Below are 57,671 nucleotides of genomic sequence, written 5' to 3'. Positions count from 1 at the left end.
CTTGTCGCTGGCCGCGTCACCAAGACCTTCCTTGACAAGTTCCTTGATATCGAACAATTCCGGGTCCACTGCACCCGACGCCAGGTAGGGCGCGGCATCGGATGGGACTACGAAATAGCCGTCGGGGCTGCTGCTGGTCTCGAAAACCGGTCGCGAACCGGAACGGGGCGCCGACTCGATCGATACGGTCGTCTGTCCACCGGTGCTTTCGGTATAGGTGACAACGTCGCCGGTCAACAGTGTTACCCGATGCCGTTGATCACTGCTTGCACTTGATTGCCCACCAAGCGCGACCGCTTGATGGCTGTCATTCGATGCGAGTCCGGCATGCGCTGTCGACGTCGCTGAGACTGCGACCGCTACGCCGAGCACGAACGCGCGCAGGCCGCACCAACCTCGTAATAGGCCACCCTGGTGACGAGTCAGTTGGGCACGCATAATTCCTCATCTCTGGGAATACAGGAAATGATGTGTCGACACGGAGGACACGAGACGGTTCCTCCGTTCGCTCTCTATCTTCTGTTGCCTCCTTACTCCGGCATGACCGGTTAGACGCCACTTATTGCTGTCGAGGATGACGTCCGGAGTGGCCCCCGGCACCCGGAGATCGTCGGCGAAGTTGTGTCAGTGGCCACTATTGGCCATTACGGATGCTCGGTACTATCTGCGCAGGTTCACCCCTCTTCCGTTCTCACACCACCGCCACGACGGTCGATCGGCCGAGGCCAGTCGGTGAACCAGCCGTGAACCGAAAGGGTCGCCAACCTGGCCGGAATGCGATACGGGAGAAGTACCTACGCGCCTACCTGAAACCAGCTGTGTGGAGTAAGTTCCCTCTTGTCATGGCAAAGAAGAGATACAGCCAAGCACCTGACGATTCTTATTGGGAGGAATGCGTCAGGCTCCGTCCGTCCTTGCTCAGGATCGCTGCGTGGCGCTGTCAGGGATTACTTGACCCCGAGGACATAGTGCAGGAGGCGTTCCTCCGCGGCGCGGAGGCAGGCAACTTGGAGCTCAGGTGGCTGCGACCGTTTCTCGTCACGGTGATCTTCCGGTTGTGCGTCGACGAAGCACGTCGCAGGGCAGTGGTCGAGCGGCTGGGTTCACATCGCCGGCTCCTGCCGCCTCCGGCCGAGGATCCCGCCGAAACCGCCTGCGACCGGGCAGAAGCTCGCTGGCTCGCGGTGCGGTCGAAGGACCTCTCGCCGAGCGATCGCAGACTGCTGTCACTGTTGACGTCGGGCTGCGCACGCAAGGAAATCGCAGACGAACTGGGAACCACCCCGCAAGGCATGTACTCCGCGGTCCACCGGCTGCGCCGCAGGATCAGCCCTGTCGGCTCGAGGAGAACCTGACCGGCCCCCGGTGGTCGGGCGGGAGTGGTTGGCCGGGGGGCATCCTCCACTCCCGCCCTCGGGTGGCTGCTTCTCGTCTGGCCCATCAGGACAGTGCCCTGCCCACCGCCCGTTCGATGGGTGCTGACTCCCACGCAGCCTCCCCTCATCGCACAATGGCCCATCCACCGCGGCAGCAGAACAGCAAACGGTGGCGCACTCTCGTCATTGGTATTCATTCGCCTACCCGAAGGCCACCCGGCGGATCCGGGCGAGCAGAGGATCACCCTGATGCTTGAGATCATAGGTCTCGACACGCGCACTCAGATGGTGTATGAGACGCTCGTGAACAGCCCGCCCCTCACCCTGGAGGAGCTGCGGCAAGAATTGACGATCAGCGAGGCTGATCTGAATTCCGCCCTCGACGATCTGGCAGCCCGCGGGTTATTTACCTGGGCCAGGGGGCACCCAAGGCGACTTGTCCCGGCACCACCCGACGTCGCTCTCGAGATACTTCTGCTTGAGCAGCAACAGCAAATCAACCAGGCTCGCTTGTTCACAGAGCAACTCGCCGAGCGCCATCGGCTGGCCTCATCAGGCGAAAACCCGGCGGACGTCATCGAAGTGATTTCCGGCCGCGCAGCCGTGACCGAGAGCATCGAGCGAGTCTTTCGCGACGCCCGGACCCAGATCCGCCTCATCGACATGCATCCATATGTGCTCGCTCCAGAGATTCTGACTTCTCTGCATGCCGAGACATTGCGGCGAGGGGTTTCTTATCGTGCGCTTTATGACGTTGAAACGGTCGCTTCGCTCGATCTGCGAGCCGAGACCGAGCCGGCCACGGCAGGCAGCGAACAGGTAAGGGTATTGCCCGCCGCCCCCACCAAGCTGCTCATGTCCGACGATCGTCTGGCACTACTGCCGATACAGTCTTCTCCCCACGAGATCGACTCCATCGCAGCAGTGCACCCGTCGGCGGTGTTGGAAGCGCTTCACTCGCTCTTCGAAACCCTCTGGCAGACGGCGTTGCCGTTGCCGGGGTCGGATACACCTGCCCTGATCGCGGATACCCCCACCACAGTGGACAGTCGCATCGTAGCGCTGATGACAGCGGGAGTGCCTGATCGCGCCATCGCCGCACAGCTCGGGTTGTCCTACCGGACCTTCCAGCGCCGTACCCGCGCTTTGATGGATCTGCTCGGCGCTCGAACCCGTTTCCAGGCCGGGCTTCAGGCCGCCTTCCGGGGATGGGTGCACCACCCGAACACATCGCCAACCGCACCCGAATGAGACCGCGTCAGCCAGTCAGCAGCCTCGCCCCGGCCTGGCCAACAGGAATAAGGAACGGTTCAGGTAGGTACTCGGGTAGTTATCCCCTCACGTCACCTTGGCACGTCCGCGACTCTCAATGCCCATACGGCCAATGGAGCCGACAGCCGCAGTCGACAGAAGGGGATGTCGTTGTCTGAGCGAGTACCCGCCAGGCTCAGGGTCACACAGTGCAACTCTTCCACAACTGCCGCTCGTCGTTTGATCTCGCTGCGGGACGCCGCGCTTTCCGCAAGCCAGCACGGCTGGCCGGTGTTACCGGGTTCGGTGTGGCGGCAATCCCGCTACTACAACGCCATCACCAATGCGAGCACCAACGGCCTGACGCCGGTAGTGCCACGCCAGCATGCCACTGTCGACCGTCAGCAAGTGCGAGCTTGGTGGGCGACCCTGCCACACGCGGTGCTGCTGGTCGTCGGGAAGGCGTTCGACGTGATCTCGGTGCCGATGTCCTGGGGAATCAGTGCCGCCAAACATTCGAAGTTTCGCCAGGATCCCGCCCCCGTGATCGTCACACCTGATCGGATGGCGCACTTTCTGGTCGCCACTCCGGCGACGCTGAACGTCGAGCTGAGCCGCTGGCCGCAGGCGGTGCTGGCCCGGCCTTTGACGGTGGTGCCAGCGCCCCCGACGCACATGGACGGCAACCTCGTCAAGTGGTGGGTAGCTCCGAACCGCACCGACTGGACACCGGGCGATCCAGCCATCGTTCAACACGTCCTGGTCGCCACCGCATCCCGCGGCGCGGCGAAAGGTGTGAACGCATCCGCACCTTCTGACCAGCACCCACAAACCCGCGGTCGGACCAGCCGGAAGCCCTGAGCCGGCTCACCCCATGGTCCGCCGCGTGCCCGCGCACGGTTCCGGCGCGGGCAGGCCGCAGCGCCCCGCCCACCCCCCGACTGTAGGGGCGCTGCGGCTTCATCAAAACTCCACTTCCTTTTTTGCGATTTCACGGTGCCGGAAAGTGCGACACACGGTGTCGGAATGGTGGACACGCCCTGTGGGCCTGCTCAGATGATGTCGACGGTGCAGAAGATCCGGCGGTTCTCAGCGGCCGCGACCGTCACGGGATGATTCGCCCCGAGAGTCCTGCGGAGGCGAGTCACGCTGTCACGTTGCAAGTCGGCGGATTCGTCCAGTTGACCGAGGCCGCGCAGGTGCAGGGCGAGGTTGGTGGCGACCGCGCATGTGTGCGGATGGTCGTCGGGCAGTGCGCGCTGTGACCGCTCCATGGTGTCCAGACCGAGGTCCCTAGCGGCCGCGTACTGGCCGGCCCTGGCCAGGTCGTTGGCCAGGTTGGCGGCACAGACCAGGCTGAACGGGTGGTCCTCGCCGAGTGCCGCGCGCATCCGGTTCATCGCCTTCTCGTTCAGCCCGCGAGCGGTGGACAGCTCACCGAGAACATGCAGGGTCACGGCCACATTCGTGGCGGCGGCGAGGGTGAACGGGTGGTGCTGGCCCCAGGTGCGCTGGCTGAGCGTGTGAACGTGCAGGCCCAGCCTGCGGGCCTCTTCCAGCCTGCCGAGCTGCCTGAGCGTCACCGAGACGTTCATCGCCGCGGAAATGGCCTCTGGCGCTGCTTCGCCGTATCTCCCGATCAGACCGTCGAGTGCGACTTGCCCCAGCGGCAACGCATTCACCGCATCACCGGCCAGACGTCGTGCGACAGCAAGGGTTCTGGTCGCCCGCAAGGTCATCACGTGGCGGATCCCGGCGTTCTCGCGAAGGCGTTGCACGGTGTCTTCCTGGACCTGGCATGCTTCCGGCCACTTCCCGCACGCGATCAGGTCGAGCACCCAGCTGTTCAAAGTAGACAGAGTGGCGGGATGGTTCTCGCCAAAGACATCGGTTTTCCGTTCCGCTGTCTGCTCGTGGAGTCTTCGTGCGGTGTCGAAGTCGCCACAGAGTCTCAGCGCCGAGGCGTACTTGCTCGTGGCCTCAAGCGTGTCCGGGTCGTCGTCGCCGAACGTACCAGGAGCGCGCTGGTACGCGAACTTGCCCAACGCCATCCCAGACACGAATTCCCCCGCAGCACGCAGGTCTTCGGCCACGGACTGAGCCGAAAGCAGTGTGTCCTCGTGGTCCTGACCGAGGTGCTCCCGCGATTGCGCCACTGTGGACTCGCCGATCCGCCCGGCCTCTTCGAACAGACCCGCTTGGCGTGATGTCCTTGCCAGCCATCGTGCGGCGGTCAGCGCGTCTCTCCTGTTGTCCCGCCATCGATCCACGAGTGTCGCGGCCATTGTCCGCGCGTCGTCGGGATCTCCCCATTCGGACAGGAAAGCGACCATGTTGATGGCGAGCCTGCGGACCTGCGGATCACCGCAGTCCAGCACACCGCTTGCCAGCACGTGCGGCAGCAGATCGGCGTAACACGACCAGTTCGCCGCGTTCTCCGGATCGTTGGGATCCGCGTACGCCAGGATCAGGTGCGCGTCATGTCTGAACCGTTCCTCGCGCGGGAGTCGGCGAGTCAGCTCGACGGTGTCGTTGCGATGATCCACCTTGGCCAGTCCTCGCGCGCCGATCCGCCGGATCTCGCGGCTGAGCAGGACCGGGTCGCGCAGGGTCGCGGCGAGATCGGGAAGGGACGGAAGGTGCGGCGCACTGGCGAAGAGCCTGCGCGATATCGGCCCCTCCGCGAAGAACGCGCAGACCTTGAGCAAGTCGTCCTGCTCGACTTCCGGATTGGCACGTGGCCACGGAACTTCGATCGCATTGCCGGTGGCGGAACGGGACGTTACGACGACATGTCCGGGGCCTGCGGGGAAAAACGGCCGCACGTCGTCGATCCGGCCGACGTCGTCGAAGATCAGCAGCGAGTCGCGGGTACGCAGGGCGTCAAGGACGGCAGGAACCGCCGCCTGCGCGCTCGGTTCGACCGGCAGCTTCAGCCGCATGGCGAGTTTGACCAGTGCGATACGCACCTGTACCGGATGGGTCGACGGGATCCACCAGACCACGTCGTGATCTCCCACGTGCCGATGCGCGTACTCGGCGGCGAGCTCGGACTTGCCGGCACCGATCAAGACGGCCGGACTCCTGTCCCGGACCGCGGCGAGCAGCTCCACGTCAGGCGTGAAATCGGCGGCCCGTGGCGGCACTTCTCCTCGGATCACCGGGTGATCGGCCCGAACGGCACCGCGCTGGCGCGGCACGTCACCGCTGAGCATCTGCCGCGCCCATGACACAGCGCGCGACCTGGGCTCCAGTTCGCTCAGGACACGCAGGAACGCCGACAGTGCGCCAGGGTGCTGGTCGCATGCCAGCAGGATGCTGTAGATGTGCTGGCGGGTCGATGGGAAATGCCTGACCTGTAAGGGCAGCCCGAGGTGCTGGGAGACCAGGTCAAGGCACAGTCCACGGCCGATCGGATCGCGTAACACCTGCACCTGCTCGAGGGTCTCCACCACCGCTTGCCAGACATCCCGCCGCCGTCCCAGGCCAGCCAACGGCCACACGGTTTCACCTCCGTGTCTCAGCGCCCGAATTGGGAATATCTCAGTCGACCGAATCCGACAACAGCAGCCGCTTGATACCCTCCAATCGGCGTACTCCCCCGGAGTCGCCATCCAGCTGGCGGACCGCCTCGATCAGGTCGAGCAGACCCCGCTCGTGCCGCAGGCAGGTCTGCACCAATGCGAAGACATGCATCCTGGTGATCGGGTAGTACGGCACCGAATTCGCGATCTCCCTTGGCAGCAGATCGATCAACATCGCCCTGCTGTTCGCCTCACGGACGAACGGCAGTTCCAGCAACGCGTCCACGATGTCCGACAGCGGGGTGACCTGAACCCGTGGCGGCGGTGGCGCGGGCGGCGGCACGTGCACGTCGGGCAGGCGTAACCACGCCACGGTTTCGGTCTGCTTCACCGACACCGCGATTCGCCGGTAGGCCGACGGAACCGCGCTCGGCTCCTGGGCGATCACGTCTTGAAAGAAGTCGTTCGAGGCGATCAGCGCCAGCATGCCGCCGGTCTGAGCCAATGCGGACTTCGCCGGTTTGGCGTCGAGGATGCGAAACGCGAGATTCACCGCGTGGCTGACCACACCATCGGAATTCGCGTAAACCTCGCCGTGGTGCAGTGCGACGCGCAACTGCACTCGCGTTTCGAGCGTGTGCACCTCGTTGTAGCGGCGCAATGCCGCGAGCAATCGGCCGTACCACTGATCGGCCAGCAACAGCTTGGGAAACTCCGGCGGTACGAGGATCATCGCGCCGTCGCCACGGTCTTCGTGGTATACGAGTTTCCACGCCATCCCGGCTTCGTCGAAGGACACTCGCAGCATGTCGTACAAGCCCTCCTGGACCGTCCGCAGATGCATCAGCGTGCGTCTGGGGTCGGTGAAGGACGCGATGTCGACAGCGACAATCGCCCGGTGTTCTGTGGTCACGACGGATCACTCCCCATAATCGCCGCCCCAGGCCGGTGTTGTGAGTCCAACCATAGCTGGCAGCCGGGTGAGAATTGTTGTGTTCCAGGTCGTCTACTTGGCAACCTGAAGGAGTGGACACAGGTCCGGACAGTTTCTGGGAGAGGCTGACAACCACCGAGCGCGGCGTGATCGAGCAGGTGTCGCATCGGCGTGGCTACGTGGCCGGTGAGTATCTTTGGCATGAAGGTGACCAGTCCAAGCACGTGGTCGTAGTGCTGTCCGGGCATGTCCAAGTGATCACCCACACGACGGACGGACGGGAAGTCGTGATCGCACTGCGCAGCGCGGGCGACATCCTCGGCGAGATGGCCGCGCTGTACGACCAGCCCCGCACCGCGACTGTTCGCGCGCTGGACAAGGTCGATGCGATCACCGTGCCCAGCAACAGGTTCATCCACCTGTCGCAGACCCGCGCCAAACTGGCGTGGACGTTGCTCGGCGTGCTGCACGAGAGATTCGGCCAGACGAACCACCAACGCGCGGAGTACGGCGGCGGCACGGCCAGCCATCGCGTATACGCCCAACTCGCCCAGATGGCCGCGGAGCACGGTGCACAGAACGGCTCGACGATCGAGATCAAAGCCGGGCTGACCCAACAGCAACTCGCCGACAACGCGGCGACTTCGCGCGAGTCATACGCACGGGCGCTGCGGTCCTTGCGCGAACGTGGCATCATCAGCACCGGCCGCGGCTGGATCCGCGTGCACCGGCTGGACGAGCTGCGCCGGTTGGCTCGTTAGCCCTTCTGTGTCAGCTGACACAGAGATTCCGCGCCGTTCCGGGTTTCATCGTAAGTACGAAACCCAAGGAGGGGGCGCACATGGACCCGTTTCTTCCGGCTCCGGACCCAGGCAAGTGGCGCCGCGGATTCTTCGCCGCGTGCATCGCCATCCCGTTCACAGCCATGCAGATCTGGGCGATCACGGTGGTGCTGAGCACCGCGACCATGGAAGGCGCCGCAGGACTGGCGTTCCTGCTTGCCGTCGGGGGCTCTGTGGTCGCGGTGCTCGACGGATGGCGCTGGGCGTGGCGTCTCGGCCGTAACTCGGCCGAAGGGGTACCCGAGCCAGCACGATGACGATCTCGCCCGGTGCTGGAGCGGAACCGCCGGCCCGAGGGGGGCCGACGGTCCCGTCATCCGCGGTTCCCCTGGGCAAGGTGACGCTCCCACTGCTCGCCTCTCGGGCTGTCGAGGCGAGCAGGCGTCAGCCCGGAATGCGTTCGGCTTTGCACAGCAGAGCTGTTGGTGTGTGGCCGATTCGGGTCAGCACCACAGTCGCCTCCGCCTCTCCCCGCAACTTGAGGCGGGGGCGCAAAGCGTTCGGATCCACGTCCAGCCCGCGAACCAGGATCTCCAGCCGCCCGACGTCATGCTTGGCCAGCAACTGGCGCAACGACTTCTCGGAGTACCGGCCGTATTCGATCACGCGGAACGCCCGAATCCCCGGCGGTGGCTGGTCTCCGGTCAGGTAAGCGATCCGCGGATCCAGCTGCGCGAGCCCATGTGCGGCCGCGTAGTTGCGGACGAGCCCAGCGCGGACAACGGCACCATCCGGGTCGATGATCCATTCGGCCGGCGGCGTCACCGGGCAGGTGTCCGGCGACGCGTCGGTGATCGTCCAAGCGTCCATTGAGGACCGCAGTACCGTTGCCCGGCGGGTGACTCCCGGCGTGGCAAGCGATCCGGTCCACAGGCATGACTCGCGGACCTGGCCGTCCAACGACACCAGTTCGATCTCCGACGCCCACGGGACGTCAGCCGCGTCGATCCCCGGCGCACACTTCACCGCCATATCCCGGTTCCGGTAGACGGAAGCCAAAGCATCCAGGGGCGGGGTGAAATCCGCCGGACGCCAGCGCCGCCGTCCCGAAGAATCCCGGCGGGCCGGGTCGGCCAGGATCGCCGCGTCACGCGTGACCGGACGCAGGGCGTCCGCTTGGACGACTGGGCGGCCCGTGTTGTGGCGTGCCATGGCCAGCCGCACCGGATCCAGGTCCGAACCCACCGCGAAACCGTTCAAGTGAACGAGTTCCGTGCCGATGGAACACGTCACGTCATGCACAACACGGCCGGCGAACCGCTGCGCTCGGTGTGCCGCGACCTGCCACGGGGTTGCCTGCTGCAACGCGTCATCCGTGAACAGCCACCCGGACACGTCTAATTTGGACAGTGCTTTTCGGCGCAGCAACACCGTTTCCAACAGCATCGGCGCACGATCGCCTGCCAGACGCCGAGCGGTGCTGACGTCGGCGAGGTAGCTCGCCGACGTCAGCGCCAACTGGTCGATCTCAGCGAGGGCCGCTTCACCGGCCGGTGAGCCGAGGAAGGCGACGTCCTCAAGGGTGAAGCGGTATCCCACGGCTCACGGCTTGGTGCCGGTGATCATCACGTTGTAGAACAGCTCACGCGGCGCCACACCGCGCAGGATGTTCTCGTCCACCCAGGACAGTCGCTGCCATGCGCGGTAGGCGAACATTCGCCAGCCGAACGTCAGCTTCTCCTGTGGCACAGCGGCTTCGAACGTGCGCACCGGCCAGCCGAACAACGCGGCCGCCAGCTCTTCGGTCTTCGCCTGAACGTTCACGCCACCCGCGTCGCGGACCAGCTTCTCCAGCTCGGTCGGGTCGAACGTGTGCAGGTCCACGACCGCTTCGAGCGCCGCGGCGCGCGAGGACTCGTCGAGTTCCTCCTGCGGACGGCGCCACGAGTTCAGCGCGGGCAGCTTGGTGATGTTCGTGGTCAGCCACCAGGTGATCTGGCCGAGCTTGCGGGCGTACGCGTTGCCGATCTTCGTCGGCTCGCCCGCGAACACGAACCGCCCGCCCGGCTTGAGCACCCGCAGCACCTCACGGAACGCGGTCGGCAGGTCCGGGATGTGGTGCAGCACCGCGTGCCCGACGACCAAGTCGAAACTGTTGTCGTCGTACGGGATCCGCTCCGCGTCGGCCACCCGGCCGTCGACGTCCAGCCCGAGGTTGCGAGCGTTGTTCAGCGCGACCTGGACCATGCCCGGCGAAAGGTCGGTCACCGAGCCCTTCTTGATCACGCCGCCCTGCATCAGGTTCAGCAGGAAGAAACCCGTGCCACAGCCCAGTTCCAGCGCGGTCTCGTACGGCCAGCCGTCCTTGCCGGCGACCGACTCGAAGCGGCCGGTGGCGTACTCGATGCAGCGCTCGTCGTACGAGATCGACCACTTCTCGTCGTAAGTGCCCGCTTCCCAGTCGTGGTACAGCACGTTGGCGAGCTTCGGGTCCTGCCAGGCCGCCTCGACTTCCTCGGCCGTCGCGTGCGGGTTGGGCGCGGGGTCACTTGCCACTGAAGGTCGCCTTTCCTGGGCCGTTGGCGATGAAGGACTCCATCCCGGCAGTCCGGTCCTCGGTCGAGAACAGTCCGGTGAACAGCGCCGTCTCCAGCCGCAGCCCGGCGTTGAGGTCACCGTCCAGCCCGCCGTCGATCGCGGCCTTCGCCGCGGCCAGCGCACGCGTCGCGGCGCCGGTGAACTGGCCCGCCCACTTCTGCGCCGCGGTGTACACGTCGTCGGGCGCCACGACCTGGTCGACCATGCCGATCTTGAGTGCTTCTTCGGCCTCGACGAACCGGCCGGTGTAGATGATGTCCTTGGTCTTGCTCGGGCCGATCAGCCGCGCGAGGCGCTGCGTGCCGCCCGCGCCGGGGATGATGCCCAGCAGGATCTCCGGCTGGCCCACCTTGGCGTTGTCGCCGGCGATCCGCCGGTCGCAGCACAGCGCCAGTTCGTAGCCGCCGCCCAGGGCGTACCCGGTGATCGCGGCGACCGTCGGCTTCGGCAGCTCGGCGACGACCGTGAGGGTCTTGGACAACTCGGGGGCGTAGTCCGCGATGTCGGTGTGCCCCATCTTGGCGAACTCTTTGACGTCCGCACCGGCCGCGAACACCTTCGGGCCGCCGTAGATGATCACGGACTTGACGTCGGGCCGCTCGCCCGCCTCCATCGCCACCTGCCGCAACTCCGCCTGGAGCTGCCGGTTCAACGCGTTCATCGGCGGCCGGTCCAGCCGGATGGTGCCGATCCCGTCCGCTACCTCGAGCTTGACGAACTCACCCATGCTCGGAGGTTACCTTCCAGTAGGCAGGTCAGGCGCGCCGGGCGAAGAACCGATCACCCGAGCGTTCCAGCTGCAGCTTCTGGCCAAAGGTCGCGGACAGGTTCTCGCTGGTCAGCACGTCATCGATGAGGCCTTGGGCGACCACGGCGCCAGCCGAGAGCAGCATCAGGTGGGTGAACCCCGGCGGGATCTCCTCGACGTGGTGGGTGACCAGGATGGTCGCGGGGGCGTCCGGGTCCATGGCGAGCTCGCTGAGCCTGGCCACGAGGTCCTCCCGGCCACCGAGGTCGAGACCGGCGGCGGGCTCGTCCAGCAATAACAACTCGGGGTCGGTCATCATCGCGCGTGCGATGAGGACACGCTTGCGCTCACCCTCGGACAGCGTGCCGAACATGCGATCAGCGAACCGGCCGACACCCAGACCGTCCAGCAACTGCTGCGCGCGGCCGGTGTCCAGCGATTCGTACTCCTCGCGCCAGCGGCCCATCACGGCGTAACCGGCGCTCACGACCACGTCGAGCGCCTTCTCGTCCGGCGGGAACCGGTTGGCCGTCGCGGCGGAGCAGAACCCGATCCGCGGCCGCAGCTCGAACATGTCCACCTTGCCCAGCTGCTCGCCGAGCACATGGACTGTCCCGTTGGACGGGTGCATCTCCGCGGCGGCCATCCGCAGCAGGGTCGTCTTGCCCGCGCCGTTGCCGCCGAGGATCACCCAACGCTCGTCGAGCTCCACGCTCCAGTTGACCCCCGTGAGCAGCTTGTTGCCGCCGCGGCGCACGCCGACATCGGCCATGTGCACCACAAGGTCGTCGATGTTGTCCGGGACGCTCTGCTCGCTCACACCTTCATTCTGTCGTCCGCCCGCACAGCAGTGGCCAACCGGGGGTGGTGGCTTACGGCACGAGGTCGCGAACGTTCACGGTGAGTGGCGCGGGTGCGGTGACCGAGAGCACGTCGTCGACCTCGGCGTTGAGCTCATAGTCACCGTTGATCAGTTGGAACGCGGTGATCGAAACGGGATTGTCGAGATCGACGATCCAGTAATCCGGAATCCCGGCCTCGGCATACTCATTGACCTTGGTGACCCGGTCGATGCGACGGGAGCCGGGCGAGATCACCTCGACTGCGAGAAGCACATCCTTGGCGGCGTAGCGAGCCGGGTTGCCCTTGGCAACCGCAGTGGGAACAACGACTACATCCGGGACCCGGACCGTTGGCGGGAAGCTGTCGACGACGACGACCTCCACATCGGGCAGCACCGCGAGGTCAGCTGGCAATTGCGTGCCGAGTTGAATGACCAGCTGGGTGATGGCCCATTGGTGGTTCGACACCGGGCGTGGTGACACCTGCAGTACCCCTTCGGCGAGCTCGTACTGACGGGAGTTGTCCTCGGGGAGGGCATCCCAGTCCGCCAGAGACAGCAGGTGGTCCGGCCACATCACAGTGCTCACTGTGCACCTCTCCTAAGCCAGGGCTCAACCCCATTGTCTCATGACCTGCGGTTATGCCCCTACTTCGGCGCCTAGCGGCCCTGCACTTGATGCTCCGAACGGCTGGCTTGGCGACGCGATCGAGTCTGCCTGTCGGTGATCCTTGCGAAGATAGGACCGTGCCGACTTCACCTCGCGAGTTCCCGAGCCTTCTCGCCGGCCGCCCGTTCCCACTGGGCGCGCATCCGGAGTCAGGCGGCGTGCGCTTCGCCGTGGCGTCGTCGGTCGCCGAAGCCGTCGAGGTCTGCCTGATCAGTGAGGACGGCACCGAACGCCGGATCGAACTGCCCGAGCACACGTTTGGCATCTGGCACGGCATCGTTCCCGGTGTCACGCCTGGTCAGCGGTATGGATATCGCGTGCACGGGCCCTACGACCCGGGTCGTGGGATCCGCTGCAACCCGGCGAAGCTCCTGGTGGACCCGTATGCACGGCGAATCACCGGTGACGTGACACGTATGTCGGACACGTTGGACTACGTCGGCCATCTGATGGACGGCGTGCCGTCGCGTGTCGATTCCCTCGGCTCCGTGCCGTTGTCCGTCGTGACGTCGCCCGGCGGGGCTGACACGGGCACGAAGCCGGAGGTGCCGTTCGAAGAGTCCGTCATCTACGAGCTGCACGTGCGTGGCTTCACGAAACAGAATCCTGAGGTGCCGGAGAACCAACGCGGCACATATCTCGGATTGGCGCACCCCTCGGTGACGGATTACCTGGCGCGCCTCGGCGTCACCGCGGTGGAACTGCTGCCGATCCACGCGATCAGCTCCGAGCCCGGCCTGCGCGACACCGGCCGCAGCAACTACTGGGGATATTCCACACTTGGTTTTTTCGCGCCGCACAACGGTTACGCGAGCGAACCCGGCCGCGAGATCGAGGAATTCCGCACGATGGTCGCCGCGCTGCACGCGGCAGGCATCGAGGTGATCCTCGATGTGGTCTACAACCACACATGCGAGGGCGGTGCCGCCGGTCCGTCGCTGTCGTTCCGCGGATTGGATGCTCCGGCGTACTACGTGCTCGGGCCGGATGGCTACGACCGGGACATCACCGGGTGCGGCAACACGTTGAACAGCGGCTCGCCGACCGTGGTCCGGATGGTCACGGACTCCTTGCGGTACTTCGCCGACGAACTCGGTGTCGACGGCTTCCGGTTCGACCTGACCAGCGTCCTCGGGCGACCACACGCCGGAGCGTTCGACCCGAACTCGCCCTTGCTGACCGCGATCGTGACAGATCCCGTGCTGGCCGGGTGCAAACTCATCGCCGAACCGTGGGACGCGACCGGCGAAGGCTACCGAGTCGGCGGCTTTGGTCCTCAGTGGACTGAATGGAACGGTCGATACCGCGACACCGTCAGGGATTTCTGGCGTGGCGCGGTGGGCGTACGTGACCTCGCCTACCGGCTGTCAGGTTCATCCGACCTGTACGCGCTGAACCGGCGGCGGCCGTGGGCGTCGGTCAACTTCGTCACGGCACACGACGGGTTCACGTTGCGCGACATGGTTTCGTACAACCACAAGCACAACGAGGCCAACGGGGAAGACGGCCGCGACGGCACCGACGACAACCGCTCGTGGAACTGTGGAACCGAAGGCGAGACCGACGACAAGGAAATACGCGCGCTACGCGCCCGTCAGGCCCGCAACCTCGTCGCGACCTTGCTGCTGTCCACTGGCACGCCGATGCTTGTCGCAGGCGACGAACGGTGGCGCACGCAAGGCGGCAACAACAACGCGTACTGCCTGGACAACGAGACCTCATGGGTGGACTGGGAGCGCGGTGACGAGCAGCTGGACATGACCGCGTTCGTCCGGCACGCGATCAGCTTGCGCACCAACGCTCCCGCGCTGCGGCAGCCGCACTTCTTCGACGGCAGGCCAACCCGCTCGGGCGAACCGGACCTGGTGTGGTTCCGGCCGGACGGCTGCCCGATGTCGGACGAGAACTGGTTCGACGACGGCGCCAGGTCGTTGGGCATGTGGATCGACGGGTCGGAGGCGCTGTCCCGGACCCGCGGTGGCGAGCTCGTGTCCGACGACTCGTGGCTGCTGATCCTGCACGCGGGCGCCGACCCCGCCGCGTTCACGCTGCCGTCGGCCCGTTACGGCGAGGACTTCGAGCCCGTACTGGACACCGGGTCGCCTGACGGCAAGCCCTCGGAGCCTGAGCCACTCGAACCAGGCGCGACGATCACCGTGCCGCCACGGTCCCTGCTCCTGCTGCGAGCCCGCCGCTGACCCTGTCCAGCTGGTGAGAGCGGTTTTCCGAGGCCCCGCGGCCATGGCACCATGCGCATATGACCCGGTCGTTGCTCACCTGGCGCGACCGCACAGTTGACCTCCAGAAGCTCAACTTGTGCGGGTGTACCGCCGCGCGGTACGGGTTCTGAATTCTTTCTCCGTGCCGCGTGTCGCTTTCCTACACCCGACACTCGTTGCCTGGAGAACTTGTCATGACCGCGTCAGTTTCCGATGTCGAGCTGCATGCCGGCATCACCGATCCGCTGCTGCCCGACCTGCTGCATCCGTCCCGCGTGCTGTGGACGCCTCGTGAGCTGCAGAACCTCACGTCGACGGTGGCGTCCGAGTTGACGTCGTCGTTGCTGAACATCCTTCGGTACACGTCGCCGCAGCGCTGGTGGGCACGGCTGGCCTTGACCGAGGGTGTCGAGCTCTGGTTGCTGTCCTGGCTTCCCGGCCAGCAGACTGAGCCACATGACCATGGTGGTGCCGCGGGATCGTTCACCGTGCTGACCGGCGAAGTGGCCGAGTTCTACCGGTACCCCGGCGGCCCGATCCGCAGCCAGTCACACGGCGTCGGGTCGGCGATCGGCTTCGGCGCCGGGCGGGCCCACCAGGTGCTGAACCTGTCCAAGGCGCCGGCCGCGAGCGTGCACGCGTACTCGCCGCCGCTGGTGCCGACCCGGGAGTACGTGAGCCTCGCGGACATCCCCGCGGAGATTCCGCCGCTTCCGGCCCACCGGTCTCTGGCCGACCTGCGAAAGGAACCTGTCGAACCGTGAGCGCGATCGACGACATCCTCGCCACTGCCCGCGCGGGCCTCGACCGGGCCGAGCCGTCGGCGGACCTGCTCGACGACCCGAACACGCTGATCGTCGACATCAGGCCCGCGCACAACCGTGCCGCCGAGGGCGAGATCCCCGGATCGGTCGTGATCGAGCGGATCGTGCTGGAGTGGCGGCTCGACCCCAGCGGCGACCACCGCATCGAGGGCTTCGACGCCGACACCCGCGTCGTCGTCGTGTGCAACGAGAGCTACGCCGCCAGCCTCGCCGCCCGTGACCTGCAGGCCGTCGGGCTGCGCAACGCCACTGACCTCGTGGGTGGTTTCCGGGCGTGGAAGGCCGCAGGCCTGCCCACGCGACCAGGCACAACGACGCCGATCACCTAAGTTGCCCCGATGGACACCCCGCAGGACATGGGGATAGGACCGATGGGTGCGTAACGTCCCTGGCTTGTGCGGGTAGTTCGCTACGGGACGTATCTCGCGGTCGCGGTGGTGGGCATAGCCATCCACCAGTCGATCGCGGGACTGTTGTTCGCGCTGGCAGGGTTGGTGGCCACCGCGGCGGTGGGCTATCCCGTCATGGGCATCAGGGTGACCTTTCGGGCGTTTCCCCCACTGTTCTCCGTCAAGTCCCGGCACAGAACAGCGGCGATCACCGCCGGAACCGCAGTCGCGGCGGCAGCCGCCTTGATCGACTACGCGGCAGCCCTGGGCGGGGTAGCGGCCGTGGTGAGCCTTGCCCTGGTGAGACGCGAGAAAGAAGACACACCGGGCGTGTTGCAGGTCCTCGAGCTCGTGCAGGCGGGCGAACTGGACGCGGCGGAACGCCTGGTCAACCAGCTGACGGTCGCCAACCCTTCAGCGCAGAAGGTGCGCGCATCGCGGGTGCTCGTCCTGGAGGCCAGAGGCCGGTACGCCGAAGCCCTGACCTTGGCCATCGGGATGTCGGATGCCGAAGGCCAGGACGCGGCGGCGGCGTTGGCCGCGGTCGCCGGACTCACAGGCGCGGCCATCGAAGCCGGCCAGCTCAACGCCCAAGACGGCCTGCCGGTCGCCGCGCGAGCCGTGAATGAGGCCGTCGAACTGGGCAAACCGAGTTACATGCTGGACGGCGTGCGCGCGTTGATCGCGTTGCTGGCCGGTGATCCGCAGCTCGCGGTCAGACTGGCTCGCGCGGCGTGCAAGAACAACTGCGGCTCCCTGGGCCGCGCGGACGACCTGGCCACGCTCGCGCGCGCGTACATGGCCGCCGGCGACAACTCGAAGGCCCGCGAGACCTTGGCGAAGGCCGAACGACTGGTGCCGTGGTGGCCGCGGGTCGCATTGACCCGCAGCCGCCTCGACCTCGCACAGGCCTAGTGGACTTTTCTGTGCCAATTCTTGGTCAATTTCTCCCGTCGACCTTACGTACCACCCATACGCCTGCTTGACGAACAAGCCCTTTCTGTCAGGATTGCGTGCACTGAGGCCGCATGGACCTGACGGGGCTGACATGTTCGATGCGCTAGCCGACAATTGGGGTTGGATCGTCGCGGTCGAGACGGCTTTGCTCATCTTGTTGTTCATCCGGCCATCGCTGAAATGGGAACTTCTGCACCGAAGTACGGATGTCAAGTACACCGCCGGGCGTCCCGGCAAAATCTGGGTAGGCAAATTGGGCCGTCAACCCAAGGGCGTGACCGCCAGGTTCAGCATGGACGGGCACGCGGCAAACGTACGCCTCGTGGACAGCCGAGGGTTCAGGCGCATGAAAGCCGGGAAACGGTATGCCTACGTGGGCGGGCATTTCCAGGTGTCACCAGTCGATCTCGTCGTGCCATGGCCGGGACGCTGGTACGGCGTGGCAGATCTCGGTGGACGGCCCGGCCACCTCAGGGGCACGTGGACCACGATCACCGGCAAGCTGCCGAAAGGGACGACGGGAAACGACATGCACACCGGCCTCACCACGATCAAGAAACTCCCGAGCGATACCGTCGATGAACGGGACGTCTTCATCTCGTACGCGGGCGCAGACAAGGAGGCCGTTTCCCAGCCGTTGGCAGATGCCCTGAAAAGCATGGACATCTCCGTCTGGATGGATACTTTCGAACTGCGTATTGGCCATTCACTCCGAGGTGAGATCGACCGGGGAATCGCGTCGAGCAGGTTCGGCGTCGTCGTTCTTTCACCCGCCTTCTTCAACGGGCCGTGGCCCCTGCACGAGTTGGGCGCATTCTTTGCCAGGCAGATCGAAGGGCAGTTCATCCTGCCGATCTGGCATCAGATCACCAAAGAAGAGGTGCTCCGGAAAAGCCCGCTGCTCGCCGACAAGATCGCATCGAGCACCGGGCAGTACACGATCACGGAAATCGCCGAGCAGATCGCCGAGGTGGTGCGGCCGAAACCGCTGGTCGAGGCCGAGGAGGCCGAGGCATAGCCCAGTCCCGCCCGAGACGGGACTGGGCATGCGGATCAGTTCGCCAGGATGACCCGGCCGAGCTCCGCGGTGGACGCGAGCAGGTCGTGCTTGGGCAGCACCCGCACGGTGTACCCGAGCGCACCCGCGTGCGGCAGGGGCAGCTCAGCCACGTACGTCCCGTCGCTGTCCGGCTTCATCGACACCGTGACGACGTCGAGCAGGTCGTCCGTGTCGCCGACGCGGCCGACCACCGCCTGGACCTCGACGTCACCGGGCTGCAGCCCGGCCAGCTCGACCGACGACCGGACCTGGACGCGTTCGCCGATCACCGGTGTCTTGCCGTCCGGCAGGGTCAGCTCGCTGTCGGTCACGCGCACGTGGTGCCACGCCGCGTCGACCCGGCCGCGGTACGCAGCCAGGTCCTTGGCCTGCTGGAAGCTCTCGGACGACGCCCGCGCGGCCGAGGTTGCCGCGGGTGCGTAGAACGACTCCACGTACTCGCGGACCATCCGGGTCGCTTGGACCTTCGGCCCGAGGGACGCCAGCGTGTGCCGGACGAGTTCCATCCACCTGGAGGGCACGCCGTCGGCACCGCGGTCGTAGAACGTGGGCACGACCTGCGAACCGAGGAGGTCGTAGAGTGCCGACGCTTCAAGGTCGTCCCGGCGCACGGGATCGGTGACGCCGTCGGCCGTCGGGATCGCCCAGCCGTTGCGGCCGTCGTACAGCTCGTCCCACCAACCGTCCCTAATGGACAGGTTCAGGCCGCCGTTCAACGCCGCCTTCATGCCGGACGTTCCGCACGCCTCCAGCGGGCGCATCGGGTTGTTCAGCCAGACGTCGCAGCCCCAGTACAGGTAGCGGGCCATCGACATGTCGTAGTCCGGCAGGAACACGATCCGGTGCCGCACGTCGGGATCGTCGGCGAACCGGACGATCTGCTGGATCAGCGCCTTGCCGCCGTCGTCGGCCGGGTGCGACTTGCCGGCGACCACCAGCTGCACAGGACGGTCAGGATCCAGCAGCAGCGCCTTCAACCGGGCGGGGTCGCGCAGCATCAGCGTGAGCCGCTTGTACGTCGGCACGCGGCGGGCGAATCCGACGGTCAGCACGTTCGGATCGAACACCGAGTCGGTCCACGACAGTTCAAGCGACGAGGCGCCGCGCTGCAGCCACGCTTCCCGCACGCGTCGGCGGACCTCGTGCACAAGGCGTTCACGCAGTCCGCAGCGCAGTTCCCACAACAGGGCGTCGGTCACCGGCTGGAACCCGGTCAGCCCGACCTCACTGTCCACTTCGGACTCACCGAGCAGCTTCAAGATCTCGCGCGCCGCCCATGTCGGGCCGTGCACGCCGTTGGTCACCGACTTGATCGGCACCTCATGCGTATCGAACCCGGGCCACAGGCCGCCGAACATCGACCTGCTGACCTCGCCGTGCAGCTTCGAGACACCGTTGGCGCGCTGCGCGAGGCGCAAACCCATGTGCGCCATGTTGAACATGCCCACGTTCTCCTCGGCGCCCAGCGCGAGGACCCGCTGCACGTCGAGACCCGGCAGCAAGTTGCCGCCACCGAAGTAATGCCGGATCAGGTCCACCGGGAAACGGTCGATCCCCGCAGGAACAGGCGTGTGCGTGGTGAACACGGTGCCCGCGCGCACGGCGGACAGTGCCTGGTCGAAGTCGAGGCCCTCGGCCGCCATGAGTTCGCGGACCCGCTCAAGGCCGAGGAACCCGGCGTGCCCCTCGTTGGTGTGGAACACCTCGGGCTGCGGGTGGCCGGTCAGCTCGCAATACGTGCGCACGGCACGCACGCCACCGATGCCGGCGAGAATCTCCTGGCGGATACGGTGGTCCTGGTCGCCGCCGTATAGCCGGTCGGTGACGCCACGCAGGTCAGCGTCGTTCTCCTCGACGTCCGAGTCGAGCAACAGCAGCGGCACGCGGCCGACGTTCGCCTTCCAGATCCGGGCCCGCAGCACGCGGCCGCCCGGCATGGACACATGCACGAGCAACGGCACGCCCGACGGCTCGGTCAGCGGCTCCAGCGGCAGGCCACGCGGGTCGATCACCGGGTAGTGCTCGACCTGCCAGCCCTCGGCCGACAGCGACTGCCGGAAGTACCCGGACCGGTAGAGCAGGCCGACGCCGATCAGCGGCACGCCCATGTCGGACGCCGCCTTCATGTGGTCACCGGCGAGGATGCCAAGGCCGCCGGAGTAGTTCGGCAGCGCTTCGGTGACACCGAACTCCATCGAGAAGTACGCGATCGACTTCGGCAGCCGGGTCGCCGACGGGTCACCGGCCGCCCGGTGCGCGAGCTCTTCCTGCCTGCGCTGGTACCACCGGTCGCTGGTCATGTAGCGGCGCAGGTCGTCGGACACGGCGCGGACCCGCATCATGAATTCCTCGTCGGCGGCGAGTCTGCGCAGCCGCTCGGCCGGTGCCTGCTCGAGCATCCGCAGCGGGTCGCCACCCAGTTGCTCCCACGCCTGCGGGTCGACCGCGGCGAACAGGTCCTGGGTGGGCGGGTGCCAGGTCCAGCGCAGGTTGTTGGCCAGAGTGCCCAGCTCGGCCAGCGACTCGGGCAGGCCGGCCCGGACAGCGAATCGACGCACAGCTTTCACCCCGAGCACCATACTTACCGGTGCGGGCGATCTTGAAGACCGTTCCGCTGTGCACCGCAACGGACCTGGTCAACGCGCAGAACGGCGATCGCCTCAGGACATCTCGATCACGATTTTGCCGCGCACACCGCCCTGTTCCAGCGCACGGTGCGCGGCGGCGGCCTCCGCCATCGGGAACACCCGGTCCACCCTCGGCTGGATCGCCCCTGCCGTGACCCAGCGGCCGAGTTCGGCGAACAGCGCCGCGGTCGGATTGCCGCTGAAGCCTCTGACCCAGCGGGTGCGACGGATCGCGTTCGCCGCGATGTAGCCCACCGAGCGGATCGGGCGGTCGAGGTCGAACGCGATCGTGACCATCCGTCCCCGAGGGGTGAGCAGTCGGTGGAAGGCGGGCAGACCGGTACCGACCGTGTCGAGAACGACGTCGAAAAGGCCCAGCTGACCAGGCGCGCGGTAGTCGATCGCCTCGTCGGCGCCGAGTTCCTTCACCAAGTCCAAGTTGGCCGCACTGGCCAGCCCCGTCACATGCGCTCCCATTGCCTTGCCGAGCTGTACCGCGACGTATCCGACGCCGCCGGTCGCACCCCGGACGAGCAGCCGCTCACCGGGTGCGAGCGCGGCCAGGTCGCGCAACGCGGTGATCGCCGTGGTCCCGACGGGCAGCGCGGCGGCTTCCACGACGTCGAGCCCGGCCGGGAGATGATCGATTCGGTCGGCCCGTACCGCGACGTAGTCCGCGGCCGAACCCATCCGCCGCCCGATCAGGCCCCAGACGAGGTCACCGGCGGCGAACCTGCTCGTCCCCGGCTCGACCACCTCGCCGACCAGGTCGACCCCGACCCGTTTGGGGAACTGCCTGCCGCTGAACGGGCGCAGCCGACCGGCACGCACAGCGAGTTCGCCGCCGTTGACCGACACAGCACGCACTCGCACGAGCACCTCGCCCGGGCGCGGCCTCGGTACTGGACCAGTGGTCACCGACAGCACCTCAGGAGGGCCGTACCGGTCGAACGTGACAAGTCGCATGGAAGTGGAAGCCATGCTCCACTTCTAGCAGCGGAAACGGACAGAGTCTTCCACTTCGCCTAAAGTGAGAGACGTGTCGACGACATTGCCTCGCTTGCGCACGGACGCGGCCGCCAACCGCGCCAAGATCCTCGACACGGCACGGGAGATCTTCTCGACGGAGGGCCTGGACGTGCCGATGAGCGAGATCGCGCGCCGCGCAGGCCTTGGTGTCGCGACCCTCTACCGCCGATTCCCGACCAAGGAAGACCTGGTCGCGGCCGCGTTCGCCGAGCAGATGACCGAGTGCGCGGGCCTGCTGGACACCGCACTGGCCGACCCCGACCCATGGCACGCGTTCTGCCAGGTCGTCGAGGAGGTGTGCGCGATGCAGGCGAAAGACCGAGGATTTTCCAAGGCGTTCGTCACGGCCTTCCCGCACGCGTCGGAGTTCAGGGCGCTGCGCGAACGAGCCGAGCGGGGGCTCGCCGAGCTGGTGCGGCGTGCACAAGCCGCGGGCATGCTGCGCCGCGACTTCCATCCGTCCGACCTGACGCTTCTTCTGCAGGCCAACAGCGGGATCCACGCTGGCACGCCAGAGGCGACCGCGGATGCGTCCCGGCGGTTCGTGGCCTATCTGCTTCAGGCGTTCCGCGCGGGAAACACCGCTCCACTGCCCCGGCCGGTGGCCGTCCCGCTGGAAGCCGCACTGAGCTGAGCCCGGCCGAAAACCAGTACGCGTTCGCCCTGGTGAACCGGTACAAATCCACCTCATGAAGCACTCGAGTCCGCAGTTCGCCGCGATCGCCGCGCAGAGCACGATCCTGCGCGCGCGAAGCCGGAGATCGTGCTGTCGCGCCAAGCAGGCATGCGCTTCATCGGCTATCTGCGGTCGCAGCGGGCGGGCATGCTCGGCCTGAAACGGCACACGAACCGGCCCGAGCTGATCGAGAAGTACGGCTTCGACGCCAAGTACGCGATGCACATGGTGCGGCTCGGCGTGCAGGGTGTGGAGCTGCTGGAGACCGGCAAGATCACGCTGCCGATCCCCGAGCCGTGGCTGACGTGGCTGCGGGATCTGCGGCAGGGCAAGCACACGAAGCAAGAAGCGCTTGCCGCGGCGGACGAGCTCGAGGCCGAGCTGGAAAAGTTGATCACCAGTTCGCCTTTGCCAGAGCGGCCCGACCGTGATCGTGCGAACGCGTGGTTACAGCAGGCTTACCAGCGCGTGTGGGGCAACCCCATTACGCGATAAGCGCTCAGACACGGCAGACTAGAGGCAGAACCCCACACCTGAGGAGAGCCTCTGTGAGCGGTCGTCTTGGCATCGACAATGTCTCCCCGTCTGTCGACTGTGGCCGGTATCCGGTCAAAGCCGTTGTCGGAGAACATGTTCCGATCCAGGCGACGGTGTGGCGAGAAGGCCATGACGCGGTCGCCGCGACCGTCGCCTGGCGCGGGCCGACCGACACGGTGGCCCGCCAGACCCGGATGGAGCCGCATCCGGTCGAGCCGGACGAGTTCGTCGCGGTGATCGTGCCGGACACCGAAGGCCTGTGGACCTTCCGTGTCGACGCCTGGAGCGACCCGTGGTCGACGTGGAAGCACGCGGTCGAGGTGAAGGTCGGCGCCGCGCAGGGGCCAGAGGAACTGTGGAACGACTTGGAGAACGGGGCCCGCTTGCTCGAGCGGGTTTCCCGGCGCCCCAACCGCAACGGTGAGAAGCGGTTGCTCGCGTCGGCCGCGCAGGCGCTGCGCGACACGGACCGTCCGTTGCCCGCGCGGATCGCGGAGGCGCTGTCCGAGCCGGTGCACCGGATCATGACGAGTCACCCGGTGCGGGAACTGGTCACCCGCGGTAAGACGATCCGGGTCTGGGTCGACCGCAAACGTGCCCTTTTCGGGTCATGGTACGAATTCTTCCCCCGGTCGACCGGTGGCGTCGACGAGTCGGGCAAGGCGGTGCACGGCACGTTCGCCACGGCCGCGAACGAGCTGGAGCGGGTCGCGTCGATGGGCTTCGACGTGGTCTACCTGCCGCCGATCCACCCGATCGGCAAGATCAACCGAAAAGGCCCGAACAACAGCGTGATCTCGGTGCCGGAGGACGTCGGGTCGGTCTGGGCGATCGGCTCGGACGAAGGCGGCCACGACGCGATCCACCCGCAGCTGGGCACGCTCGCGGACTTCAAGGACTTCGTCGCCCGCACGCACGAGCTGGGCATGGAAGTCGCGCTCGACCTGGCGTTGCAGTGCGCGCCGGACCACCCGTGGGTCAAGGAGCACCCGGAGTGGTTCACCACGCGCCCGGACGGCACGATCGCGTACGCGGAGAACCCGCCGAAGAAGTACCAGGACATCTACCCGCTCAACTTCGACAACGACCCGGCCGGGCTGTACGCGGAAGTACTACGCGTCGTCCTGCACTGGGTGGAGAGCGGCGTGCGGATCTTCCGAGTGGACAACCCGCACACCAAGCCACCGGACTTCTGGCACTGGCTGATCACCCAGGTGAAGTCGACCCATCCGGACGTGCTGTTCCTCTCCGAGGCCTTCACCCGGCCCGCTCGGCTGTACGGGCTGGCGCGCCTGGGGTTCACGCAGTCGTACACATACTTCACGTGGCGCACCGGCAAGCAGGAGCTGATCGAATTCGGTCAGGAGCTGGTCAACCACGCCGACGAGGCCCGGCCGAACCTGTTCGTCAACACGCCGGACATCCTGCACGCCTCACTGCAGGAAGGCGGCCCGGGCATGTTCGCGCTGCGGGCCGCGCTGGCCGCCACGTTCTCGCCGACGTGGGGCGTCTACTCGGGTTACGAGCTGTTCGAGCACGAACCGGTGCGTGAAGGCAGCGAGGAGTACCTCGACTCGGAGAAGTACCAGCTTCGCCCGCGCGACTGGGAGCAGGCGCTGGCTGACGGGCGTTCGCTCGAACCGTGGCTGCGCCGGCTGAACTCGATCCGCCGGGCGCACCCGGCGCTGCAGCAGTTGCGGACCCTGCGGTTCCACCACGTCGACAACGACGCGATCCTGGCTTACTCCAAAGTGGACCCGGCGTCCGGCGACACCGTCATCGTGGTGCTCAGCCTCGACCCGTTCTCGGCCGAGCAGGCCACGGTCTGGCTGGACATGCCCGAACTCGGCATGCGCTGGCACGACCGGTTCACCGCGTACGACGAAGTGACCGGGCAATCATGGGATTGGGGACAAGCCAATTATGTCCGGCTCGAACCGTGGCACGCGGTCGCCCACATCATTTCCGTCCAAAGGTGACGGGATCAGCCGCGGCTGACTTCGTCGAGTTCGTGGCTGTAGTGCCGGTATCGGGGGTGGATCCCGATACCGGTCGCGGCGGGAAGATCCAGCAGCGGACTGAGATCTCCGCTGATGATTTTCACGTCGCTCAGGGTCAGGTGTTTCATCGACGCGTGCCCGCGTAGCGCCTCGATGTCGGCGATGTCCCCGCACTTCTCCAGCCAGAGCCAGAACAGCCGCGGCATGGCCGCGACGAAATCGATCCGGTCGATCTTCGTGCCGAAGAACGATATTTCGCGCATATCGGAGAGGCCGGACAGACCGTCGGCATCGGTCAGTTCGCCGTCATAAAGCGACAGTTTCCGAAGTTTCGGCGCCGCGGCCAGAGCGGCCGAGGAAATCCGCACTCCTCGCTTGAACTCCAGCCGCATCTCAGCCAGTTCGGGTTTCGGGCCGAGCACGTCCAGTTCGACGCGTTTCGGCCAGAACCAGATCATCAGTGAGCGCAGCCGGGTCAGCGCGGGCAGACCGGCCACGGCTGGTGAGTACGGCATCGACAGTGATTCCAGTCCGGTCAGGCCGGACAGGTCGAGCGGTCCAGAGTAGTCAGACGGCAGGCTCAACTCCTTCAGGCCGGGCACCTCAGCTATGCCGGACGCGTCCTTGATCCCGCGCAGGAAGCTCACTGCCTGCAAACCGGGGATCTCGGTCAGGAAGCCGAGGTCGTCGTGATCCCCGGACAGCAGCACGCCGGTGGCGCCGCGCTCGACGAACACCTCAGTGAACTCGTCCCGCCAGGCCGGCTCCTTGGAGACGTCCAGGTACCCGTTGCGAACTTCCATCCGGCGCCCTTCTCTTCCAACGGGTACCGTAGTTCGCCCGCTCGGCGGTTGACCAGCTAGAGTCCCGTCACCGCCAGAGCTTTCACTGTGCAAACAGTCGCGCTTTGGGGTACCACAAAAGTGTCAGTCTCAAGCGAACGAGTGGTGCGAACGTGTCGACTGTGCCGGAAGATCCCCGCCCTGACTCCGCGTTGGGCCTGCAGGGCGTCCCGCATACCGGTGAGGCCGTCATGGCCGACGGACACCTGGTGGAGCCCCAGGCCGAGGATTTCCGGTCGGCGAGACTGGTGCCGCGGGAACCGGACTGGTTCAAAACCGCGGTCTTCTACGAGGTCCTCGTCCGTGCCTTCACCGACTCCGACGGCGACGGCACCGGCGACCTGCGTGGCCTTGCGTCCAAGATGGACTATCTGGCGTGGCTCGGGGTGGACTGCCTCTGGCTGCCGCCGTTCTACGCGTCGCCGCTGCGCGACGGCGGCTACGACATCTCCGACTTCCGCGCGGTGCTGCCCGAGTTCGGCACCGTCGACGACTTCGTCTACCTGCTCAACGAGGCGCACCGGCGCGGCATCCGGGTGATCACCGACCTGGTGCTCAACCACACCTCGGACGCGCACCCGTGGTTCCAGGCGTCCCGCAACGACCCCGACGGCCCGTACGGCGACTACTACGTCTGGTCGGACACCAACGAGGCCTACCCGGACGCCCGGATCATCTTCGTCGACACCGAGACCTCGAACTGGACGTACGACCCGGTCCGCGGCCAGTTCTACTGGCACCGGTTCTTCTCCCACCAGCCCGATCTCAACTACGAGAACGGCGAGGTGCAGGAGGCCATGCTCGAGGTACTGCGGTTCTGGCTCGACCTGGGCATCGACGGCTTCCGGCTGGACGCCGTGCCCTACCTGTTCGAGGAAGAGGGCACCAACTGCGAGAACCTGCCGCGCACGCACGAGTTCCTGCGCCGGTGCCGCAAGGTCGTCGACGACGAGTACCCCGGCCGGGTGCTGCTGGCCGAGGCCAACCAGTGGCCGTCGGACGTGGTCGAGTACTTCGGCGACCCGGCGGTCGGCGGCGACGAGTGCCACATGGCGTTCCACTTCCCGCTGATGCCACGGATCTTCATGGCCGTCCGGCGGGAGTCGCGGTTCCCGATCTCCGAGATCCTCGCCCAGACGCCGCAGATCCCGTCCGGCGCGCAGTGGGGGATCTTCCTGCGTAACCACGACGAGCTGACCTTGGAAATGGTCACCGACGAGGAACGCGACTACATGTACGCGGAGTACGCCAAGGACCCGCGGATGAAAGCCAACATCGGCATCCGCAGGCGGCTGGCGCCGCTGCTGGACAACGACCGCAACCAGCTGGAGCTGTTCACCGCGATGCTGCTGTCGCTGCCCGGCTCGCCAGTTCTGTACTACGGCGACGAAATCGGCATGGGTGACAACATCTGGCTCGGTGACCGCGACGCCGTGCGCACGCCGATGCAGTGGACGCCCGACCGCAACGGTGGCTTCTCCCAATGCGATCCGGGGCGAATTTACCTACCGGTGATCGCCGACCCTGTGTACGGATACCAGGCCATCAACGTAGAGTCGCAATTGAACAACACGTCGTCGCTGCTGCATTGGTCGCGTCGGATGATCGAGGTCCGTAAACAACACAGCGCGTTCGGGCTCGGGGATTTCCAGGAGCTCGGTTCGTCCAACCCGAGCGTGCTCGCGTACTTGCGGCGGCATGGGGACGACACGGTGCTCTGCGTGAACAACCTCTCCCGGTTCCCGCAGCCCGTGGAGCTCGATCTCTCGGAGTACGAGGGGCGTCAGCCGGTCGAGCTGACCGGCGGGGTGCGGTTCCCGTTGATCGGCGAGTTGTCCTACTTGCTCACGCTGCCGGGGCATGGCTTCTACTGGTTCGAGATCATGGCGGTGGACGAGGGATGACGGAGCCGGTTCTGCGGATGCTGGCCGACGAGTTGCCGAAGTGGTTGCCCCACCAGAGGTGGTTCGGCGGGAAGGACCGGCCGGTCACCGAGGCCCGGCCGGTGCGTGTGATCACGTTGCTGGACAACGATCCCCGGCTGGTGCACGCGCTTGTCGAAGTCGTGCAGGAGGACCGCAAGTCGGTCTACCAGCTGCTGCTGGGCAGCCGGGACAACCCGCCGGAGTACCTGTCCGGCGTCTGGATCGACAGCGAAGGCAGGCATTGGTACGAGGCCACGGCCGATGCTGAGCTGATGACGTTCCTGCTGGACGCGATCGCCGAGGAGGAGTCGGCAGGCCCGATCGCGTTCCACCGGGAGACCGACGTGGACCTCGATGAGGGCCTGCGTGGCCGCGCGGTGACCTCCGAGCAGAGCAACACCTCGTTGATCTACGGCCAGCAGTACATCTTGAAGCTGTTCCGCAAGCTGTCCGCGGGCCCGAACCCGGACCTGCAGATCCACCGCGCGCTGCACTCGGTCGGCTGCGAGCACATCGCGCAGCCGCTCGGCTGGATCTCCGACGACGAGGGTGATCGCCCGACTTTGGGGATGCTGCAACAGTTCCTCGCCGACGCGGCGGACGGCTGGGCGATGGCCACCACCAGCGTGCGTGACCTGATGGCCGAGGCCGACCTGCACGCCGACGAGGTCGGCGGCGACTTCGCGGGTGAGGCGCACCGGTTGGGCGCGGCCGTGGCGGCCGTGCACGCGGATCTGGCGCGGGCGTTGGATTCCCGGCCGGTCGAGCCAGGTGAGCTGGACGTGGCCGTCGACGCGATGCACCGCAGGCTGGACACTGTGCTCGAAACCGTTCCCGCGCTGGCACCGCAGGAAGAGGCCATCCGCGGCGTGTTCGAGGAGGCCCGTGGCACGGCGGACGGTGGCGTGCCGGTCCAGCACGTGCATGGCGATCTGCACCTGGGCCAGGTGCTGCGTACGGTGAACGGCTGGGCGTTGATCGACTTCGAGGGCGAGCCCGCCGCGCCGGTGCACGAGCGCAGCGTGCCCCGCTCGCCGCTGCGTGACGTGGCCGGGATGCTCAGGTCGTTCGACTACGCGGCGCACCAATTGCTTGTCGGGCAGCCAGAGGATCATCAGCTCGCGGTGCGCGCGCGTGAGTGGACCAATCGCAACCGAGGAGCGTTCTGCGACGGGTACGCGGAGGTCTCCCCGAACGGTGACCCACGCGACCACGAAGTGTTGTTGCGGGCCTTGGAGTTGGACAAGGCGGTCTACGAGGTGGCGTACGAGCAAGCCAATCGCCCCGACTGGCTGCCGATCCCGCTGACCTCGATCGCCCGTATCGCCTCCTGACCGGAAGGTAACTGCAAGGCTGGTGCGGGACGCTGAACCCTTCCGAAGCTGTTTCACCGGAGGGGACTGAAAATGCCGTTACGAGCAACCTTCGTGACCACTACCGCGGTCGTGCTCGCCGGGATGGCCTGGGCGGCTCCCGCCCGCGCCGCGGCGGCCACCACGGATTTCGAAGTCTGCGGTCAGCGCGGCTGCGTGGCGCACAAGACCGCCGGAACCATCACCTGGGGGCCGCGCGGCTCGATCGTCGGCACCGCGACCGACCGCGGGCCGGGCGCCAGCAACTTCAAGTTCACCATCACCACACCGTCAGGCCGGCTCATCCAAACGATCCCGGTGACCGAAGGAACCAAGCCCGTCTCGATCACCGTCGCCGACGCCATGAGCGTCACTGTCAGCGTGTGCAACGTGCCGACGAGCTTCCCATGCGTGTCGGAGACGTACACGCCGTAGGTGATCACAGGCAGATCTGCGATCGACCGGCCGGGCCACTAGGATCATACGAGTGAATCCACTCGATCCGGCCCCGCCGGCCGAGGACGTCAACCGCTTGCTCGCCGGCGCACATCACGATCCACATTCGGTGCTGGGCATGCACCCGCACCCGGCAGGCGCGGTAGTGCGCGCGTTGCGCCCCGGCGCGAGTTCGGTGACCGTACTGGCCGGTGATCTCAAGCAGGAGCTGGACCAAGTGGCGCCGGGCCTGTTCACCGCGCTGTTGTCCCAGACGCCGACCGAGTACCTGTTCGAGGTCACGTACGGCGACAAGGTCGAACTGGTCGAAGACCCGTACCGCTGGCTGCCCACGCTGGGCGAGCTGGACCTGCACCTGATCGCCGAAGGGCGCCACGAGCGCCTGTGGACGGTCATGGGTGCGCAGCTGCGCAGCTACGACACGCCATCCGGAACCGTGGACGGCACGTCGTTCGCCGTCTGGGCACCGAATGCGCAAGGCGCCAGGGTTTGCGGCGACTTCGACGGCTGGGACGGCCGCGCCAACCCCATGCGATCGCTGGGCTCGTCGGGTATCTGGGAGCTGTTCATCCCCGGCCTGCCGCCTGGCACCCGCTACAAGTTCCGCCTGCTCGGCAAGGACGGTCACTGGCACGAGAAAGCCGACCCACTCGCCTTCAGCGCCGAGCCGCCGCCCGCGACGGCGTCTATTGTGTCCACTTCGGACTACAAGTGGACGGACGACGAGTGGGTGGCCGAGCGCGAGCGCACCGACTGGTGGCGCAGGCCGGTGAGCAAGTACGAGGTGCACCTCGGGTCGTGGCGGCCGGGTCTCGGCTACCGGGAACTGGCCGAACAGCTGGCCGAGTACGTGACCGATCTCGGCTTCACCCACGTCGAGCTGATGCCGGTGGCCCAACATCCGTTCAGCGGCTCATGGGGCTACCAAGTCACGTCGTACTACGCGCCGATGTCCCGGTTCGGCAGCCCGGACGACTTCCGTTATTTCGTCGACCACCTGCACTCCCGTGGCATCGGCGTGATCATGGACTGGGTGCCGGCCCACTTCCCGAAGGACTCATGGGCACTGGCCCGTTTCGACGGCCAGCCGCTGTACGAACACGCCGACCCCCGCCGCGGCGAGCACCCCGACTGGGGCACGCTGGTCTTCGACTTCGGCCGCAACGAGGTCCGCAACTTCCTCGTCGCGAACGCCCTGTACTGGCTGGAGGAATTCCACATCGACGGCCTGCGCGTCGACGCGGTCGCATCGATGCTGTACCTGGACTACTCCCGTCAAGAAGGCCAATGGCTGCCGAACGACCACGGCGGCAGGGAGAACCTGGACGCCGTGCGGTTCCTGCAGGAGCTGAACGCGACCGTCTACAGGCGACACCCCGGCGCGATGATGATCGCCGAGGAGTCCACGGCCTGGCCAGGCGTGACGCGGCCGACGCATCTCGGCGGCCTCGGCTTCGGCTTCAAGTGGAACATGGGCTGGATGCACGACACCCTGAACTACTTGCACCACGACCCCGTGCACAGGTCCTACCACCACAACGAGATCACGTTCTCCTTGGTCTACGCCTGGAGCGAGAACTACGTCCTGCCCCTCTCCCACGACGAGGTCGTCCACGGCAAGGGCTCGCTGTGGACCCGAATGCCCGGCGACGACTGGAACAAGGCGGCAGGAGTACGCGCGCTGCTGGCGTACATGTGGGCCCACCCAGGCAAGCAGATGCTGTTCATGGGCGGCGAATTCGGCCAGATAGACGAATGGTCGGAAGCCCGTTCGCTGGACTGGCACCTACTGGAGTCCCCACTGCACGCCGGAATCCAGAAACTCGTCGGCGACCTGAACAACGTCTACCGGACGAACCCAGCAATGTACGTCGCGGACGTATCCCCCGAGGGCTTCTCGTGGATCGACGCGAACGACGCGGCAGGGAACGTGTTGTCCTTCATCCGAATGGACCCCAACGGCGAAAACATGGTGGCGTGTATCGCGAACTTCGCAGGCATGCCGCACAACGACTACCGCGTGGGGCTGCCCAAGGCTGGCCACTGGCGTGAAGTCCTGAACACCGACGCCCAGGTGTACGGCGGATCAGGCGTCGGCAATTACGGCGATGTCGAGGCGACGGGCAAACCGTGGCACGGCCGTCCGGCTTCGGCGGTCCTGCAACTGCCGCCACAGGGAGTCATCTGGTTGGTGCCCGCGGAGGCGGAAGAGAAAGCGCAAGCCGAGGAATAATAGGGGCAAGAGAAGGCACGCCAGGCAAGAGTGAAGCCCCGGGAAGGCACGCACGGCGACGACGCAGACCTGGCTCGGCGAGGCTACGGCATGCCACCGACAGAAATCGGTGCCCGACCTGAGCACCCCCCGATGACCCAAAGTACCGAGAGGGTCTGACAGAAAGAGGGGCAAGGCGCGCAGCCATCCACAACGCAGGCGGGCCACGAACGAAAGTGAAGGCGCGCCAAGACCACAGTGAAGGCGCGCCCGAAGAACAGCGGAGGCGCGCCCCGAGCGCAAAAGGCGCGCCAAAAGTGGTAGTCGGCGCGATTTTGTGTGGAGTGGCGCCGCAAATAAGCTTGTCGGCGGGGCAGGGCCGCAGGTCCTGCCCGCTTTCCCTGTCCTTTGCGGCGCAGAGGCTCCACACCAAATCGCGCCGACCCCTCACAGGAGCGCGCCGAAAGAACCACAGCGCGCGCCGCAACAAGCCAAGAGCGCGCCAGAACCAACCACAGAGCGAGCCGCGGTGACCCAAAGCGCCGACCCAACCACAGCGCGCGCCGCGGGAGCCGAGCGCGCGCCGCAGCAACCACAGCGCGCCGCAGCAACCCAAGACCCCCGAAACCTCCGACGACTTCCCCCACTTGGTCTAGTCCACCCCCTTGACGCCGTCCTCCACGCTGCCTAGTTTTCGTGGTGAACTCGGGTGCATTGTCGCCGCCCCGCACCTGCCAGCCGAGTCAAGGGGACGGCCCATGCGCAGAAGACTCGTCGCGGCCCTCGCCGCACTGTCCACAACAGCCTCATTCGTCATCACCGCGGTCGCGGCCACCACTGTCATCACGGCCGCTCCAGCGCAAGCCTTGGAGAACGGTCTCGCCCGCACACCTCCGATGGGTTTCAACAACTGGAACACCACGCACTGTCGCGCGGAGTTCAACGAGAAGATGGTCATGGACATGGCCGACATCTTTGTTTCACGCGGCCTGAAAGACGTCGGCTACCAGTACGTGAACATCGACGACTGCTGGGCCAAGCCGCAACGCAACGCCCAGGGCAACCTCGAACCTGACCCGGTGCGCTTCCCGCGTGGCATCAAGTTCGTCGCCGACTACGTCCACTCAAAGGGCCTGAAGTTCGGCATCTACACCAGCGCGGGTACGAAAACCTGCAACACAGCGGGCTTCCCTGGCGGCTTGAACAACGAACAGCGTGACGCCAACCTGTTCGCGTCCTGGGGTGTCGACTATCTGAAGTACGACAACTGCAACAACCAAGGCGTGGACGCGAAACAGCGCTACACCAAGATGCGGGACGCGCTCGCCGCGACCGGGCGGCCGATCGTGTACTCGATTTGCGAGTGGGGCCAGAACAAGCCGTGGGAATGGGCGCAGAACGTCGGAAACCTGTGGCGCACCACGGGTGACATCAACGACACGTACTCGAAGATGGTCGACATCTTCAAGCGGAACCTGCCGTTGGCCCAGTACGCCAAGCCAGGCGCATGGAACGACCCGGACATGTTGGAGGTCGGCAACGGCGGCATGACGCCGACCGAGTACCGCTCGCACTTCAGCCTCTGGGCCATCATGGCCGCACCGCTGCTGATCGGTTCCGACCTGCGCAAGGTCAGCCAGGAGAACTTCACCACGCTGCTGAACAAGGACGTCATCGACGTCGACCAGGACCGGCTGGGCATCCAGGGCAAGCAGATCTCGGTGTCCGGCAACAACTACGTGATCGCAAAGCCACTGTCCAATGGGGACTACGCGGTGGCGTTGTTCAACAACAACTCCTCGACGCAGACCATCAGCACGACCGCGTCGGCGATCGGCATCGGCCAGTCGTCCTCCTACAACCTCAAGGACCTGTGGTCGAAGTCGACACGGTCGACCACAGGCGCGATCAGCGCTTCAGTCCCGGCGCACGGAACCGTGATGTACCGGGTCAGCAAGGGCGTGCGCACACCTCCCGCAGCGGGCACGCATCAGGTCTCGGACCTCAGCTGGGACACCGCGAGCAACGGATGGGGCCCGGTGGAGAAGGACCGCAGCAACGGCGAGCGGCCCGCAGGTGACGGGAAAACGTTGACCATCAACGGAACCACGTACACCAAAGGCCTCGGCGTGCACGCGGCCAGCGAGGTGTCGGTCTACCTTGGCCGCGCGTGCAGCACGTTCTCCGCAAGTGTCGGCATCGATGACGAAGTCGCCGGATCGAACGGAACCGTTGTGTTCCAAGTGTTCGCCGACGGCACGACGATCGCCGACAGCGGCACGATGACCGGCGCGATGGCCGCGAAGCAGCTATCCGGCTCACTGGCCAACGCCGAGCAACTGAGACTCGTGGTGACCAACGGCGGCGACACCATCAACTACGACCACGCCGACTGGGCCAACCCCACCATCACCTGCGGGTGATCGCTTGCGAGTGGTTGTCAGGGTGTCCTGCCCTGACAACCACTCGCTTGGTGTCAGGTGCGCTTCCACGGATTCGTGCGTACTACCGCCGCGCTCGCATAAGGACGATGCGCCGAGAATCGATGTGCGCGCAGCGACGATATGCGCACGAATTCGGATCTACCACATTCAGGCCCGCATTCGGGCACCACTGCCTGCGATCAACAATGGTCAACAACGTCATTTATGTGACATAACCGACTGTCAAACAATCAGAACCTCACTATGAACGACACAGTGAACTGTTCACGACTGGTCGCCTATTCGCAGGAGCCGACCGGCCGAACCGCTCATGTGGGGTACAACCTGGCCACGGATGAGGCAGGCTATAGGCGTGACTGCGCACGACTACGACTTGATCGTCATCGGCTCGGGGCCTGGTGGGCAGAAGGCCGCGATCGCCGCCGCCAAGCTGGGCAAACGCGTTGCCATCGTGGACAAGCACGACATGATCGGCGGCGTCTGCGTCAACACCGGGACGATCCCGTCCAAGACGCTGCGCGAAGCAGTGCTCTACCTGACGGGTATGAACCAGCGTGAGCTGTACGGCGCGAGTTATCGCGTCAAACACGACATCACCATCGCCGATCTGCTCTCCCGCACGCAGCATGTGATCGGCCGTGAGGTCGAGGTCGTGCGCGCGCAGTTGCTGCGCAACCACGTCGAACTGCTCGACGGCCACGCGAGGTTCGTCGACCCGCACACCGTCGCGGTCGAGGGCCGGGCGCGGACCACGGTCAGCGCCGACAAGATCGTGATCGCCACCGGGACCAAGCCGGCCCGGCCGAACGCGGTGGACTTCGACGAGGCCAGGGTGCTCGACTCGGACGAGATCCTCCAGCTGGAGACCATTCCCGCTTCGCTGGTCGTGGTCGGCGCCGGCGTGATCGGGATCGAGTACGCGTCCATGTTCGCCGCCCTCGGCTCCCGGGTGACCGTGGTCGAGCAGCGGGAACGGATGCTGGAGTTCTGCGACCCGGAGATCATCGAGTCGCTCAAGTTCCACCTGCGCGACCTCGCGGTGACGTTCCGGTTCGGCGAGAAGGTCGTCGACGTCGCGGTGAACGACCAGGCCACCGTCACCACTCTGGCCAGCGGCAAGCGGATCCCGGCCGAGGCGGTGATGTACTCGGCCGGCCGCCAGGGCATGACCGAGGCGCTCGATCTGGAGAAAGCCGGTCTCGAGGCGGACAAGCGCGGCAGGCTGGAGGTCGGCCCGCACTTCCAGACGAGCGTCGACCACATCTACGCGGTCGGTGACGTGATCGGCTTCCCCGCACTGGCCGCGACTTCGATGGACCAGGGCAGGCTGGCGGCGTACCACGCGTTCGGTGAGCCGGCGCACGAGCTCGGGGCGCTGCAACCTATCGGTATCTATACGATTCCGGAGATCTCCTACGTCGGCGCGACCGAGGCGGAGCTGACCACGTCGTCGGTGCCGTACGAGATCGGTACGGCCCGGTATCGCGAGCTCGCGCGCGGCCAGATCGCCGGTGACTCGTACGGGATGCTCAAGCTGCTGGTGTCCACAACGGACCGTCGGCTGCTCGGCGTGCACGTGTTCGGAACTGGCGCGACGGATCTGGTGCACATCGGGCAGGCCGTGATGGGCTGCGGCGGCACGGTCGACTACCTGGTGGACGCGATCTTCAACTACCCGACGCTGTCGGAGGCGTACAAGGTCGCCGCGCTCGACGCCACGAACAAGATCAGGGCACTGGACCGCTTCCGTACTTGATCTGCACTTTTGGGCGTGGATATCGGTCAGGCGCATGATCGGGCGCCCCTTGGTCACTGGCAACAGGCACACTTGTGGGGTGACTCGGTCCTTCGGCGTAGCCAGTGCGGCGCTGGCCCTTGCCCTGGTGTTGTCCGCGTGCACGGTGACAGTGGAGGGTGTCGCCCTCGGCACCGGCCGTGTGGTCAACCCCGACCAGCAAAGCGACGTCGACCCGACGTTCATCAACAACTCCGACGGCGGTGAGATCGACAAGCTGGCCGGGACCGTGGTCAAGGACGTCGAGAAGTTCTGGCAGGAGGCGTTCCCGAAAACGTTCGACAACAAGCCATGGCAGCCGTTGCGCGGCGGGTACTACTCGGTGGACACGAGTGACAAGACCGCGCCCGCGCCGCCGTGCACCGATCAGGCCTCGGACGTCGAAGGCAATGCGTTCTACTGCCCGTCGGCCGACATCATCGCCTGGGACCGGGTGGCGTTGTTGCCGGTGCTGAAGAACAGATTCGGCGAGGCGTCGGTGATGTTGGTGCTGGCGCACGAAATGGGCCACGCGGTTCAGCGCCGCGCGGGAATCACGCAGTCCGCGCAGCGCAGCGACCCGCAGCGGTTCCCCACGATCCTGCTGGAATCACAGGCCGACTGCTACGCGGGCGCGTTCGTGCGTTGGGTGTCCGACGGCAAGGCCGACCGGCTGCGGCTGGACCGGGACTCGATCGATCCCGCACTCGAGGCGATGGTGCTGTTCCGTGACCCGGTCGGCACCGAACAGACCGCGCAAGGCGCGCACGGTGACGCGTTCGACCGGGTGTCGGCGTTCCAGGACGGTTTCGAGAAGGGCACCCAGCTCTGCTCGGAGATCTCGGTGGACAACCGGACCTTCACCCAGCGCGGGTTCCTCGACGAGAAAGACGAGGCCACCGGCGGCAACCTGCCGTTCGACAACACGGTCGAACTGCTGGAAACCGACATCAACGCGTTCATGCAGAGCGAGCTGACCAAGCTCGGCAAGCAGTGGACCAAGCCGAAACTCGACCGCGTGAACAGCACCCCGCGCTGCAGCCGGGGCGATCAGGGCCCGGTGGCGTACTGCCCGGACGACCGCACGATCGACATGCAGACCAGGGGCAGGCTGGCCGAGCTGCACTCCGAGATCGGCGACTGGGCCACCGGCACGATCGTCAGCAGCCGCTACGCCATGCTCATGCTCGCCACACTGGACAAGCCGCTCACCGGCCCGGAGGCGCAACGCTCGGCGCTGTGCGTTTCCGGTGCGTACAGCAAGTCCCTGCTCAACCGGGTTGGCAACAACGTGTTCGCGTTGTCGCCGGGTGACCTGGACGAGGCCGTCCAGGTCCTGCTCGGCTTCGACTACCCGGCGCGGGACCTCGAAGGCGAGGCGCCCGCGACCGGCTTCGAACGTGTCGCGGCCTTCCGCGTGGGAGCAGTCGACGGGCTGAAGTCCTGCAACCTGGCATGACGCCGATATGACCGATTGCGGTGTGGCCGTTTGGACCGCCAAGTAGGGTGCCCACCGTGCGGTCATATCTCCCCATTGCACTCGCGGTCGTTGTTCTTGTGCTGGTCAGTTGCGCCAAAGCGATACCGGGCACGCCGAGAGCCGAGGGTGAGATCGACGCCGGCACGGTCGCGGGTCTCGCGGTGACCAACGACGACACGGTGCCCAGCGGGCCGAAGCAGAACGCGCCGCGCGTGGATTTGACGGCCGAGAACGCGGACAACGGCGACATGGACCAGCTGGCGTTGGGGGCGCTCGCCGACCTGTACGAGTACTGGGGTGCGCGGATGCCCGCCGACTTCGAGGGGCAGAAGTTCACGCCGCTCGCCCGGCTTGTCTCCTACGACTCCAAGGGCAAGGCGCTCCGGCTTTGCCAGACGTCGACTTCGGGTCTGGTGAACGCGTTCTACTGCAGTCTCGACGACAGCATCGCCTGGGACCGCGGCGTGCTGTTGCCCGAGCTGAGCAAGCAGTTCGGGCCGATGTCCGTGGTGACCGTGCTCGCGCACGAGACCGGGCACGCCGTGCAGTTCAAGCTCGGCGGCAAGAGCGGGATCACGCAGGCCACGAAGACGATCGTGAAGGAACAGCAGGCCGACTGCTACGCCGGCAGCTTCTTCCGGTGGATCGCCGACGGCAACTCCAAGCGGTTCCAGATCTCCACCGGCGAAGGCATCAACAAGGTGCTCGCGACCATGTTCTTCATCCGCGACCCGGCAGGCACCGACGCGAACAAGCAGGGTGCGCACGGTCTGGCGTGGGACCGGGTGTTCGCGTTCCAGACGGGCTTTTCCAACGGCCCGAAGCGGTGCGCGCGGATGGACCAGAAAGAGATCGACGACCGCATCAGCGAGCAGAAGTTCGACGAGGACGACTACCGCCGCGGCAACCTGCCGGTGAACGAGGAATACGTCCGCAAGATCAAGATCAGCCTGGACGAGGCCTTCACGACCAGTGGTACGCAGCTGCCGCAGCTGAAGGGCAACGGTTCGAAGTGCCCGAGCGGGAAGGCGACCGAGCCGGTCGCGTACTGCCCCGAGGACAACACGGTCGCCTATGACCTCGCCAAGCTGACCTCGCTGGGCACGCCGCCGAAACGAGGCCAGGAGCCCGGCGCCGACGGTGTCGGCATCGGCGACTTCGCGGCTTTCGCGGAAATCGCGTCCCGGTACACGATGGCGATCCAGAAATCCGTCGGCCTGAGCCTTGACGACGAGAAAGCCGCGCTGCGCACCGCGTGCCTGACCGGCGCGTGGGCGCACGTCGCGGAAAAACCGGCGGCGTCGGGCGAGAACAAACTCCGGTTGTCCCCCGGTGACCTCGACGAGGCCGTGGCCGAGATGTTGATGGGCAAGAGCCTGATCGCCGCTGACATCAACGGCAATCCGGTGAAGGCAGGCTTTGCCCGGGTCGAGGCCTTCCGGCTCGGTTACGTCAACGCCAAGGAATGCACCGCCCGGTTCGCTTGAGTCACTCGCCGGTCGCGCCGTCGATCTGCTCACGCAGGAAGTCGGCGTGGCCGTTGTGGCGCGCGTATTCCTCGATCATGTGCATGATCACCCAACGGGCGCTGATCGTCCCCAGCTTCGGATGCTCGAAGGTGTGGTCGAGGGAGACCGCGGCCAACGCGGCCCGCGCGGAGTCCAACGCGACGAGCAGGTTGGTGTAGTCCTGTGCCGCGGTTTCGGCCGTCGCCTTGGTGAACTCGACGTCCGGGTCGTCCGGATCGGTGTCGATGAAGTGGAATTCGACCGGCTTGCCCGCTACCCGGTGCACGAACCAGGAAAGCTCGACGTCGGTGAGATGCCGGACGAGTCCCAGCAGGGAGAGCGGCGACGGCGGGACTGCTCGCCGGGCCAGCTGCTCGCCGGTCAGGCCTAAGCACTTCCACAGGAAGGTCGCGCGGTGGTACTCCAGGAATCCCAGGAGAACCGAACGTTCGTCGCCGGCGAAGGGCCCGTCGACCCGGGTCACTTCGGGAGCTGTCCAAGACATGTCCCGCAGTCAACCATTCAGTCGGTGAAGTCGCCGACCGATTTCCGCACCCGGGCAAGCAGTTCCGACAGTTGCCTGGTCTGCCGGGAGGTCAGGCCGCGCAGCCCGAAGTCGATCTCGGTGACTGCTTTGGTCGCCTCTTCCCGGCGTTCCCGCCCCGCTTCGGTGATCTCGGTCAGCGTCGTGCGGCGGTCGGTGGGGTGCGGGGTCCGCTTCACCAGGCCGTCGGCTTCGAGGCGGTCCACAATGTTCGTCACGCTCGTCGGGTGCAGCTGCAGCCGTTCGCCCATCACGCGCATAGGCAGGCTGCCCCGTTTGGAGAACGACAGCAGCACCAAGGCTTCGTAGCGGGCGAAAGTCAGGCCGTGCGGGCGCAGCGCGCCGTCGACTGCCGACTGGATGATCTGCTGGACCCGCATCACGCTGGTGACTGCCGCCATCGCCTCGGACGGCCCGATGCGCTCCTCCCATATCTCGGCCGCACGGGCGATCGGGTCGAACGGCAACGGACGTGACGTCATGGCGCAGAAAGCTACCAGGCGGTATCCATACGGACAGCAACGCGGAAAGGAGTACCACATGCTGGTGGCGTTCAGTGTCTCTCCGCTCGGCGGTGAGTCCGATGGCGTGGCCAAGGCGGTCGCACAGGCCGTCAAGGTCGTCCGCGAGTCCGGTCTGCCCAACCGGACGAGCGCGATGTTCACCGAGATCGAGGGCGAATGGGACGAGGTCATGGCCGTCGTCAAGCGGGCGGTCGAGGTCCTGCAGGCCGACGCGCCCCGGGTGAGCCTTGTCCTCAAGGCCGACATCCGGCCCGGTTACACCGGCCAGATCACGGCCAAGGTCGAACGGCTGGAGCAGCACCTTGCCGATTGATCAAAATCGGCTGACCAGCCGGCGGATGTGGCTGCTGTTCGAGACGTACCACGACGTCACGTACTTCACGCCGGAGTCCCGCGCAGCGACCGACGCCTTGGGCTGCAAGGGCGGATGGATGGGTTACTTCGGCATGCGGGCGGCCCCGTTAGGCGCGGTCGCGCCAGAGATGGTCATCTCGTCGTTCTACAACTTCCACCCACGCATGGTTTGTCGCGCCATCCCGGACGCGTGGCAGGTCGCCACGCCCGAGCAGTACCTGGCGACGCGGCTGAAGGGCGCCGACGGCGCGCTGCGCAGGATGCTCGGCGACGTGGACGTGTCCGAAGCCGCCGAACTCGCCCAGGAAGCGGCCCGCAACGCCCCCACCGCCGGACGTCCGCTCGCCGCGGCGAACGCGATCATCCCGGCGCCGGACGAGCCGCACCTGAAGCTGTGGCAGGCCACCACCGTGCTGCGGGAGTCCCGAGGCGACGGGCACGTGGCTGCCCTTGTCGCGGCGCCATTGGACCCGATCGAAACGCTCGTGCTGTTCACCACCGAGCGCGGCGTCGATCCCGCGTACATGCGGGCGGCTCGTGGCTGGTCTGAGGAGGAATGGTCGATGGCCGAGCAACGCCTGCAGGACCGTGGTCTCGTCCAGGGCGGAGCGGTCACGCAGGCCGGGCGTGATCTGCGGGCGGACATCGAACGCCGGACGGACGAGGCCGCCGAGGCTCCGTGGCAAGCGCTTGGTCAAGCGAAGACAGAACGGCTCGTCGAGCTGATGACACCCCTCGCCCGGTCGTTGGGCGAGCAGAACGAATCGATGCGCCAGAACCCCATGGACATCAATGTCGTCAAGGAGCTGTCGTAAGCCCTGCCACCATCACCGACAGCGCGTACTCGAAGTGATCCAGCTTCGAAGCCTCCGGGTCGCGGAGGGTTCGGAGCTGGACCGCCGACTGTTCGGCAGGCAGGCTCGCCAACTCGGCCATGAACGTGTCCGACGCGTCCTTCGCGGACGACACAGCCAGCGCGTAACCGTTGACGTAGTCGACGATCAGCCCGACAGCACCGACAACTTCCCGCGGTGACAACCCGCCCGCTTCCAACGCCGCGTACAGCGGTTCGTTGATGCGCGCGGCGGCGACAGACACCGCACGGGCGTCGGTCACGATGCGCAGCACCAGGTTCGGGTGCGCCAACGCCAGGTCACGGTAGGCCCGTGCCCAATCAAGCACTTGCTCCTGCCAGGTGCCCGTGCAGACCGGCACCGGCATCCGCGAGAACACGTCCACCACCACGCCGCGCAGCAGTTCGTCCTTGTTCGGGATGTGGTGGTACACGGCCATCGGGTCGACCCCGAGGTGCTGGCCCAGCCGCCGCATCGACAGCGCCTCCAGCCCGGCCTCGTCAATCAGCTCCAGTGCGGCCGACAGGATCTTCTCCCTGGTCAGCGTCCGTTTCGGCATTCCGCTCCTTGCGCATCTCTACGGCGTAGAGTATCTCTTCTCTACGGTGTAGAAATCAATGGGAGGGATCATGAAACTCGCTGTGGGGGTGCTCTGCGGAGCGCAGTTCATGCTGATCGTGGACGTGGTCGTGCTGAACGTCGCCTTACCGTCGATCCAGCAGGGCCTGGCGATTGCCGAAGGCCAGCTCGCGCTGGCAGGCGTGCTGTACACGCTCACGTTCGGCCTGCTGCTGATCGCGGGCGGACGAGCCGGTGACGTGTACGGCAGGCTGCGTGTCTTCCAGATCGGGCTCGGGGTGTTCACGCTCGCTTCCGCACTGGCGGCGATCGCGCAGACACCGTGGCAGCTCTTCGCCGCACGTGCGCTGCAAGGCGTCGGGGCGGCGATGGTGTCGCCGAACACACTCGCCCTGGTGACGGCGATGTTCGAAGAAGGCGAGAAACGCAACCGGGTCTTGGGGTTCTGGGGCGCGACGGGCTCGGTCGGAGCGATATCCGGCCAGCTCATCGGCGGTGTGCTGACCGAATTCCTCGGCTGGCGGTCGATCTTCCTGATCAACATCCCGATCGGTGTCGCAGGCATGCTGATCGCCGCCCGTGTGCTCACCGAGAGCCGTGGTGGCTCGCCGATTCGCGCGGCCGTGCGGGCGCTCGTCGGCAACAAAGCCGTGCGGACAGGCAACATCGTGCTGGCCCTGATCGCGGGCACGACCGCGGCGACGCTGTTCTTCAGCACGCTCTACCTGCAGGGCACGCTCGACTACTCACCGATGGCGGTCGGGTTCGGGTTCGCGCCGGTCACTGTGGTCGTACTGCTCGTGTCACCGGTGGCAGGGCGGCTGGTCGGCAAGCTCGGCGCACGCAACCTCATGCTGTGCGGGGCGTTGCTGAGTGCGGCCGGGATGGCGTATCTCGCGTTGATCGACAGCAACGGCAACTACTTCGCGGATGTCCTGCCCGGCCTGCTCGCGGTGGCCGCGGGCAACGGCCTCGCGTTCGCCCCGACCATGATCACCGCGACCACCGGCGTCGCGGCCGATGACCAAGGCCTGGCGTCCGGCGTGCTCAACACGTCCCAAGAGCTGGGTACCGCCGCGGGTATGGCGGTGATCACGGGCATCGCCACGGCTGTGGGCGCCGGGATAGCCGGCTATCAGGTGGGATATCTCGTCGCGGCCGGGCTCGTCGCGCTCGCGGCGGTTGTGGCACTGCGCACACCGGGCACTGTGGGGCGGCCCGCCCTGACCGAGCCCGCGGAACGTGCCAGGATAGATATGTGACAAGGCCAAATCCACGTCAGACGGCCGCCATGTCAGCGGCTCTGTCCGGCGCCGTCGACCTGTCGGCGCTCAAGGCGCGGGCGGATGCCGCACGGCAGGCGCCCAGCAAGCCTGCGGCGGCTCCTGCGGGCGGCGACACGCCCGCGGCAAGCGGCCCGTTCGTCTTCGACGTCACCGAAGCGACATTCCAGGCGGACGTGGTCGAGCGTTCGCTCCAGGTCCCGGTGGTCGTCGACCTGTGGGCCGAATGGTGTGGCCCGTGCAAGCAGCTCTCCCCGGTGCTCGAGCGGCTGGCCAACGCCGGTGGCGGCGCATGGGTGCTGGCAAGGGTGGACGTCGACGCCAACCCCAGGATCGCGCAGTTGTTCGGCGTGCAGTCGATCCCGACGATCGTGGCGATCGCGGGCGGCCAGCCGGTCGACGCGTTCTCCGGCGCCCAGCCCGAGCCGCAGATCCGGCAGTGGATCGGCGCGTTGCTGGACGCGTTGCGCGACCGGCTGCCCGGCATCGCGGCCGCCGAGGCCGGTGCGCAGGGTGGCGTCGAAGAGGTGTACGAGGAGCCGACCGACCCGCGGATCATCGCTGCCGAAGACGCACTCGAGCGTGGCGACTACGCCGCGGCCGAGCAGGCGTACCAGCAGATCCTGGACGTCGAGCCGGGCAACGAGGAGGTCAAGGCCGCCCTCGCGCAGGTGAAGTTCACCGCTCGCGCGGAGTCGGCGGACCCGTCGGCCATCGGCAAGGCGGACGCCGACCCGTCGGACGTCGAGGCGCAGCTCGCCGCGGCCGACGTGCAGGTGGCGATGCAGCAGGTCGACGAGGCCTTCGCCCGGCTGATCAACACCGTCCGCAACACGTCGGGCGAGGACCGGGACAAGGTTCGGTCGCACCTGGTCGAGCTGTTCGGGCTCTTCCCTACCGACGACCCCCGGGTCGCGAAAGCACGCCGCGACCTGGCCAGCGCGCTGTTCTAGACGCCAGTACTAGTACTGCCGCTGCGGGGATCGCCTGCAGCGGCAGTCCGGTGACGTAGTCGAGCACCGGCGTCGCCAGGATCACCACGTAGATCGCCGGGTGGCGCCACGGCTTGGCCTGGACGTGCGGCCTGAGCTGTCCCCACGGCTTCATCCGCCCGATCCAGGCCAGCGCGGCGATCGCGGCGACCATCAGGACACCGCCCGCCACGAACATGCCGTCGTGGAACAAGGCGCGCCCGCCGAGTGCGAGACCGATCGTGGTCACGAGCTTCACCGTGATCCACCAGAACCGGGTGAAGCCCCAGTTCGCCGCCAACATCAGTCCGGTGTAGACGGTCATGAACGAGCAGTCCGCGAGCAGCCGGTCGTCCACCAGCAGTGCGGCTTCGACCTGACCGTGCGCGGTCAGCAACAACACCGCAACCGTGGCCGCGAACCAGCCGAAAGCGGTCATCAGATGGAGCAGGACCAGCGCCTGCCGCAGTTTCTTCGTCACACCGGCAGAGTGGACAAACCGGGTCGTAACGGGCATCCACCCACCGCGGGCTCTTGGAGCTACCGCACCAGGCCAGATTGGTACGCGAGCACGACGACCTGAGCGCGGTCCCGGGCACCGAGCTTGACCATGGCCCGGTTGAGGTGCGTCTTCACCGTCGCAGGCGACAGGAACAGCCGGCCAGCGATGTCGTCATTGGACAGTCCATTTGCGACGAACGTGACGATTTCCAGCTCGCGGCCGGTCAGCAGGCTGAGCTTCTCCGGCACCGCGCCGTCCACGACCGCGGGCTGCGCGAGAAAGCGGGTGATCAGGCCCTTGGTGGCCTTCGGGGACAACAGTGCCTCGCCGCCCGCGACCATCCGGATCCCCTCCAGCAGCATGGCCGGTCCCATGTTCTTGCCGAGAAACCCGCTGGCCCCGGCGCGCAGTGCCTGAAAGACGTACTCGTCCAGCTCGAACGTGGTCAGGATGAGCACGCGGACGTGCTCGTGCTTGGCGCAGATCTCCCGGGTGGCGGCCAATCCGTCCATCTCCGGCATCCTGACGTCCATCAGCACGACGTCCGCCCTGGGCGCCAACTGGACGGCTTGCACACCGTTGGCGGCCTCGCCGACGACCGAGATGTCGTCGCACGTCTCGATGATCGCCCGGAACCCCGCCCTGATCAGCTCCTGGTCGTCGGCCAGCACCACCCTGATCGTCACAGCACCGCCCGGACCACGAAGTGCTTGCCTTCCGGGCCCGCACTGAGCTTCCCGTCGACGAGGGCCACGCGTTCGCGCATTCCGATCAGGCCGTGCCCGGTGCCGCGCGCATTCGTACCGGAACGTTCGTTACGGACCTCGATGACGAGTTGGTCCGGTTGGTACTCCATGCTCAGCTGCACCCATCCGGTCCCGTATTTCCTTGCGTTGGCAAGGGATTCCTGGACGACCCGGTAGACCGTCACGTCCACAGTCGCGGGTAGTGGTCTGCGTTCGCCGATCACGGTCACCTCGACGCGGTCGTCGAGCAGGCTTTCCAGATCAAGGACCGGATCACGCAGCACGCCCAGCAGCGACCCGAGTTCGTCGAGCACTTTGGCGCTGGTCGTGGTGACGTGCTCAAGCGCTTCAGCTGCCTTGTCCGGGTTGCTTTTCAGCAGATGAGCGGCCGCGCCCGCCTGGACGTTCACCACGGCGACGTGCTGGGCGACCATGTCGTGCACGTCCTGCGCGATCCGCAGCCGCTCGTCCCTGCGGATGCGTTCCGCACGGGCGGATGCGAGTTCCCGCCTGCTGCGGATGGCGTCGCCGACGGCCGCTCCGGTCACCAACGCCGCCGGGATCATCGGACCAATCCCAGCCCACCAGGACTCCACGACAAAGCTGACAGCAACCGCAAATCCGGCGAGCGCAACCACAACAGTGACAACGACGGTCCGTCGACCGACGGAAATACCGAGGAACAACGCCACAAGCAGGACAACGGCCGAAGCCCACGCTGTCAGGCCGAACTTGAGTGCCACCACCGCCCCAGCGGTCACGGCGAGGAAAACCGCAACGCTCACTCCATCAAAGTACGGCCAACAACCCCGGATGGCATACGACAATCGCGGTATCGCACCCCTACCGTGTCCACAGTAGGCATAGCGAAATGCCTCATCCCGGGGCAAAACACGACAAGATCGGCGAAGTCGGCGGTGAGATGAGAGGGTGTCCGGCGTGGAATTCGTCTATCGAGTACTAGCCTCGGCCGTCGCCGTCTGGGCGGCGACCATCCTGCCGGGGATCAACCTGCTCACCGGGTCCGCGCTGGCCCGCATCGGCACGCTGATCGGCGTCGCCCTGCTGTTCGGCCTGGTGAACCTGATCCTCAAGCCGATAGCCAAGATCGCCGGCTGCGTGGTTTACATCCTCACGCTCGGCCTGATCGGACTCGTGGTCAACGGCCTGCTGTTCTGGTTCACCGGCTGGGTCGCCGGCGAGCTCGACCTGCCCTTCGAGGTCACCGGGTTCTGGGCCGGTTTCCTCGGCGCGATCATCGTGGCCATCGTCAGCTTCGTGCTGACGCTTCCGTTGCACCTCAAGAAGCTGACCAGCCGGGGTCGCTGACTCACCCGCCTGCTTCCGCGCCGTGCGCGGGAGCAGGCGTCATACCGTTGCCCTGCTTGGTAAACCGCCGACCACGCTTCACTCGAACGGGTAGCCGCGTCACTTGTTCGGCCCTAGCCCTGATGCCACTGCAATGGTTGTGTCACAAGCCTTCCATTTCCGGCATCAGGAAGGCCCTCATGCGGGACGACGTCGCTGTTCTGCTCCTCGGTCCGGTTCGATTGGCCACCCCGGCGGGCCCGGTCGCGGTGAACGGCAGTGACCAGCGGACCTTGCTGGCCCGGCTGGCCGCAACACCAGGCGAGCAGGTGCCGATCCACGACCTGATCGAGGCGTTGTGGGGCGAGGCCTTCCCCATCACCGCGGTGAAGACACTGCACAGCCACGTCGCGCGGCTGCGCCGTGAGCTACGGGCAGCCGGGCTCGACGGCCTGATCACCACCGAAGGATCCGGCTATCGGCTGACGGTCGCGCCGACGTGCGTCGACTCCGTACGCTTCGAAACACTGGCACGGATGGGGCGCCGCCATCTCAACGCGGGTGATTTCGCCCAAGTGGCACGGACTCTCGCCGATGCCGCGAAGTTATGGCGTGGTAAACCGCTCGCCGGCTGCGTGCCAACTCCGTGGGCGCACGCCGAATGCGCGCGGCTGACGGGCGTTTTGCTGGGCATTCGGGAGAACGTGCTGATGGCACGACCGCATGCCGAGGTCACGGCGCTGCTCAACGAGCTCGAAACCGCCATTCACGACAGTGATCCGGCCATCGACCTGCCGGGCGAACCATCGGCCGCCGAGCCGGAGACGGCCAGTGTGATCAGCCGGGACACCGACGTCGAAGAGGTGACGTGGCTGCTGGCCAACGGCCGGATGGCCACGCTGACCGGCGTCGGCGGAGTCGGCAAGTCCACGCTGGCGGCACAAGTGGCGCAGTGCAACCAATCCTCGTACCCGGACGGGGTCTGGTTCACCGAACTGGCCGCACTGCACGATTTCGGCCTGTTCGCGCACACCGTCGCGGACGCGTTGGAGCTGCACGACCAGTCGGGCCGGAGCATGACGACGGTGCTCGCCGAGCACTTCGCATCCAAAGTCGCGTTGCTCGTGCTGGACAACTGCGAACAAGTCGCGCCCGCGTGCGCGCTTTTCGTCGACACGTTGCTGCACGCCGCGCCGGGCCTGCGGATCCTGGTGACGAGCAGAGTCCCGCTGCACATCGAGACCGAGCAGATCTATGACGTGCGGCCGTTGCCTGTACCAGAACCCGACGAAGACGACGCTCCGGCCGTCGCCCTGTTCGTGCAACGGGTTCCCAACGGTTTCGAGCTGACCGACGACAACCGCAAGGACGTCATCTCCTTGTGTTGCCGGCTCGAAGGCGTTCCGTTGGCGCTTGAACTGGCCGCGGCCCAGCTGCGTGAGCTCCCGCTGCCGGACCTGGTCACCCGGTTGGACAGCATGATCCGGGTCAAACCGGCCGTACGGGCCATTGTGGACTTCAGCTACGAACTCTGCTCGCCCGCCGAGCGACTGATGTGGCGGCGGATGTCCGTGTTCGAGGACACCTTCGACCTGGTGGCGGTGGAGAACGTCTGCGCCGGGTACAACGACATCCCGCTGGACACGGTGTTGGACGTACTCGACGGCCTGGTGGACAAGGCCATCCTGGTCCGGGCGGATGCCCATGGCCCGGCTCGGTTCCGATTACCCGAGACGCTGCGCCAATACGGCAGGGAGCAGTTGTGGCAGGCCGGTGAGCAGCCATTGGTCCGAAGACGCCACCGCAACTGGTACTTGACCGTGGCGGAGCAGCGGGAACAGCAGTGGTTCGGCGCGGCGCAGGCCGAGCTGTCCGCACGTACCCGCCTCGATCACGCGAATCTCCGTGCGGCACTGGAGTTCTGCTTGACCGAGCCAGGCGAGGCCGCGGCCGGGCTGCGGCTGGCGGGCGCGTTGTGGTTCCACTGGGTCGGCAACGGGTTGCTCGCCGAAGCCCAGCACTGGCTGGACTGGGGCCTCTCAGCGACCCGGCAGGTCACCACCGACCGATGGAAAGCCTTATGGGTCAACGGATACGTCACCGCACTGCAGGGCAAGACGGAAGCCGCTCGGCAACTGCTGGCGCAGGTGGATGCCGAGGCGGATGAAGCGTCACTCGTCCACGCGACATACGCGCTGGGTATGACGGAACTCCTGGATGGCAACGTGGCAACGGCCTCGGCACTGCTTGAGCAGGTCACGGCCGGGCACCGCGATCCGGATGCCACTCTGATCATGGCCATGGTCGCGCGTGCCGTTGCGCTTGTGCTCGAAGGCGATCTGCCCGGTGCGGGGACACTCTGCCGGGAAGCTCTGGAGATCTGCGAAAACAACGGCGAGAAATGGTCACTGGCCTACGTTCTGCTCGCCGTCGGCGTTGTGTCGGCTGGCAAAGGTGAACTGGCTGCGGCCACCGCGCTGGCCCGGGAGTCCTTGCGGATCAAGGACTCCCGTCACGACCTGCTCGGCGTCGCCGCCGCGGTCTGTCTGCTCGCCCTGACAACCGGTGACGACAGCCGGGTCGCCGCGTTGCTCGGCGTCATCAGCCAGATCGAACCGCATGTCGGTCCGGACCTTCCCCGCATCGACGACGCCCTGCAGCGCCGAGCCGAGCAGGGCAGGCAGGCCTTGGGCGACGCCGAGTTCGACGCCGCCTTCGACCAGGGCGCCCGGATGAGCCTCGCCGCCGCGGTCAGCTTCGCCTTAGCTGTCCCACCGGAAAACGCGGGTCGCGACAAACCCGATCACCAGGGTGAAACCGATCAGGACGGCGCTGGGCACCAGTAACGCCTCGAACCCCTTGCCTCGGACCAGGAAATCCTGGATACCGGTGTTCATGTGCCGCAACGGGAAGATCTGCGACACGGTCTGCAACCAGCCGGGTGCCCGCTCGATCGGGAAGAACGTGCCGGACAGGAACGCCATCGGCAGCACCACGATCTGCGCCGCACCGTTCGCCGCCTCCTCGGTCTTGGCGAACGCGCCGATCAGCATGCCCATGGCGAAGAACGCGAGCATGCCGAACAAGAAGATCGGGATGGACAACCACCAGGTGCCGGCCAGTTTCAGGCCGAAAATCGGCAGGCTCGCAATGCCGACGAACACCACGGCCTGCGCGATCGCGATCCCCAACGTCACGCCGACCCGGGACATCAGCACGGCCGCGGGCGACACCGGCGCCAGCCAGAGGCGCCGCAACACCTGCTTCTTGCGCCACTGCACGAACGTCATCGCCGCGCCGAAGACACCGGCCGACGCCACCGCCCAGCTCAGGATGCCCGGTGTCAGGTACTGGATCGGGCTGAGCGAATCGTCCTCGACCTGGCTGGACTGGAAGGTGAACCGGGGCTGCTGACCGGTGGCGGTGATGTTGGCCTTGTCGACCACACTGGATACCAGGCCGTTGACGATCCCGGACTGGTTCTGGTCGCTCGCGGCGAACCGGAGCTGGACGCCAGCGCCGTTCTCGATCACCGCACCGGGCAGGTCACCGGACTTCACCTTTTCGACAGCCGCGGCCTCGGTGTCGAACCGCTGCACCTCGACGACCGGAACCTGGTTCAGCGACTGCACGACCGGGCCGTTGCCGACCACCCCGAGCTTGATCTTGTCAGTGCCCGAGTCCCGGAACAGCAGGCCGAAGATGACCAGGAACATCAACGGGAACAACAGGATGAAGAAGACCGCCGCCTTGTCCCGGATGAACCCCTTGGCACCCGCGATGGACAGGCTCTTGAAAGCGCTCATGCCTTCTCCTCGCTTTGGGCAGCTACGTCGCATGAGCGCGACGCTGTGCTGGGTGATTCGTTCGCAAGCTCGCTCATGCCCGGTACTCCCGTCCGGTGAGGTCAAGGAAAACGTCCTCGAGCGTGGCCGTGCGGACCTGAAGCCCGTCAAGGGTTCCGCGCTCGGCCAACGCGCTGAGCACCGGCGCGGGCTTGCGCGTGGCGATCGTCAACATGTCGCCGTCGTCGCTCACCTCATCGACCCCGATGAAGCCACGGACCTCATCCACTTGCAGCACACCGTGTTCGAGCCGGATATGGGTGGGCGCGTCCAGGCCACGGACCAGCGCGGCAGGCGTGTCCATCGCGAGGATCTTGCCGTGGTCCATGATCGCCACCCGGTCGCAGAGCACCTCGGCCTCGTCGAGGTAGTGCGTGGTGTACACGATCGTCTTGCCACGCGAGCGAATCTCGCGCAGCACGTCCCAGAGGTTGCGCCGCGCCTGTGGATCCAGCGCGGCGGTCGGCTCGTCGAGGAAGACGATGTCCGGGTCGTGCACCAGTGCGCACGCGATCGACAGCCGCTGCCGCTGACCGCCGGAAAGCTTGTCCTCGCGGGTGTTCGCCTTCTCGGTGAGGCCGACCACCTCGAGCATCTCGTCGATGTTCTTGGTGCCAGAGCCATACAGCGATGCGAACGTCTCGATCTGCTCGCGTGCGGTCAGTTTCTCGAAGAACGCCGACGCCTGCAGCTGCACACCGATCCTTGGCAGCAATTGCACTTTGCGTGGCCACGGGTTCTCGCCGAGTAGCGTCACGCTGCCCGAATCGGGCTCGCGCAAGCCTTCGACGATTTCCAGCGTGGTCGTCTTGCCTGCGCCATTCGGCCCCAGAATGCCGAAGAACTCCCCTTCGGCCACTGTGAACGACACTCCGTCAACGGCCGTGAGTTCACCGTAACTCTTGCGGATTCCGGAGACGACGATCGCATCTCCCCCATTACCGGTCATGCCGGCAAAGGTATCCCGCCTCGCGCCAGATATCTCGCGAGGCGGGAGACTCGATACAAATATCAGTCTTTTGGTTACACCATTCGGACTATCCGGCCGAAACCGTGAACACGTGCAGCGTCCCGCCGGACACCGCGGAAGGCAGCGTCACGCTCTTGACCTGTTTGGACGGATCCAGCGCGACGGGTGCGGTGGCGAACACGTAGGTGTTCAGGCCCTGCGACGACCCGTTCACCGAGTTGCGGTACGTCGACGTGACCGCGATCCGGTTGCCGAACGACGGCTGTTGGCCACCGCCGCCCAGGGTCCAGTCCGAGAACCCGATCTGGGCCTGCTGCGTTGACCCGTCGGTGTAGGTGATCGTGAGAGTGCCTGAAGCAGTCCCATTGGCCGCACTGCCGAGGAACGCCAGTTTGGTCGCCCCGGCTGGAGCCTGGACGTTCACCGTCTGCCCGCCCGCGATCACGTTGTCCGGCTCACCGACCGCGGTGACCGGCCAGGTGTGCGTCAGACCGTCCACTGTAACCGTTCCGCCCGGTTTGAGCCCGGCGTTGGCCAACGCGTTCGCCGAGTAGCTGAAGCCGACGTTGTCGAAGTTCGCCACGGACATGGCGTTGTCCGGCGATATCCCGACATTGTTGTAGACAGTGCGCAGGCTGCCCGGCTGGGCGACCAGGATCTGCAGAGTCGCACTCGGCAGCGGACCCTGCGGCCCAGTGAAATGAACAACCACTTGGTAGGTGGCGTCCGGGGTGCCGGGCTCGACCCGCACGGCGACCGATCTGCCCGCCTTGGCCCCGGGCGGCACGATCAACTCGCTGCCACCGGGAATCACCGAGATGCCAGGAGGCCCCGGCGCGGTCCACGTGAGCCGTGCGCCGTCGCCGGAGAAGTCCTGAGCACCGATCTCCACGAAACCGCTCGTGCCGGCCGGAAGCACGATCCTTGACGGCGAGACATATCCTCGCTGTCCAACCTCGCCATCCCGGAACGACGGCGGCGCATCGCCGGCGCCTGTGCCCCATGCCGACGGAGTCCCGGACATGGTGAAGTCGACCGTGCCGCCGCGTTCCACAAAGGACTCGGGCAGCCATGTCCTTGTGGAGGGTTGACCGTTGAACAGAACCTCTGAGACGTAAGGTGACTTCGTCCCCGCTCCCTTGCCACGGATGGTGAGCTTGGCGCCGGTCGGCCGGGTCACCACGATCTCCTCGAACAACGGTCCGTTGAGGACGAGCTCGGCCCGGCCGGGGATCATCGGGTACATCCCCATCGCGGCCCAGACGTACCAGGACGACAGCTGACCGAGGTCGTCGTTGCCGACCAGGCCGTTCTCCCTTGGGCTGTAGAGATCCGTGAGCACCTTGCGGGTGATCTGCTGCGTCTTCGCCGGCGCTCCGGCGTAGTTGTAGAGCCAGGTCACGTGCGAGTTCGGCTCGTTGCCCATGAAGGCGAACGGCCGGCTCGGCCCGGCGTTGAGCTCCTTGAAGAACGTGTCCAGCCGGTTGACGACGGTCGCGTTCCCGCCCATCGCGTTGAACAGGCCGCGTGGGTTGTACGGGACCATCCAGGCGTACTGCGCGCCGTTGCCTTCGACCCAGCCGTCGCCGCTGGCCGGGTTGAACGGCTGCATGAACGAGCCGTCCTTGTTGCGAGGGTTCAGATATCCGTTGTCCGGGTTGTAGAGGTTCTGCCAGTTCTGGGCGCGTTTCATGAACGTGCTCCAGGTCGCGCCGTCACCGAGCCTGCGCGCCAGTTCGGCGATGGCGAAATCCGCGCTGGTGTATTCCAAAGTGGTCGCTGCCGGGCCCCACACGTTGGGCGCGCCCATCGGGACGTAGCCCAGCTTCTGGTAGTCCTCAAGCCCGGGGCGTTCGACGTAGCCCTGCGTCGGCTGCGTCGCCCCGCGCAGCATGAGCAGTAGCGCCTTGGACGCGTCGAAGTCCTTGGCGCCAAAGGCATACGCGGTCGACACGATGATGTGATACGGGTCGCCGTTCATCACGCCGGTGTACCCGTTGGCGACCGTCCAGCGGTCCCAGGCGCCGCCTTGCTCGGCGTAGAGCATCATCGAGCGGGCGATGTCCGATGCTTCCCTGGGCGCCAGCAAGGCCAGCAGCTGCGACTGCGACCGGTAGACGTCCCAGCCGGAGAAGTTCGTGTAGACGGGTCTGCCGGTGGTGTGGATCCGGCCGTCGAATCCGGCGTACCTGCCGTCCGCGTCGGAGAAGACGTTCGGCTGGATCAACGAATGGTAAAGCGCGGTGTAGAACGTGGTCCGCTCGTCGGGTGAGCCGCCCTTGACCTGGATCTGGTTCAGCTTGGCGTTCCACGCGGCCCGCGCGGCATCCTTGACCTGGTCGAAAGCGCCGGTCTCGGCAGCGAGGTTGCCCTTGGCGCCGTCGACGGACACAAACGACAGTCCAACTCGGACATTCACGGCGTTCGATTCGAAGGAGTCGAACGTGACAAAGCCACCGGAGCCAGGCCCGGACACTGTGGTGTCGAGCGTGACGGGCTTCGGCTTTGGTTGTTCGGCGGTCTTCTGGGCATTTTGCTCCACCCTGGGCGGCGCGCCGCCGCGCTCGACGCGCTGCCCGTGTGTCACCTTGCCGTTCTTCCACGTGCCGACGGACTCGAACGGCCGGTCGAACTGAGCATGGAAGTAGACGCGATAGCGGTGGTCCGTGCCGCAGAACTTGCCGCTCGTCGCCCAACCGCTGATCGTGTCCGTGCCGATGACGGTCTCGGCGTCATCCGTGCCCGCGATCGAACCGGACGTGTTGACCAACAAGGTCGCCACCGGCCCGACCGGGAACTGCAGCCGCCCGGCACCAGTGCGTTGCGTGGCCGTGAGATCGATCTTCGCACCGGAGTCCAGAGCCACGCCGTAGTGGCCTGGCGTCGCGGTCTCGTTGGCACGGTTGAACTTCGCGATGTACCGGTTGGGGTCCGTGGCCGGGGAGGTGGTCACTTGGCCGACGAACGGCATGATCGGAATGTCCTGGTATGTACTGCATCCGGCGCCGGACAGGTGCGTCAGGCTGAACCCTTTGATGCGATTGTCGTCGTAGAAGTAGCCGCCGTGCTGATGTGTGACGGTGTCCGGACTCCACTGGACCATGCCGAAAGGCACGACCGCACCGGGGAATGTGTTGCCCGCACCGCCGCCGGTGCCATGGTCAGGTCCCCCAGGTTTGGTCCCGATGTACGGATTCACGAACTGAGCTAAGTCCTCGATGGCTGCCCGCGGCTGGCTCATCGCTGCCGGAGCGGTGACGACGCCCCACGCGACCCCCAGGATCACCGTCGCTGCCAACCATCTTCTGCGTGACATGTGCCCGATCGCCTCCCGGATTGACTGACAACCTTGTCGCTATCAACCGTTCGTGTCGGCCACACTGCGCAGAGTCGCAGCCGCCGTCAACCCTTCACCAGATGTCGATCCACGCGGTTAGCCCATATGCACTAGCCCCCACCCACGTGTCCACCACTCCAGCACACCGTGTCCACCACTCCAGCACACCGTGTCCACCGGTCCAGCACAGTGAGATGCACTTTGCCGCACGGTGAGATGCACTTTGCAGGACCGCATTTGGTCGGCAGCTTCCTTCGGCCGCGAGCCGGCGCGTGTCCACCATTCCGGCACGGTGAGTCAAACTGCTCGACTCGCACCCAGCCCCGCTGGGTGCCGCCGTGCGCCGCTCGCGCGTTCAACACACCATGCCGGAGCCGGTGGACACGCGCGTGGCCCTGCGGCCGTTCGCTTCGCTCCGGCGTTTTAGGTACAGGTGTGCACGCGCGATGCCCTCGCTGGTGGACACGCGCGTGCCCGGGTGCCGTTCGCTTCGCTTCGGCCGTTGACAGCTTTCGGTCTCGGCGTGATACTCGGCGCCACCATGACAACGTTGTCGGAACCAGGGACACGCAAGGTCCGCCGGGCGACCATGAGTGATGTCGCCCGGCTCGCCGGCGTGAGCATCAAGACCGTCTCCAGGGTGGTCAACGACGAGCCCGGTGTCCACCCGGACACCGCTGAGCGCGTGCTGGCCGCGATCGAACAGCTGGGGTTCCGCCGTAACCTCGGCGCCCGCAACCTGCGCCGGGGCATGTCCACCGGCACCATCGGGCTGGTCCTCGAGGACGTCGGCAACCCCTTCTACTCCGTGCTGACCAGGGCCGTCGAGGAAGTCGCCCGGACGTTCGGCCGTCAGGTGCTGACGGGTTCTTCCGCCGAGGACCCGGCCAGGGAACGTGAGCTGGCGCTGGAGTTCTGCTCCCGCCGCGTCGACGGGCTGATCGTGGTGCCCGCCGGGATGCAGCACGGCTACCTCGTGCCTGAGATGCGCGCGGGCACACCGGTCGTGTTCGTCGACCGGCCCGCGGGCGATGTCGTGGCCGACACCGTATTGGTCGACAACCTTGGCGGCACCGCCGCGATGGTCGCGCATCTGGCCCAGTACGGGCACTCGCGGATCGCCTTCCTCGGCGACGCGCCCGACATTTTCACCGCCAGCGAGCGGTTGAGAGGCTTTCGCGAAGGTTGCGCGAAAGCAGGCATCCGTTACGACGAGTCGCTCGTCGTGATGGGGCCGCACACCGATGCCGGGGTAGCGAGCTCCGTCCGCCGCTTGCTGTCCGGCACCGCACCGGCGACCGCGCTGATCACCGGGAACAACCGGATCACCATCATGGTGTTGCGTGCGTTGAGCACGTTGGACGCGCGGCCTGCTGTGGCTGGCTTCGACGACTTCGAACTGGCCGATCTGCTCGACCCGCCGGTGACCGTGCTCGCGCACGACATCGCCGCCATGGGCCGTGCTGCCGCCGAGCTGTTGTTCGCCCGAATGGAAGGCGACACGTCACCGCCGCGCAGGATCGTGCTGCCGGCCAACATCATCCCTCGGGGATCGGGAGAGGTACGCCCTTGAACAGCCCAGATGTCGCAACCGGGAAATCCCCGGTGTGGCTGCCCGCCAACCAGCCTGCTCAGTTCTACGCCGGCGGCGGCTCGATCGAGGCACTCAGAGGTGCGGGCAAAGCGCGGACGGATCACGGGCCGGAAGACTGGGTCGGGTCCACCACCACCCGGTACGGCATGGCCACGGACGGCCTGACCAAACTGGACAACGGCCAGTGGCTGCGGGACGCGGTGCGTGGGCACCCGGAGAACTGGCTCGGCAAGGCACACGCGGCACGGTTCGGCGGCGATCCCGCCGTGCTGGTGAAGCTGCTCGACGCCGGACAGCGGCTGCCGGTGCACTGCCACCCCTCGGATGCCTTCGCACAGAAGCACATGGGCTCACACTTCGGCAAAACCGAGGCGTGGATCATCGTCGGGACACCGGCGGACGGCGGTAACGTCCACATCGGATTCCAGGAAGACCTTTCCGAGTCCACGGTGGCCGACTGGGTGGCCGAACAGGACACCACGGCCATGCTCGGTGCATTGAACGCCGTGACAGTGAAGCCCGGTGACACGGTCTTCGTCCCGGCTGGACTGCCGCACGCGATCGGCGCCGGGGTGTTCATCGTGGAGCTCCAGCAGCCGACCGATCTGTCGGTCACGTTGGAGTGGAAAGACTTTCTCGACTCGGAGGCCGGTGGACACCTCGGCTTCGGATACGACGTCGTACTCGACTGCGTCGACCGGTCCGCTTGGGACAATGACCGGCTCAAGCAGATCGTGCGACACGCCGAAAGCGAATCGCCGGTGACCGACCTCCTTGGTCCGGACGCGGCGAGTTTCTTCCGGGCACAACGGATCCGCGGTGGCGCATCGCTCGACGCGTCGTTCTCGATCCTTGTGGCGCTTGAGGGTTCGGGCACGATCCGAACCGAGAATGGCGACGTTGCGGTGAACAAGGGCGATACATACGTGTTCCCGCACGCCGCCGGACCGGCTACTGTGGACGGTGAGCTCGTGGCGATTCGCTGCCTGCCACCGGAGGTAACGTTGTGACACCTGTTTTGCAGGCGCAGAACATAGTCAAGCACTATGGATCGGTCGAAGCCCTGCGCGGCGCTTCATTCGAAGTCGGACAAGGCGAAGTCGTCGCACTGATCGGCGACAACGGCGCCGGGAAGTCCACTTTGGTCAAATGCCTCTCCGGCGCGGAGATCCCGGATTCCGGAACGATCCTGCTGGAAGGCGAGCCGGTGACACTGGATTCGCCG

Annotated in this window: 49 protein-coding genes and 1 pseudogene (2 of these 50 running past the window's edge); 30 read left to right on the top strand and 20 right to left on the bottom strand. The window is 66.3% G+C overall.

Annotated features, from left to right (window positions below):
* Positions 1-237 carry the start of a S8 family peptidase gene (locus B9C43_RS31410; RefSeq protein WP_160096802.1) on the bottom strand. The gene continues 3,570 nt to the left of window position 1, outside the view, so the window shows 237 of its 3,807 coding nt (coding positions 1-237); its start codon is at positions 235-237; the stop codon falls past the left edge of the window.
* Between the two features lie 605 nt (positions 238-842).
* Between B9C43_RS31410 and B9C43_RS31405 the strand changes: the two genes are divergently transcribed.
* From B9C43_RS31405 to B9C43_RS31395, 3 genes are all read left to right on the top strand, one after another.
* Entirely contained in the window at positions 843-1,355 is a 513-nt protein-coding gene (locus B9C43_RS31405; RefSeq protein WP_160096800.1) for an RNA polymerase sigma factor, read from the top strand.
* A 270-nt stretch (positions 1,356-1,625) separates the two neighbouring features.
* On the top strand, positions 1,626-2,627 hold the full coding sequence (locus B9C43_RS31400; protein ID WP_084430509.1) for a helix-turn-helix domain-containing protein: 1,002 nt from the start codon (positions 1,626-1,628) through the stop codon (positions 2,625-2,627).
* A 165-nt stretch (positions 2,628-2,792) separates the two neighbouring features.
* On the top strand, positions 2,793-3,488 hold the full coding sequence (locus tag B9C43_RS31395) for a bifunctional DNA primase/polymerase (protein WP_084430508.1): 696 nt from the start codon (positions 2,793-2,795) through the stop codon (positions 3,486-3,488).
* A gap of 191 nt (positions 3,489-3,679) precedes the next feature.
* On the opposite strand, the gene fxsT is transcribed toward B9C43_RS31395, so the two are convergent.
* Entirely contained in the window at positions 3,680-6,130 is a 2,451-nt protein-coding gene (fxsT, locus tag B9C43_RS55835; protein WP_160096796.1) for an FxSxx-COOH system tetratricopeptide repeat protein, read from the bottom strand.
* Between the two features lie 40 nt (positions 6,131-6,170).
* Positions 6,171-7,064 carry an effector-associated domain 2-containing protein gene (locus tag B9C43_RS31385; protein WP_084430506.1) on the bottom strand — a complete coding sequence of 298 codons (894 nt, stop codon included), beginning with the start codon at positions 7,062-7,064 and terminating at the stop codon, positions 6,171-6,173.
* Between the two features lie 113 nt (positions 7,065-7,177).
* Between B9C43_RS31385 and B9C43_RS31380 the strand changes: the two genes are divergently transcribed.
* A complete protein-coding gene (locus tag B9C43_RS31380; RefSeq protein ID WP_051896051.1) occupies positions 7,178-7,846 on the top strand; it encodes a Crp/Fnr family transcriptional regulator in 669 nt (222 codons plus the stop codon).
* Between the two features lie 80 nt (positions 7,847-7,926).
* Entirely contained in the window at positions 7,927-8,184 is a 258-nt protein-coding gene (locus B9C43_RS31375; RefSeq protein WP_033384930.1) for a hypothetical protein, read from the top strand.
* A gap of 127 nt (positions 8,185-8,311) precedes the next feature.
* Here the strand turns inward: B9C43_RS31375 and B9C43_RS31370 are convergent, their stop codons facing one another.
* Genes B9C43_RS31370 through B9C43_RS31350 form a run of 5 tightly spaced genes read right to left on the bottom strand, consistent with a single transcriptional unit; the run spans position 8,312 to position 12,643 of the window.
* Positions 8,312-9,466, bottom strand: a complete 1,155-nt coding sequence (locus B9C43_RS31370) for a THUMP-like domain-containing protein (protein WP_084430504.1) — start codon at positions 9,464-9,466, stop codon at positions 8,312-8,314.
* A 3-nt stretch (positions 9,467-9,469) separates the two neighbouring features.
* A complete protein-coding gene (locus tag B9C43_RS31365) occupies positions 9,470-10,423 on the bottom strand; it encodes a class I SAM-dependent methyltransferase (protein WP_084430503.1) in 954 nt (317 codons plus the stop codon).
* A complete protein-coding gene (locus B9C43_RS31360) occupies positions 10,413-11,192 on the bottom strand; it encodes an enoyl-CoA hydratase/isomerase family protein (protein ID WP_084430502.1) in 780 nt (259 codons plus the stop codon). The genes B9C43_RS31365 and B9C43_RS31360 overlap by 11 nt, the downstream gene beginning before the upstream one ends.
* A 28-nt stretch (positions 11,193-11,220) precedes the next feature.
* Complete coding sequence (locus B9C43_RS31355) at positions 11,221-12,033, bottom strand: ABC transporter ATP-binding protein (RefSeq protein WP_084430501.1); 813 nt, start codon at positions 12,031-12,033, stop codon at positions 11,221-11,223.
* Positions 12,034-12,085: 52 nt separating this feature from the next.
* A complete protein-coding gene (locus B9C43_RS31350; RefSeq protein ID WP_143446726.1) occupies positions 12,086-12,643 on the bottom strand; it encodes a Uma2 family endonuclease in 558 nt (185 codons plus the stop codon).
* A gap of 158 nt (positions 12,644-12,801) precedes the next feature.
* Between B9C43_RS31350 and glgX the strand changes: the two genes are divergently transcribed.
* The 5 genes from glgX (at position 12,802) to B9C43_RS31325 (ending at position 18,131) form a co-directional block, all read left to right on the top strand.
* Complete coding sequence (glgX, locus tag B9C43_RS31345) at positions 12,802-14,922, top strand: glycogen debranching protein GlgX (RefSeq protein WP_235038955.1); 2,121 nt, start codon at positions 12,802-12,804, stop codon at positions 14,920-14,922.
* Between the two features lie 215 nt (positions 14,923-15,137).
* Complete coding sequence (locus B9C43_RS31340) at positions 15,138-15,707, top strand: cysteine dioxygenase (protein WP_084430499.1); 570 nt, start codon at positions 15,138-15,140, stop codon at positions 15,705-15,707.
* On the top strand, positions 15,704-16,096 hold the full coding sequence (locus B9C43_RS31335) for a rhodanese-like domain-containing protein (RefSeq protein WP_084430498.1): 393 nt from the start codon (positions 15,704-15,706) through the stop codon (positions 16,094-16,096). Before B9C43_RS31340 ends, B9C43_RS31335 begins: the two co-directional genes overlap by 4 nt.
* Positions 16,097-16,162: 66 nt before the next feature.
* A complete protein-coding gene (locus tag B9C43_RS31330; RefSeq protein ID WP_084430497.1) occupies positions 16,163-17,071 on the top strand; it encodes a tetratricopeptide repeat protein in 909 nt (302 codons plus the stop codon).
* 133 nt (positions 17,072-17,204) lie between these two features.
* Positions 17,205-18,131, top strand: coding sequence for a DUF1883 domain-containing protein (locus B9C43_RS31325; protein WP_084430496.1), 927 nt, complete (start codon positions 17,205-17,207; stop codon positions 18,129-18,131).
* 35 nt (positions 18,132-18,166) lie between these two features.
* Here B9C43_RS31325 and glgP read toward each other — a convergent pair whose 3' ends face one another.
* The gene (gene glgP, locus B9C43_RS31320; protein WP_084430783.1) at positions 18,167-20,740 is read right to left on the bottom strand and encodes an alpha-glucan family phosphorylase; all 2,574 of its coding nucleotides are present in this window, start codon (positions 20,738-20,740) and stop codon (positions 18,167-18,169) included.
* A gap of 93 nt (positions 20,741-20,833) precedes the next feature.
* Positions 20,834-21,781: an NAD(P)-dependent alcohol dehydrogenase gene (locus B9C43_RS31315; protein ID WP_084430495.1), complete on the bottom strand. Its 948-nt coding sequence runs from the start codon at positions 21,779-21,781 to the stop codon at positions 20,834-20,836.
* Between the two features lie 58 nt (positions 21,782-21,839).
* On the opposite strand from B9C43_RS31315, the gene B9C43_RS31310 reads away from it, so the two are divergent.
* From B9C43_RS31310 to B9C43_RS31300, 3 genes and pseudogenes are all read left to right on the top strand, one after another.
* Positions 21,840-22,463, top strand: a complete 624-nt coding sequence (locus tag B9C43_RS31310) for a TetR/AcrR family transcriptional regulator (protein ID WP_235038954.1) — start codon at positions 21,840-21,842, stop codon at positions 22,461-22,463.
* Positions 22,464-22,544: 81 nt separating this feature from the next.
* Positions 22,545-23,000, top strand: a pseudogene (locus B9C43_RS31305) (DNA polymerase beta superfamily protein); the annotation flags it as partial.
* Between the two features lie 53 nt (positions 23,001-23,053).
* Positions 23,054-25,021, top strand: a complete 1,968-nt coding sequence (locus B9C43_RS31300) for an alpha-1,4-glucan--maltose-1-phosphate maltosyltransferase (RefSeq protein ID WP_033384959.1) — start codon at positions 23,054-23,056, stop codon at positions 25,019-25,021.
* 5 nt (positions 25,022-25,026) lie between these two features.
* Here the strand turns inward: B9C43_RS31300 and B9C43_RS31295 are convergent, their stop codons facing one another.
* Positions 25,027-25,845, bottom strand: a complete 819-nt coding sequence (locus B9C43_RS31295; RefSeq protein WP_084430494.1) for a leucine-rich repeat domain-containing protein — start codon at positions 25,843-25,845, stop codon at positions 25,027-25,029.
* 161 nt (positions 25,846-26,006) lie between these two features.
* Here B9C43_RS31295 and treS point away from each other — a divergent pair, with 161 nt between their 5' ends.
* The 8 genes from treS (at position 26,007) to B9C43_RS31255 (ending at position 39,014) form a co-directional block, all read left to right on the top strand.
* Positions 26,007-27,788, top strand: coding sequence for a maltose alpha-D-glucosyltransferase (treS, locus tag B9C43_RS31290; protein ID WP_084430781.1), 1,782 nt, complete (start codon positions 26,007-26,009; stop codon positions 27,786-27,788).
* Positions 27,785-29,143 (top strand): maltokinase N-terminal cap-like domain-containing protein, encoded by a 1,359-nt coding sequence (locus tag B9C43_RS31285; protein ID WP_084430493.1) that lies wholly within the window; start codon positions 27,785-27,787, stop codon positions 29,141-29,143. Before treS ends, B9C43_RS31285 begins: the two co-directional genes overlap by 4 nt.
* Before the next feature lie 72 nt (positions 29,144-29,215).
* Entirely contained in the window at positions 29,216-29,596 is a 381-nt protein-coding gene (locus B9C43_RS31280; RefSeq protein ID WP_143446725.1) for a hypothetical protein, read from the top strand.
* Positions 29,597-29,648: 52 nt separating this feature from the next.
* Positions 29,649-31,850, top strand: a complete 2,202-nt coding sequence (glgB, locus tag B9C43_RS31275) for a 1,4-alpha-glucan branching protein GlgB (RefSeq protein WP_235038953.1) — start codon at positions 29,649-29,651, stop codon at positions 31,848-31,850.
* A gap of 737 nt (positions 31,851-32,587) precedes the next feature.
* Positions 32,588-34,252: an NPCBM/NEW2 domain-containing protein gene (locus B9C43_RS31270; protein WP_084430491.1), complete on the top strand. Its 1,665-nt coding sequence runs from the start codon at positions 32,588-32,590 to the stop codon at positions 34,250-34,252.
* A 373-nt stretch (positions 34,253-34,625) separates the two neighbouring features.
* Positions 34,626-36,029 (top strand): Si-specific NAD(P)(+) transhydrogenase, encoded by a 1,404-nt coding sequence (sthA, locus tag B9C43_RS31265; RefSeq protein WP_407657135.1) that lies wholly within the window; start codon positions 34,626-34,628, stop codon positions 36,027-36,029.
* A gap of 79 nt (positions 36,030-36,108) precedes the next feature.
* Positions 36,109-37,506: a neutral zinc metallopeptidase gene (locus B9C43_RS31260; RefSeq protein ID WP_235038952.1), complete on the top strand. Its 1,398-nt coding sequence runs from the start codon at positions 36,109-36,111 to the stop codon at positions 37,504-37,506.
* Between the two features lie 56 nt (positions 37,507-37,562).
* Positions 37,563-39,014 carry a neutral zinc metallopeptidase gene (locus B9C43_RS31255; protein ID WP_084430779.1) on the top strand — a complete coding sequence of 484 codons (1,452 nt, stop codon included), beginning with the start codon at positions 37,563-37,565 and terminating at the stop codon, positions 39,012-39,014.
* Position 39,015: 1 nt separating this feature from the next.
* Here B9C43_RS31255 and B9C43_RS31250 read toward each other — a convergent pair whose 3' ends face one another.
* Positions 39,016-39,540, bottom strand: coding sequence for a DinB family protein (locus tag B9C43_RS31250; protein WP_084430489.1), 525 nt, complete (start codon positions 39,538-39,540; stop codon positions 39,016-39,018).
* Positions 39,541-39,557: 17 nt separating this feature from the next.
* The gene (locus B9C43_RS31245; RefSeq protein ID WP_033393017.1) at positions 39,558-40,061 is read right to left on the bottom strand and encodes a MarR family winged helix-turn-helix transcriptional regulator; all 504 of its coding nucleotides are present in this window, start codon (positions 40,059-40,061) and stop codon (positions 39,558-39,560) included.
* Between the two features lie 58 nt (positions 40,062-40,119).
* Here B9C43_RS31245 and B9C43_RS31240 point away from each other — a divergent pair, with 58 nt between their 5' ends.
* Both B9C43_RS31240 and B9C43_RS31235 read left to right on the top strand, forming a co-directional pair.
* Entirely contained in the window at positions 40,120-40,416 is a 297-nt protein-coding gene (locus B9C43_RS31240; RefSeq protein WP_033393020.1) for an MTH1187 family thiamine-binding protein, read from the top strand.
* Positions 40,406-41,272 carry an SCO6745 family protein gene (locus tag B9C43_RS31235; RefSeq protein WP_235038951.1) on the top strand — a complete coding sequence of 289 codons (867 nt, stop codon included), beginning with the start codon at positions 40,406-40,408 and terminating at the stop codon, positions 41,270-41,272. Before B9C43_RS31240 ends, B9C43_RS31235 begins: the two co-directional genes overlap by 11 nt.
* Here the strand turns inward: B9C43_RS31235 and B9C43_RS31230 are convergent.
* The gene (locus B9C43_RS31230; protein WP_084430487.1) at positions 41,256-41,870 is read right to left on the bottom strand and encodes a TetR/AcrR family transcriptional regulator; all 615 of its coding nucleotides are present in this window, start codon (positions 41,868-41,870) and stop codon (positions 41,256-41,258) included. The two genes, B9C43_RS31235 and B9C43_RS31230, sit on opposite strands and share 17 nt — an antisense overlap.
* A 70-nt stretch (positions 41,871-41,940) precedes the next feature.
* Here B9C43_RS31230 and B9C43_RS31225 point away from each other — a divergent pair, with 70 nt between their 5' ends.
* Together B9C43_RS31225 and B9C43_RS31220 are read left to right on the top strand one after the other, a co-directional pair.
* Positions 41,941-43,152 carry an MFS transporter gene (locus tag B9C43_RS31225; protein WP_200825774.1) on the top strand — a complete coding sequence of 404 codons (1,212 nt, stop codon included), beginning with the start codon at positions 41,941-41,943 and terminating at the stop codon, positions 43,150-43,152.
* 29 nt (positions 43,153-43,181) lie between these two features.
* On the top strand, positions 43,182-44,126 hold the full coding sequence (locus tag B9C43_RS31220) for a tetratricopeptide repeat protein (RefSeq protein ID WP_143446724.1): 945 nt from the start codon (positions 43,182-43,184) through the stop codon (positions 44,124-44,126).
* Here B9C43_RS31220 and B9C43_RS31215 read toward each other — a convergent pair.
* From B9C43_RS31215 to B9C43_RS31205, 3 genes are read right to left on the bottom strand one after another with little or no spacing between them, the layout of a single operon-like run.
* Positions 44,068-44,625 carry a hypothetical protein gene (locus B9C43_RS31215; protein WP_084430484.1) on the bottom strand — a complete coding sequence of 186 codons (558 nt, stop codon included), beginning with the start codon at positions 44,623-44,625 and terminating at the stop codon, positions 44,068-44,070. The two genes, B9C43_RS31220 and B9C43_RS31215, sit on opposite strands and share 59 nt — an antisense overlap.
* A gap of 59 nt (positions 44,626-44,684) precedes the next feature.
* Positions 44,685-45,332 (bottom strand): response regulator transcription factor, encoded by a 648-nt coding sequence (locus tag B9C43_RS31210; protein ID WP_033393027.1) that lies wholly within the window; start codon positions 45,330-45,332, stop codon positions 44,685-44,687.
* On the bottom strand, positions 45,329-46,177 hold the full coding sequence (locus tag B9C43_RS31205; protein ID WP_143446723.1) for a sensor histidine kinase: 849 nt from the start codon (positions 46,175-46,177) through the stop codon (positions 45,329-45,331). Before B9C43_RS31205 ends, B9C43_RS31210 begins: the two co-directional genes overlap by 4 nt.
* Before the next feature lie 154 nt (positions 46,178-46,331).
* Here B9C43_RS31205 and B9C43_RS31200 point away from each other — a divergent pair, with 154 nt between their 5' ends.
* Together B9C43_RS31200 and B9C43_RS31195 are read left to right on the top strand one after the other, a co-directional pair.
* Positions 46,332-46,721 carry a phage holin family protein gene (locus B9C43_RS31200; protein ID WP_033393033.1) on the top strand — a complete coding sequence of 130 codons (390 nt, stop codon included), beginning with the start codon at positions 46,332-46,334 and terminating at the stop codon, positions 46,719-46,721.
* Positions 46,722-46,900: 179 nt separating this feature from the next.
* The gene (locus tag B9C43_RS31195; protein WP_160096794.1) at positions 46,901-49,546 is read left to right on the top strand and encodes an AfsR/SARP family transcriptional regulator; all 2,646 of its coding nucleotides are present in this window, start codon (positions 46,901-46,903) and stop codon (positions 49,544-49,546) included.
* On the opposite strand, the gene B9C43_RS31190 is transcribed toward B9C43_RS31195, so the two are convergent.
* From B9C43_RS31190 to B9C43_RS31180, 3 genes are all read right to left on the bottom strand, one after another.
* On the bottom strand, positions 49,463-50,506 hold the full coding sequence (locus B9C43_RS31190) for an ABC transporter permease (protein WP_084430481.1): 1,044 nt from the start codon (positions 50,504-50,506) through the stop codon (positions 49,463-49,465). The two genes, B9C43_RS31195 and B9C43_RS31190, sit on opposite strands and share 84 nt — an antisense overlap.
* A gap of 73 nt (positions 50,507-50,579) precedes the next feature.
* A complete protein-coding gene (locus B9C43_RS31185; RefSeq protein WP_084430480.1) occupies positions 50,580-51,494 on the bottom strand; it encodes an ABC transporter ATP-binding protein in 915 nt (304 codons plus the stop codon).
* An 88-nt stretch (positions 51,495-51,582) separates the two neighbouring features.
* The gene (locus tag B9C43_RS31180) at positions 51,583-54,831 is read right to left on the bottom strand and encodes a GH92 family glycosyl hydrolase (RefSeq protein ID WP_235038950.1); all 3,249 of its coding nucleotides are present in this window, start codon (positions 54,829-54,831) and stop codon (positions 51,583-51,585) included.
* A gap of 610 nt (positions 54,832-55,441) precedes the next feature.
* Here B9C43_RS31180 and B9C43_RS31175 point away from each other — a divergent pair.
* The 3 genes in view from B9C43_RS31175 to B9C43_RS31165 are tightly spaced (each overlapping or abutting the next) and all read left to right on the top strand, a layout consistent with a single transcriptional unit that may run on beyond the window.
* Positions 55,442-56,425, top strand: a complete 984-nt coding sequence (locus B9C43_RS31175) for a LacI family DNA-binding transcriptional regulator (protein WP_084430777.1) — start codon at positions 55,442-55,444, stop codon at positions 56,423-56,425.
* Positions 56,422-57,456 carry a class I mannose-6-phosphate isomerase gene (locus B9C43_RS31170; protein ID WP_084430479.1) on the top strand — a complete coding sequence of 345 codons (1,035 nt, stop codon included), beginning with the start codon at positions 56,422-56,424 and terminating at the stop codon, positions 57,454-57,456. The genes B9C43_RS31175 and B9C43_RS31170 overlap by 4 nt, the downstream gene beginning before the upstream one ends.
* Positions 57,453-57,671 carry the start of an ATP-binding cassette domain-containing protein gene (locus tag B9C43_RS31165; RefSeq protein WP_033380778.1) on the top strand. It continues 543 nt past the right edge of the window, so the window shows 219 of its 762 coding nt (coding positions 1-219); its start codon is at positions 57,453-57,455; its stop codon lies beyond the right edge, outside the window. The genes B9C43_RS31170 and B9C43_RS31165 overlap by 4 nt, the downstream gene beginning before the upstream one ends.

Source organism: Kibdelosporangium aridum (genome assembly GCF_900176515.1).
Taxonomy (GTDB): domain Bacteria; phylum Actinomycetota; class Actinomycetes; order Mycobacteriales; family Pseudonocardiaceae; genus Kibdelosporangium; species Kibdelosporangium aridum.
This window is presented reverse-complemented; position numbering and strand designations above follow the sequence as displayed.

Coding starts and splice junctions, on each gene's coding strand:
- B9C43_RS31395 (WP_084430508.1), top strand. CDS start 2,793: ATGTCGTTGTCTGAGCGAGTACCCGCCAGGCTCAGGGTCACACAGTGC.
- B9C43_RS31240 (WP_033393020.1), top strand. CDS start 40,120: ATGCTGGTGGCGTTCAGTGTCTCTCCGCTCGGCGGTGAGTCCGATGGC.
- B9C43_RS31295 (WP_084430494.1), bottom strand. CDS start 25,845: ATGGAAGTTCGCAACGGGTACCTGGACGTCTCCAAGGAGCCGGCCTGG.
- B9C43_RS31190 (WP_084430481.1), bottom strand. CDS start 50,506: ATGAGCGCTTTCAAGAGCCTGTCCATCGCGGGTGCCAAGGGGTTCATC.
- B9C43_RS31175 (WP_084430777.1), top strand. CDS start 55,442: ATGAGTGATGTCGCCCGGCTCGCCGGCGTGAGCATCAAGACCGTCTCC.
- B9C43_RS31285 (WP_084430493.1), top strand. CDS start 27,785: ATGACGGAGCCGGTTCTGCGGATGCTGGCCGACGAGTTGCCGAAGTGG.
- B9C43_RS31245 (WP_033393017.1), bottom strand. CDS start 40,061: ATGACGTCACGTCCGTTGCCGTTCGACCCGATCGCCCGTGCGGCCGAG.
- B9C43_RS31250 (WP_084430489.1), bottom strand. CDS start 39,540: ATGTCTTGGACAGCTCCCGAAGTGACCCGGGTCGACGGGCCCTTCGCC.
- B9C43_RS31270 (WP_084430491.1), top strand. CDS start 32,588: ATGCGCAGAAGACTCGTCGCGGCCCTCGCCGCACTGTCCACAACAGCC.
- B9C43_RS31230 (WP_084430487.1), bottom strand. CDS start 41,870: ATGCCGAAACGGACGCTGACCAGGGAGAAGATCCTGTCGGCCGCACTG.
- B9C43_RS31315 (WP_084430495.1), bottom strand. CDS start 21,781: ATGGCTTCCACTTCCATGCGACTTGTCACGTTCGACCGGTACGGCCCT.
- B9C43_RS31225 (WP_200825774.1), top strand. CDS start 41,941: ATGAAACTCGCTGTGGGGGTGCTCTGCGGAGCGCAGTTCATGCTGATC.
- B9C43_RS31400 (WP_084430509.1), top strand. CDS start 1,626: ATGCTTGAGATCATAGGTCTCGACACGCGCACTCAGATGGTGTATGAG.
- B9C43_RS31375 (WP_033384930.1), top strand. CDS start 7,927: ATGGACCCGTTTCTTCCGGCTCCGGACCCAGGCAAGTGGCGCCGCGGA.
- B9C43_RS31340 (WP_084430499.1), top strand. CDS start 15,138: ATGACCGCGTCAGTTTCCGATGTCGAGCTGCATGCCGGCATCACCGAT.
- B9C43_RS31180 (WP_235038950.1), bottom strand. CDS start 54,831: ATGTCACGCAGAAGATGGTTGGCAGCGACGGTGATCCTGGGGGTCGCG.
- B9C43_RS31280 (WP_143446725.1), top strand. CDS start 29,216: ATGCCGTTACGAGCAACCTTCGTGACCACTACCGCGGTCGTGCTCGCC.
- B9C43_RS31220 (WP_143446724.1), top strand. CDS start 43,182: ATGTCAGCGGCTCTGTCCGGCGCCGTCGACCTGTCGGCGCTCAAGGCG.
- B9C43_RS31360 (WP_084430502.1), bottom strand. CDS start 11,192: ATGGGTGAGTTCGTCAAGCTCGAGGTAGCGGACGGGATCGGCACCATC.
- B9C43_RS31185 (WP_084430480.1), bottom strand. CDS start 51,494: ATGACCGGTAATGGGGGAGATGCGATCGTCGTCTCCGGAATCCGCAAG.
- B9C43_RS31325 (WP_084430496.1), top strand. CDS start 17,205: ATGTTCGATGCGCTAGCCGACAATTGGGGTTGGATCGTCGCGGTCGAG.
- B9C43_RS31195 (WP_160096794.1), top strand. CDS start 46,901: ATGCGGGACGACGTCGCTGTTCTGCTCCTCGGTCCGGTTCGATTGGCC.
- B9C43_RS31405 (WP_160096800.1), top strand. CDS start 843: ATGGCAAAGAAGAGATACAGCCAAGCACCTGACGATTCTTATTGGGAG.